This is a genomic window from Bacteroides sp. HMSC067B03 (assembly GCF_001811315.1).
Classification (GTDB): Bacteria; Bacteroidota; Bacteroidia; order Bacteroidales; family Bacteroidaceae; genus Bacteroides; species Bacteroides faecis.
The window spans coordinates 1-53,140 of record NZ_KV804305.1; the positions used below are offsets into that span (position 1 = coordinate 1).

Here is a 53,140-nt window from a genome sequence, read left to right on the forward strand (position 1 = left end):
AAAATGAAAATCCCTCAGGTTTTTACATTGATCCTGAATAATTTCATGCGAGCAATCAATAATGGGCTGAAAGATATTTGTCTGAATCTAGAACTCGACTTCAAAATCACCACGAACTGGGCCCGCCACAGCTGGGCCAGCTTGGCAAGAAATAAAGCCGGAGTACCGAAGGCAGACATTGACTTCTGTCTCGGTCATGTGAATAATGATTATAAGATGGCTGACATCTACATTGATATAGATTATAGCATTTGTGATAAAGCAAATCGCACTGTATTGGATTTATTACAGAAAAAAGAAGAAAAAAAAGACTGAAACGTTTGCAAATACAAAAACTCTATATATATTTGCAGACAGAATGGTGTTGAGCTGGATGAAACAATAGTTTTATCCGGCTTTTATTGCATATATATGCTTCAATAGCTCTTATTACTGAAACTCATCTCTTCTTTACGCTATGCGCCGCAAAACAATGACGCATGGAAATTATAGTTTCAAAAACAGCTTTATTAGATAAGCTGAAATCAATCGGGCGAATTATACAGCCTAAAAACACAATACCAGCTTATGACAACTTTTTGTTTGTCGTTGATGAAGATGGTCTTATTCTAGTAACAGCAGGAGAAGAAGGCGGACGCATCTCTACAAACGTAGATGGTAATGCAGACTTCATCAATTATTCTTTCATGGCTAATGCCAAGACATTACTCGACGGATTAAAAGAGATTCCCGAACAGCCATTGACCATATCCATCCTTGAAAAGGAATTGATTGTCAAGTACGCTAATGGCAGGTTTTCAATACCACTTGAAAAAGGCGATCAATACCCATCCATGAACACGGATGATACTGCCAGCCCATTTCTTGTTTCTGGTAATGACTTATTATACGGAATAAGACAAGTCTTGATCTGTAGTGCCAATGATGAACTCCGTCCGGTACTGAATGGTGTCTATTTTGATATCGGTTTAGATTCAATGTCATTTGTCGCAACAGATGGTACCCGTCTAGCAATGATTGAGAATCCATCCGCTTATACGCGCAAGGAACGGGCCGCCTTTATCCTGCCGAGCAAGTTTGCTAAAATCCTTTCTAATATTGTTCCGGAGGATTGGATGGAAGTAGAGATATCAGTAAATCAGACTAATATTTTATTTGAGTTTGATTCATACCGGTTAATCTGCCGTATGATCGAAGGCCGGTACCCTAACTATCGTGTCGTTATCCCTCAAAAACAGCCCAATCGTGCAGTATTAAAGAAAGCCGATATAGTCTCTGCTCTAAAACGTGTATCTGTCTTCTGTGATGAAAGTTCGTCTTTAGTAGTACTCAAGTTCGATTCCGACTCTCTTAAAATAGCAGCTCATGATTTAGATTTTTCTAAGTCTGCAGAAGAAACGATTCCTCTGCAGTCAGGCTGTAATATTGAAATCGGCTTTAGAAGCAGTTTCATAATTGAAATGGTGAATAATATTCCTTCGGAAGATATTGCCATCACCATGAGCGATCCGTCGAAAGCCTCAATCTTTACCCGCTGCGATGAAGAAGTTCGTAGCCTTACTTATCTATTAATGCCTTTATCAATTAATTATTAATGCTATGGGAAAAGAGAATCAATCATTTAAACAGGTTATTCAATCATACCTAGAAGAACGAGCAAAGAAAGACTCTCTCTTTGTTGCCTCTTTTGCGAAGCCAAACAAGAATATAGATGAATGTTGTAATTACATTATAGGCGAAGCTAGAAAACGCGGTGGTAATGCTGTATGTATGTCTGATGATGAAGTATTCGGGTTAGCGGTCCATTACTACGATGAAGACAATATCAAGGTAAATAAACAATCAAAATCGAAAGTAGTAGTTCCTAAGCAACCTGAAAAGCAAAAGGAACTAACGTTAACAGTTGAGAAGCCTAAACCGGAACAGGTTGCTCCTAACAAACGTAAAGGGAAGAAAAAAGAAATACCATCAGGACAATTTTTATTATTTGAGGATCTATGAAACCAAAAACAGCGTTACAGAGACAGGTTGTAAAGCTGAGTGCTAAGCTTCCTGCTATTACTGAAAATCAGACCGCCTGGGCAATAAAAAATTGCTTTAAGGTGGAAGGATTCCATAGGGCTAAAAAGATTTGGTGTACTGAGTGCGGAGAAGTCTTTGAGGCTAAAGAATCTGATTTGTCATACTCTTTATTGGGTGCGAATTGTCCTTGTTGTGGAAAGCACCTTAAAGTACAAAGAAGTCGTAAAAGGGTATATTCACCTCAATCAATGTACTTCACGCTTATAACCACGATCGGAGGATTCCAAGTTTTAAGGCATTTTGTTATTTCCAAGTCCTGCCGCGTAGGCCAACCCGCCGACATGAAGATCAACGAAGCTGTTCAGAATTGGATATCACCCAAAGGTATTGAGGTAATAATGTCCAAATCATCCAGCTATTGCTATGGAGCTTATGATCATTGGTGTTGGAGTTCAGACATGGAAATACGTTCTGATTATGGTATAAAAGACAAATACCACATTTGGGCAAGTCATATCAAAACCATAAGACTACTCCCAAAACTGAAGTATGCTGGAATCGATGAGAATTTTAATGGTATCACTCCCGATATCCTATTCAGGATGTTATTGCGTTATCCGTTTGTTGAGACATTGATAAAGCAAGGTGATAAAGAATTATTGGAATATATGGAAGATAATATAACCCAAGTTGGAAAGTTCTGGCCAGCAATAAAAATAGCCAGACGTCACGGCTTTAAGATTACGAAACATACCGATCTGAGAATGTATTTTGATTACTTGGAAATGTCCAATACCATCGGAAGAGATATTCGTTCTCCTAAATACGTCTGTCCAAAGAATCTAAAGCAAGCTCACGATGAAGTGATGAAAATAAAACAGAAAATAGATGCTAAGATTGACTTTGAGAAAAAGAGGAAACAAGCAATAAAAGATGAGAAAGAATATCTAAAACAGAAAGGTCGTTTCTTCGGTATAGCATTCGGTGACAATCTTATCCAGATTGGCGTTCTACAAAGCGTTATGGACTTCTTAGAAGAAGGAAAAGAAATGCACCATTGCGTGTTTACTAATAAATACTACAGAAAGTCAGAGTCTTTGATTCTAACAGCTCGTATTGGTAATAAGCGCATCGAAACGGTTGAAGTAAATCTGAAAACATTGAGTATTGTCCAGTCACGGGGTGTTTGTAATAATAATACTGAGTATCATGAACGCATTATTGGACTCGTAAAAAAGAATATGAACTTAATACGTCAGAAACTGACGGCATAGCATACAATGACCTATATAGATTATATAAACCAATTTTGGAAGATGAATCGAAGTGTAGAATTCAGCCCGAACGAAGTCTTTTTGTACTTCTATCTCTTGAATGAGTGCAATATTCGGGGTTGGCAGAATCCGTTTGAACATCCCAACAAGACTATCGTCCTCGCAACCGGTATATCAGAGAAGACCGTCATTGAAGTTAGGAACAGATTGCAGCAAAAAGGTTTAATAACTTTCGAATCGGGTAAAAAGAATGCAAAATCGCCAGTTTATTACTTACTTGACGAAAGTAAAACGGTAAGTAAAGAGGTAAGTAAAACGGTAAGTAAAAGGGTAAGTAAAACGGTTAACATTAAAGATAAGACTAAAGACAATAAGACAATATCTCCCTTACGCGTGGGAGAGCTGTTTCCGGCTGATAGTTTTTTCGACAAGTCTTTGGACGACTGTTATACTGAACTTAAATCGAATCGATCATGGGCGGAAACAGTAACGATGAATACTCGTTCTTCTGGAAACCCTGATTTCACGCTAGAAGCCTTTTACGGGTTTCTGGAGAAGTTCTTTATGAAATTGCAGAATGAAGGAGAAACGGCGAAGTCGCCTAAGGATGCGATGTCTCACTTTGCCCGATGGCTGACATTTGAACTTAAAAACAAGAAAGATGAACGGAGAATTAATAAAAACAGGGATGCAGACAGTACTAAGCCCGTCGCAGATAGTCCAGGTGACAGCAGTAATCCGAAGGGAGTTAACTCCAATACAGAAGGCCTTACAGGCTGGATTGACAGCCTCTCAATTGGTCGCTGAATGGAGTGGAACAATCGCACAATTGAACTGTAATGTCTCATTGTTTGATGTGGCTAATGCAGAGAATATCCCTACTCTAGCTGACGTAAACAGAAGCTTTAGCAATTCGACATCAGTAGAGATTATTACTGAACATTTGAAGTCAGTATTAAGATATGCCGGTGTTGAACTAACCGATGCTCAACTGGCGGAAACAGCCTTATCAATTTTATCTAGTTACTGGTACCTGAACTTAGCCGAGTTATGCATTTTCTTCTCCCAACTAAAGAATGGCAGCCGAGGACAATTTGTATGGGGAACGAAAATCAACAATCAAGCTATCATGGTGGCACTTGCCGATTTTTGCAAAGACAGACGTAGAGAGATTGAGCATAAGGAAAACATAAGGATACGTCAAGACACGGAAAACGGATATTCCCGATCAGAGACATTGTCTAAAGACATCGTTCTAGGTACAAAAGGTATTAAAAACGCTCGAGAAGAAGCAATGCAAAGTTTTGAGGCCTTTCTAAAGTTCTTCCCACATCTACCGAAGAAGTACGATGCTAAAGTTCTATGGAGAGCATGGGGAGGCGACAATGAAGCTCTGCATAAAATCTACGGCGAGAAGATTCCTGCTAAAGATGTGGCCGAAATGGATATAGGAATGTATTTGTGTAATTACAACATTGCCAAGGGTAAAGAGTTGGAAAAATAAATGCGGCCGGCGTACCACCACCGACCGCTTTCATAAGCATAAAGCTTTGTATTGCTATTAGGAACAGCAAATATATAAAATCTTTATGCATATGGCAAGTGAAGCAGTAAATAATTACATAACTAAGCGCTACGAGCGATGGCTTGATTACTCTTTGTATCATTGTGGGCTTGCTGGTATTTCAGACGAAGCGACAGATGTCCTAAATGAGGTCATATGTTCGCTCCTTCAGAAGCAAAGCAAGCTACTTGATAAATTACTCGACACAAAGAAAAATGGCTATACAGAGCTTGATTTCTTTGTTTTGAAGATGATAAAGTTGAACGCATCCTCTCCTACTTCACAGTACCGGAGTAGATACAAACCTTTACCAGTGGATGATAATGTAGATTATTCCAGGCTGGACATCGAGGATATTTCAGATGATTCAGAAGATCGGAATGCTGAAATATTAGAGAAGCTGCATTTAGTAAGAGAGACATTTGAAAGCCTGGACCTTGGTACGGTGGCAGCCCGTGTCTTTGAGTTCCATTTCTTTCAAGACGGAAACTTCTCGGAATGGAAAGGCCCGGAGACATTGAAACAGCTATATGAGATATATAACGGAGTACAAGAACTTATCAGAAAGAAAATTGCCGGGGAGTCTATATTTTAGTTGAAATTCCTTGGTCATGGAAGAAAAAGAAGAAATTACAATTGATCCCCGGAACTATCGTATCCATGGGGACGAGAACAAACGGCTTATCCACAAAAGCCTTATTGAGTGTGGAGCCGGTCGGTCTGTATTAACTGACCGGAACAATGTGTTAATAGCTGGAAACGGCGTCTATGAAGAAGCTCAAAAGCTAGGGCTCAAAGTACGAATTATCGAGTCTGACGGCAAAGAGCTAGTTGTAATAAAGCGTACCGACTTATCTACGGAAGATGAGAAGAGGAAATTGCTGGCTCTAGCGGATAACCATACTTCTGATACTTCTGAATTTGATTTGGATTTGGTGATAGAAAACTTCTCAGCTGATATATTAAACGATTGGGAGTTTTCCGTAGACGATATTGAATTTTCGGCCGATACGTTCAATGCAGATAGTGAAGAGAATAGTAATCTTTATACAAAGAAAATAGTATCTCCTATTTACACACCAACCGGTTGTAAGCCTGCAATTTCAGACCTTTATAATCTAGGGAGATACCAACATCTAATGAAGCAGATAAAGGGATATGATTTGGATGAGCAAGCCAAAGAGTTTCTTCAAATTGCAGCTTCGAGACATATCGTTTTCGATTATGGTAAAATTGCAGAATTTTATTCCCAATCAAACGCTGATATTCAGACTTTAATGGAAGAATCCGCCCTAGTCATTATAGATTTCAACAAAGCTATTGAACTAGGATACGTTTGTTTGAAAAAGGAATTGTCAGACTCTTATTTGGAGGATTATAACGATGATGAGAAATAGTAACTTTGTTGCATTGATACTTACGCATGGTCGTCCTAACAATGTACGAACTGTGAAAACATTAAGAAAATGCGGCTATACAGGAGATGTTATCATAGTATTAGACAATGAAGATAAGACAATAAATAAATATCGTGAGATTTACCAAAACACATATGTATTTGACAAGAAAGAAATAGCATCAAGAATAGATGAAGGTGATAATTTCAATGACCGCCGAGCTATTATCTACGCTAGAAATGCATCATTTGAAATAGCGAAGGAGAAAGGATATAGGTATTTTATTGAGCTGGATGATGACTATACAGAATTCTCATATACCTATAACCAATGCGGTGAAATGGAACAAAGAAGTATTTTCAATCTTGACAAAGTGTTTGATATCCTAATTGACTTTAAGAATAAAACAGGTGCTTTGGCAGTTGCTTTGGCTCAGAGAGGGGATTTTGTCGGAGGTAGACATAATAATATAGTCCGCGGTGAATTACTCAAACGAAAGGCAATGAATTCATTTATCTGTGATACGGATATGCCTTTTAAGTTCTTTGGAAAAATTAATGAAGATGTGAACACTTATACCTTACTGGGTAGCAGAGGAAAATTATTTTTTCAGATACCTCATGTCTCACTGAATCAGGTAACAACCCAACAATCAGAAGGCGGAATGACTGATATATATTTGGATAGTGGGACTTACGTAAAATCTTTTTATACGGTTATGTACGCTCCTTCTTGTACAAAGATACGTCTTATGGGAACTGTATATAGACGTTTACATCATAGCATAAGTTGGAATAACGCCGTTCCTAAAGTAATTCCTGTGAGCTGTAAAAAGTAGTCCTTATTTATATTTTAATTTGAAGTTTATCCAAGTTAAGGCAAGAGTAATCACAATTTGTTAGTTATAGTTAGTTATGACAGAGAAGAAGAATCCGGACGAGAAGAAAAAAAGAGGGCGTAAATCGGAGTACCAAAAAGAGTATGCCGATCAAGCTCTTAAGCTTTGTTTATTGGGTGCAATAGATAAAGAACTCGCCGAGTTCTTCTCTGTTTCTGTACAGACTTTAAACAAATGGAAAAAAGACTATCCCGAATTTCTTGAGTCCCTAAAAAAAGGGAAAAATATTGCGGATGCCAATGTGGCGTACCGTCTCTATAACCGTGCGATTGGCTATAATTGTAAAGCAACGAAGTTTGCTGCGACAGAGGGAAAGATTACCGATTCGAAAGAATACATTGAACACTATCCTCCTGATACAACGGCTGCAATATTTTGGCTAAAGAACCGGCAGCCGGAAAAATGGCGTGACAAGAAAGAAGTTGACGCAAATGTGAATCTTGGTGATGAACTGGAAGGATTGAGTGACGAACAGTTACAGGCTATTATTGATGGTAAAGAAGAAAAGTAAAAGAGAAATATTGATTCGTAAGGCGAAAGCTGCTACCATACTCCGCAAACGAATAGCAAAGAAAGACTTTTGGGCATTCTGTTTGTACTATGATCCGAAGTTTTTCTCTAAACGTCTGTTCCTAAAAAAGGTCGCTAAAGCGTTCATGCGCGTGTACAGTTCGTATTCTGCGGGTATAATCTACCGTCTTGCTGTCAGTATGCCACCACGTGCCGGAAAGTCATATATATCTTCTCTTTTCATCGCTTGGATGTATGGACACTTTCCCGAAGAATCTGTAATGCGTAACTGTTGTTCTGACACGTTATACAACAAGCTCTCTTATGATACCCGCGATATTGTCAAATCAAAACGTTATCGTGAGATATTTACTGAGATTCACCTAAAAGGAGATAAACAGAATGTCAAAGGCTGGAATGTAGAAGGCGCTCGGCAGGTTAGCTACTTCGGTGGCGGTGTCGGCGGTACTGTGATCGGATTCGGTGCATCTATGCTCGCCATGACAGACGACTTGTACAAGAGTCTGGAGGATGCACTATCTGACAATAACAATGAGAAGGTATGGTCATGGAAGCAAGGTACGCACGACTCCCGTATTGAAGGAAGTTGTTGCCTTATTGATATTGGTACTCGCTGGTCCTCTAGTGACGTCCTCGGACGTTTAGAAGAAGCCGGTAAGTACAATGAAATCATCCGAATTGCCGCTCTTGATGAAAACGAAGAAACTTTCTGCGCTGATGTACATACAACAGAGTATTACAGGGAACTTCGTTCTGAAACTGATGAAAGTATCTGGATGGCCGAATATATGCAAGAGCCGTTCGAAGCCAAAGGATTGTTATTCCCAAAATCCTCTCTTATGCGCTTCAATAGTGTTGATATTGCAGGAAAGAAACCTGATGGTGTACTTGGTGCTTGCGATACAGCAGACAAGGGAGATGATGATTTTTGCGCACCATTCGCAAAGGTATTCGGACCGAAGTACTTTATTACGGACGTTCTATTTACCAAAGACCCTGTAGAAGTTACTGAACCACGCCTAGCACAAATGGTTATTGATACAGAGTGCGATCAAATGCGTATAGAGTCAAACAATGGAGGACGTATATTTGCAATTCATGTACGCAGGATGGTAGCAGCTGAAAAGAAGATATGTGCAATACAGGCTCGTCCTACTACTCAGCATAAAGAAACACGTATTATCATGAAAGCTGGCTGGATTAAAAAGTATTGCGCTTTTCTCGATGAATCGGAGTACACCAAAGGATCAGACTACGGTCGTTTCATGAAAGCACTTACCAGCTATAAACGCGAAGGTGATAATGCTCATGACGATGCACCGGATGGTATGACAATTCTCGCTGAGTTTGCCGAATCACTTGGTCTGAAATTAAAAACATCGACTCGTAAAGTGGGTCGTGGATAAATATTGTTTGCCATATATTTTAAGAGAAAAGTATATGCCATCAATTAGTGAGATTTTAGTTCAAGACGACTTTGGAAGGGTTGTTAGTGATCTTTGCGTGGACACCATAGAAAATCGTGAGCCACGGGAATATTTAGAAGAGTATAATGATAAGCGTAACCGTCGCACTACATCCGTTGGTTTCCGTGAACCTAAGACAGTAGCTGTCTATTCTGAAACAGAAGAAGAATTGAATACCCAAACGGGTAAAATGGAGCCTAAACGATTAGAGGATAAAACTGTTCCTGTAGCCAAAATAGTGACCAATATCCCAAAGAAGATTGTCCGCACAGCAGCAGCTTTTTTATTTGGCGGAGATATGACCATCACAGCAGATAATACAGATGATGCAAGCTTGGAGGATTTCAAAAAGATATTTGTCCGCAAACTCAAAATGAAGTCAGTACTTATGAGCTTTGCCCGTAAGGTGTTGTCAGAAACAAAAGCCGCTATCGTATTTTACCCTGTAAACAAAGTTGTAAATGGGAAAAAAGTCCCAGAACTGAAAGCCAAGATACTCTCTTTGCCAAAGGATGATAACGTTACTTATGAGTTCTATCCACATTTTGACGATGATGATGATATGGATGCTTTCATTCATAAGTTCACAACCAAGATTGGCTACTCTACCTACGAGTGTGTCAAAATATACACCTCAGACAATGTTATCACAGCTATAAATAAGGGGGGCCAGTGGGAAATCAAGTCAGATAAGAACCTATTCGGCAAAATCCCTGTAGTATATGCAGAGGTAGATCAACCGGACTGGGAAGATGTCGCTTTACTCATGGACCATTATGAAATGCGGATCTCTAGAATGTCAGACACTAACGACTACTTCGGAGACCCAATGCTAAAATCTTTCGGTTTGTCGAATCTCCCATCAAAAGATACAGTAGGGAAAGAATTAAACTTTTCTATGGAAGTTGACCCTGATACCGGCACTGCGTATCATGGTGATGCTGAATACCTATCATGGCAACAGTCCATAGATTCACAAAAGGAAGAGATTAGTAATGAACGCCACGAAATATTCTCTGGTGCATCATGTCCTGATTTGTCGTTTGACAATCTTATTGGCATAGGTGACCTATCAGGCGTCTCCCGTGAGTTTATGACCATTGATGCAAAAATTAAGGCTACGGAACAAATGGAAATCTTCGGACCGGTAGTACAACGATGTGTGGCTATTGTACAAGCAGGCATGGCGAATATATCACATATTAAAAATTCCAATGCTATAATGAATAATTATTTTGAGGTGTCTTTCGGCTCTATTCTCCCGAAGAATTTAGTAGAAGACTTACAGAATCTATCAACAGCCGGAGGTGGGAAACCAATCAACAGCCAGGAAACACTTACCGCACGTTCTCCTTATACTCAGAATGTAAAAGAGGAAATTGAGAAAATGAAACAGGAAGAACAAGCGGCTTCAGTCAATAACAATCCGTTAGGACAGATATATCAATGAAAGGGCTAACATTCTACGACAAGCAGCATATACAAAAGGTATTGGCTCAGCAAAGCGAAGTAGCCAATATCTTTAATCGATTTATTCTGTCTATTACCCCATTTCTCAAACAATGGGCAGATCGTAGCAGTGATAATGTATGGCTACGTAATCAAGTTGTCGAAAAATGTGTGGACCGGGAGTTGGATAAGTTGCAGTCTCTTCTTCTCACAAATCTTACAGTCTTCAATATAGACGCATGGAAGCGCTCTGAAATGAAGAATGAAGATTTTATAACAGAATACATCAAGGGTATGGCCATTGATTCTGTAAGGAAACAAGGAATGTTTGCTACAAACAAAGACGCACTCTCTCAGCTTAGGAAAGGGCTTGATGCACGTGGCAATAATCTGTCTCCAATGGTATGGAATCTTGCAGATCAGACAAAAACACAACTCGAGTATTATCTGCAGACAGGTCTATCTGTTGGTAGAAGTTCCTCACAGATAGGTCAAGATCTTAGACAAATCCTAAATAAACCGGACAAACGGTTTCGCCGGGTAAAGGATAAAGATGGGAAACTTGTTATGTCCCAACCAATGAAGAACTATCACCCAGGGCAAGGTATATATCGTAGTTCAAAGATGAACGCATTACGTCTTACAGCTACATCGACCAATATGTCTTATCGTACCGCGGACTATGAACGTTGGAGCGAACAGGATTTTATATTAGGCATCGAGATACACCGCTCAGCAAATAATCGCGGACCATGCAAGATATGTGATGCAATGGTAGGTAAATATCCGAAAACGTTCAAGTTTACAGGTTTTCATCCTTTCTGTATCTGTTTTGCTACTCCGATCACGATGGAACCGGACAGCTTTGCTGATTTCCTGCTAAACGATACAGTTGCGCAAGAACAGGTTATAACAGATATTCCCAAAACAGCAAAGGATTTTGTTGACGAAAATAAAAACAGGGTGCAATCTGCTTTTTGGTATAAGGACAACTTTAGCGAAGAAGGAGATTTGCAAAGAGAGAGAACTCCCCAGCCTACTACACCCGAAGTCATTAAAGTATCAAGAACAAAGCGCATCAAGACCGATGCTGAGAAAAATGATATTCAAAAAAGATGGGATGAACGATTTGTGAGAAACTTCAATCAAACCAAGATTGAGCAAAAAATTGGCATCAAGAGAGGTAAAGAAATGACTTTCGAAGAAGCTAATGAACTACGGGGAAATATAAACTTCGGCAAAGGATATGAATATGGTGTAAACTGTCAATCATGCGTTGTTTCCAATGAATTGAGAAGGCGTGGATATGATGTGACAGCATTACCGAACCTAAAGAAAGCCGGGAATATTCCTTATGAACTATCTGGTAAAACAAATTGGGCTTGGATTGACCCAAAGACAATGACAACACCTGTCAAAAAGAAAGCAGGAGGTGTATACGATATAACCAGAACCGGTGCTTTAAAAAGTAAAAACATAAGTGCCCTTACTAAAGATATTATTGAATTGGTAAAAGAACCTGGAAGATATCATATTGATTTTTCTTGGAAAAGTGGTAATTCGGGACACATAATAACTTTGGAGAAAAAGACTGATGGGAAAATTGTTATTTATGACCCTCAAAATGGAGAAATTGTAAACTGGGCTAATTTATCGAAGAGAATTAAACTACAAAATGGCGTTAATGTACTTCGCGTGGATAATCTTCTAGTAAATACTGATATTATCAACGGAGTAGTGAAGAAATTATAGTAGTGTCTCTGTATAGCCTTTTGGCATAGAAGTAATCCCCATAATATCTGCCGATTGTGTATATGGTGCTAAATGTCCAGTATCATCTTTTACAAGGATAAATTGAGGATATCCAATGCAGCATTCCTTGTCTTCTTTCCGGGATGCTGTATATGCCAAATAGCCTTTCCACTCTCCATAATAGGAAACCTGATCGAATCCATTCTGTAGAGCGAGGATCTTAGCTTTCTCCTTATATTCTTTCTTCTTATCCATATTGCAAATATACTCATTGATTTTGGAATAAAATATATCGGAAGGAAAAAATTACTCCCCTTATATTTTAATAGAAAATCGTTATGATAATCATTGATGCTATTAAGAAAGGCTTGAAAGCCGCTAGTGTAAACGAAAAGTACGCCTCTAAGGTTCAGAAACTTTTCAAAATCGAAAAAGAAGAAGATATTGCTACTTATGTAGCCTTATTCAAAGACAATATTCTTCCTGATCTTGAAGATACATCCGCAGTAGAAAAAGCGAAAAAGGATGCTATCGCTGAATATGAGAAAAATAATGGTCTGAAAGACGGTAAGCCAATCAAACCAGCTAAAAAGACCAAGAAAACAACAGAATCAGAAGAGAATGAAGAAAATGAAGAAGAAGATCTCGAAGGGGTTCCCGCCTCTTTGATGAAACTATTCAAGGCTCAACAAAAGCAAATATCAGAGTTAACCAATAGCGTTACCACCTTAACAGGGAATATTACAACATCCAGCAAACAGGCTTCAGCTAAGGTTCTCTTTGATAACGCAAAATTACCAGAAAAGTGGTTCAAGCGTATCGATGTAAATTCTGAGATATCTGTCGAAGATCAGATTAAGGAATTGGCAGAAGAGTATGCTGAAATTCGCCAATCCGCTGTGACAGATGAAATCGAAAATGGTAACTACACCCCACAATCACAGGTAAAAGACCGTAGTGAAAAAGAGTGGCTGGATATCATGAATAAAGAAGAAGGAACTGGTGAATCCAGCGGTGTCGCTAGTCTTGGTATTGAGTAATAACTAAATTTTATTGTATCATGTATTTAAAAAAAGAAAAAGAATTTCAGTACCATCCCGCCATCATTAAGATGTTGGAGGATGTTGTCGGCGGTGGCACTATTGCCCGTGCTGATTTGAGAAAGGCCCTGTTTGATGGACAACCATTAGATGAATTGCCGCCTTACTGTATCGCAGGACGTGATGAAAACGGTGGTTGGCATGTCATCAAGACAGCTAAAGTGACGGAAGCTGTAGAAGCAGCTGGAAAAGTCATCAAGGTAGCTAAAAATCATCTGTTCGCAGTAGGTGATTTTGTGACTGCCGGTGGAAAATTTGATGGAGCATCCGATAAAATTACTATTATCGACAAGAGTAATGCTGCTTATGACTCTATTACGCTGGCGGCTGCCATTGGTGCAATAGCCAAAGATATGGTATTGGTTACTGTAAAAGCAAAAACTGATGCCGGTTCTGCCGAGGCAACAGTAGAAACATCTGAGGTGGCGATTACGATGGCTAAAGTTGATCTGACTGTTGCTAATCAATCTTGTGGATTGATGGTAAGAGGTACTATTGAGGAACGAAATATGCCATTCCCTCTCGATGCTGATTTGAAGAAGCTTATGCCTCTCATTCGTTTTGTATAATCTATTAATTCATAAATCATTATGGAAAGAAGCTTAATCAAGCAAATTAACAAGAAAAACATGGCGGCACGTCTCAACTCCCGTCATGTAAAACCGATGTATTACCCGAATTTCTTTGGTGTGAAGAGAGTTACTTCATTGAAGTGGGAAACATTGGTTGGTGAAAAAGGCGCTCCGGTTATTGCTGACGTTATTTCTTTCGATGCATCCGCACCGGAGAAAACGCGTGAAGTGATCGGTAAAATGTCTGGTGATATTCCTAAGACCGCTATTAAGCGCTCAATGACTGAAAGTGAATATCAAGAATACAAGCAGTTACAACGCGATGCCCAGGGCGATTCTGATCAATTGGAACTATTAAATCTTGGTTTCAAAGATACCGATTTTGTGCATAATGGTGTCCGTGGACGTATGGAATGGGCTAGTATGCAATACATGTCACGTGGCGGAACCAACTTGACATCCTCTAACAACAACGGCATCGTAACTACGGAATTTGTCGGCGTGGGTATACCTGCTGCCAACAAAAAAGTATCTTCCGTAGATTGGGCTACCGCTTCTACTGCTGATGGTCTTCAAGATATTGAAAATGTACTGGCCGATGCAGTCAAGGAAGGTGTGTCTCTTCGCTATATTATTATGCTTACTACTGAGTTCTCTTTGCTGAAAAAGCAGAAAGCAACTATTGATAAGATTAAAGGCTGGATCAATCAAACGTCCAAGGTCGTTATCACAAAAAAAGTGATTAATGAATATCTTGCAGAACAAGAAAACCCATGTCAGATTATCACAATCAATCCGGCGCTCCGTATCGAAGATAAGAACCACAAACGTACTACTATCTGTCCGTGGGTTCGCAAACGTATTTGTTTCTTAGAGGATTTGCGTGTAGGTGATATCCAACACGGACCAATTGCAGCAGAAGATTCTGAGAGTCTGAGAAAGAAAGCCTTGATGGTAAAGAAAGATTTTGTTCTGATTACCAAATGGTCAACCGAAGAACCATTTAAAGAATGGACCAAGGGAGAAGCAAACGCATGGCCGGTAGTTAATGATCCGGAAGCGATATACATTCTGAAAGCAGACGGTAAAGCATGGGCTGCCGATGAAGCTACAGAAGGAACAGACAATATCCCTGCTAAATTCTTGGGTCAGGAAGTTGAGAAAGAAAACTTAGAAGCAGAAGACGAAGAGTAAATAGTTATGGCAACAATCAGAGAAACAATACTAGAATATCCATCTATTGAGGATATGGAAGGCTTCTTGGATAAGGTAGTCTTCATTAAGCGGGGTATCAACCCTGAAGCAGAATGTACTACTGAAAGCATGAAGCAGGTCGGTCTTTGTGTCGCTGATATGTATGCCATGATGGTAAACTCACCGGATTTCAGTGAAAATAAGCTTTCTATCACTCATCCCCGTTCTTTCTATATTCAGACTGCAAAGCAGCTGTATATAGAAAACGGGGAACCGGAGAAAGCTGCTAAACTTGGGAAACGAATCATTATCAAAGGAAGAGCTGGTAACAGATGGTAAAACGGTATCCACATACGGCAATAGTTACTATTGAGGCTAACGGGCGCTTAGTTGATGGTGAATGGGTTTCTGGGAAACTGGTTGAAATATCTGTCCCCGGACGCTACGACCCGGTAAGCGATGGAAGAATCATTCTCAAACATAATTCGGCTGGTGATGAAGCGCAAGTACATGGCTATTTCTACTCCAAAATGCAACCGCCGGCAGACAGTAAGTTTTTGCGTTTGAAAGTAGCATCAAAGGGTATTGATATACCGGTTATCTGTTGGGAACCTTATCAATCACATTCAATTATCAACGTATGAGAAATGGCATGACTCCCCTATTCACTTTTGATGAAATGGAACGCTGGCTTGAACACTTTCAAAGTAAAGCGGAAGATAAGATGCTTGTTTTCCTGCAAGCGGGTGGGGAGAAGTTTATACAGGTGGCCCGCCAAAGTGGTTCATACAAAGACCAAACAGGCAATCTTCGTTCTTCAGTTGGTTATGTAATAGCCAAAGACGGCGAGGTTGTCAAAGAGAACTTCGTAGAAAGTGATAAAGGGACTGATAAGACAACCGGTAAGTATAAAGGGCGTAGGCTTGCAGAAGAAGTATCTCTGTCTCATGCCGGTGGTTATATATTGGTTGGTGTCGCAGGTATGGAGTATGCGACAGCCGTTGAAGCAAAAGGATATGAAGTTATTTCAGGTGCTAATGCGCAATGTGAGAAATATCTAAGGGATACATTGAAATCAGTTTTTAGCAAGATTTGATTATGGATGAATTTGACGCTGTAGATATAGTTTATAATGCTGTGGCCGCTGCGGGCACCGATGTTGTGATTTATAAGGACAAATCGGAAGCAGGTGTTACTAGTGAGCATATTGTTATTAATCACCTGCAACTGAATGAACTTGACTTTATTAATAAAGTGCCTGTCAATATCAATATCTTCGTTCCCTTGAATGATAATGGAATGAACCAACGTCAACGAATGAAAGAGCTAAAGCGTAAGGTACGAAAATCGCTTGATTCAATCAATAGTAGTGACGGTGTATGTAAAGAAGTGACAGTTCTCTGGAGTGTTCCAATGCCGGACCTGAAAGAGAAATTCGCTTGTACAAATATCAGATTAGAAATTTTAATAGATCAATAATTATGTCAGGAGAAGTTAGACCTATTGCTATGGGCGTAGGTGGAATTAAATTTGGAACAGTCGGTGACGGTGTTCCCGGTGCAGATCTCAAAGATTATCCCCTTCCAACCAAAGGAAGTGTTGCATTTAACTTTGCAGATCCCAAAGAAGTTAAGATTGAAGTAGAGGGTAGTGAAGAACCTTTTTATGTTGAACTGGTGAAAGATACGACAGATTATGTCGAGTTCTCCATCCCTACTCCATCAAATGAGGTTCTTAAAGAACTGGCAGGCGGTGAAGTGGATACAACAGGAGGAAAAAATATCTGGAAAAAGCCTCTTAGTACTCCTTCTATCTCTAAAACGTTCCAGTGTGAAACATTACCTAAAGACGGTAAGAAGGTCGTTTATACCATCGTAAATGGCAAGATCGCCTCAAAGATTTCACAGGCTCCCGGATCAGAGCAAGCAGAGTTGTTGCTTGTTCGTGTATATATGCAAGCTGCTGTTACTGCAGACGGTAAGAGACAGACTGCTTTCATGCGCGAAGTAGTTACTATTGCCGGAGGCGGAGAAGCCCCAGCGAATGCTGCGAATGTCGAAGGCGGAGAAGCTGCTCCAAGTGGTGCGAAAAAATAAATAACGGTTCTGTATAGCTCAGTTGGTTAAAGCGCTACATTGATTATGTAGAGACCGGCGGTTCGATTCCGCCTACAGGAACAAACTATTGAAGGATGGAGCTGAAAGTATTGAAGGTTAGTTGCAAATAACCGGAAGTATTGCCCGGAAGTACAACGGGCTAGGCTCCTTGATGAAATTATGAGTATAAAGAATTTATTTCAGCAAGAGTCTGAATCCGTTACGGATCAGGCTGTCAAAATTCCATTCGAATTTACTAACCGGGATTCTATTCCTAAAGGAAAGGACCCCGGCAATTGCATAGTTATAAAGCCTGTCACCGTTCGGACATGGTTTCGGATACGCCCTTTCCTTCTTGAAGTCGAGAAAGAAGATCTTGATAAGATGATTGTGAAGGACGGAGAACTCAATGCAGACTTTCCGGAACTGATGAATAAATACGGAGGATTGCTTTTTGACATCGTCTGCCTCGGGATTCACAATAAGCCTAGTGATCCTCCGGAATGGTTCAAGAACGCTCTCGCAGACAATACGACATGGGAGGATATACGGATCCTGTTTAATGCAATTATATATCGCATAGGGTATCACCCTTTTTGCACCTCTATCACGATGCTTCGGAACGTGAGCCCGCTACGAGAGACGGAGATAATAGCCGCTCAGAAGAATTTGCAAAGTTGGAAGGATGCAACCAAAGCAGATTCCTAGTGATTGTAAAAGAAGCTCTAGGATTAACGTTTAACCAGACGTTGGATAGTAGCTATGGATTGATAGAGACATTACTGCAGGAGTACTCATTTGTAATGAGAGAGCGTAATAAGATTACTGATGAAGACGGTAAAGTTGAAGGTAGAGATTATGAATGGGTAGAACTACCCTCTTTTGATGATCCTAGTAAGACGATCAGGATAAAGAAGTATAACGATATAGCCGGTAAGGTCAAGGGTTAAGGTAATTTGCTGTTGTGTTTATATATTAGGTTAACTGTTTTTTTTATTAAATTGGTTTAGAGTATTGTGGTCCCTTGTATCTGTGAAGATATAGGGGATTTTTTAATATCCCCTTTTTATCTCAGCATCTACGCTATCCATCATCTTTGTTATTTCGACATTATCCCTTTCCAAATTTTGGATAATACGGGATTGGTAAGTGATCATCCCTTCAATTCTTCCTTTTTTGAGTCCGAGGCTTAGGCCTCTTTGAAAAGCTTCCTGTAGTTCTTTCTTCCGGAGAACGCTATTCACTCCGTTTTTTCGTTCATTTTCCTTGGTCATGGTGCTAATGAATGTTTGGTTTATATATTATAAGAAAAGGCTATCTTTTCCCTATTCTTTCCGACCAAGGAACATAATCTTTCATTTACACTAGGGATTATGTAGCAAAGGGAATTGATAGCCTATATTGTGATATAGTAGGCTTGTCAACTCCCCTAGAGTAAATCAAAAAATTGTTCCTTGGTCTTAGAACACTGCAAAGATGCTTATTCTTCTCGAAATAGCCAAATTTTAGCTTCTCTTTATATTTTAAGAATAAATGCTATGGGTATTCAAAATAAAGACGGAGCGTTATATTTTGCGACAGGAATAGACAACTCGGGGTTATATTCCGGGCGCCGAGAAGCAATAGGAATTATCAAGGCGATGGCCGGTGAGATCACTTCTTTTGATGTATTCGGTGGGATTGGTATAAGTGCGGGCATTGCATTTGCCCAGGCCGCCAAAGGTGCATACGACTTTGAAAAGCAGTTCCAACAAAGTATGAAAGAAGTTGCTACCCTTTCAAGCGGAATAAAGGGCAGTCTAACCGATTATATGAATCAAGTCGTAGAACTGACCCGAGAGGTGCCGGTACTTGCGAATGATGCGGCTAAAGCATTGTATCAAATTGTATCTGCCGGCCATGACGGCGCTGATGGTATGAAAATTTTAGAAGTATCCGCTAAAGCTGCCATCGGTGGAGTTACCGATACAGCAACGGCGGCAGACGGTATCACTACCCTATTGAATGCCTATAAGCTTGATGTTTCAGAAGCTGAGAAAATATCAGATCAACTATTTACTACCGTCCGGCTTGGTAAGACCTCATTTGGAGAGTTAGGCAAGAGTATTGCGCAAGTTGCGCCTGTTGCTGCCGCCTATGGTGTGGAAGTAGATCAGGTCTTAGCCGCTGTTGCTACCCTAACCAAACAAGGTACGCCTACAGCGCAAGCAATGACTCAAATACGTGCTTCCATTATTGCAGTATCCAAGGTGCTCGGTGATGGCGCATTTGATAACAGGACCTATCAAGAGGCGCTAGCAGAAGTTGCTAGACAGGCAGGAGGCTCGGAAGCAGAACTTCGTAGATTAGTTCCAGAAATCGAGGCGGTCAATGCAGTTCTTGGATTGACAGGAATTAACGTCAAAGAGGCTGCCGGACATTTGGAAGAAATGCAAAATGCCACAGGCGCAGCAGAAACAGCTTTTAAAGAAATGGCTTCTTCTGCTGATAATCAAATGAAGCTACTGGGGAATAACATAACGGCCGCCCTTCGCCCGTTAGGACAGGAAATCTTAAAAGAAATATCTGCCGCAGCACAATCTATGAACGAAGCCTTTAAAGATGGCAGTGTTCAAGAGGCATTGAAAGATATAGGTGCCTTAATAGTCGTCGTTACGACTGCCCTTGCAGGATACAAAGGAAGTATTTTGGCTGTAAGTACCGCTAAACAAGTACATGCAACAGTTACAGCTATTGTTAACAAGCAGCGGACTATTGAAGCGGCTAACTTGGTATTGACTAAAGGCACGTATGCCGTTGAAGCTGCAATGATTGCCAAAAACACATCTGCACGTGTTTTATTGACAAAAGCTCTCAAGGCCCAAACGATTGCACAATTAAAAAATGCAGCAGCGATGCTAACCAACCCTTATGTGCTGGCTGCCGCTGCATTTGCAACGCTCGGTTACGCAATATACCATGTGGTAACGGTTGAGACAGAAGCTGAAAAAGTACAGAGAAAATATAATGAAGCATGCAAAGCATATACCGAACAAGCTGATAATTTGAAAAAAAGTGCTACAGATTTACTTTCAACGATACGCGATGAGACTTCTGCAAATTATGAGAAAGTTATAGCATATAATAAGCTTCAAAGCATTATGCCAAATATTTTTAAGAATATGGATATTGAAAAACTTAAATTGATGGATATCCTTTCTTTAAATAAGATGATCGCAGAAGAAGTTCAGAGACGTGCACGAATTGGAGCACAAACCAAATTGATTATGGCTCAACGTAATTATGACTCAATTCAGTCTTTAATTGCTGAAGATTCAAAACGTGGAACTTATTCCGGACAATATGACATACAACTTGGCAGGGCTAAAATAGAAGTTGATGCAGCTCAAAAGGTTGTAGATAATATTGCAAAGATTCAAAAACAAGCGAAAGAAGAAGATAAAAAAGAAAATAAAAAGGCGGAGATTCAAAATAAAGCCTTTTGGACCAAGCAAAAAGATGATGCAACGAAAGCACTAGATTCAATAGCTTCGGCTCAAAAGAAATTGATGGATGCTGGAAATTTCAAAGGGATTGATGCTACTGTCATTACTGCTTACAAAGAAAATATCAAAAAACTAAAAGAAGCAGAGAAAGAATTAAAAGTTTATGATTCATTTTCCAAACAGGATGATAAGGCACAAAAATTACGTGAAGAACAAGAAAAATATAAACTCCTGTTAGAGAAACAAAAGTTTGAACAGGAACGAATAAAAGAAGATTCAGCAAATGAACTTGAGCAGATTGAAATCAATAAACTTAAAGAAAGCAGTGAAAAGGTTCTAAGGCAAAGAGCACTCAATCATCGGCTAGAATTACAGGCTATTAAGCGCGAAATCGAGGATAAGAAACGGAAAGTAATAGAAGATGCACAAGCTGCTTTTGAAATCAATCCTCAAAATAAAAAGAAGGTTTTTAATGCAGATGTTTTCATCAATTCAGAATCTACGAAAAAACTGTTTGCTTCATTCGATAATATAGCAAAAGAAGCTACAATCGCTACCAATACAAAGTTTGATCGCGGAGACGATTTATCTGACCTGTTGAATCAGTATCAGGATTATACAGACCAACGTCTTGCGATTGAACGAAAATTCAATGAAGATATTGCCATCTTGCAGGAACAACGAAAACAAGCAGTAAAGAATGGAGATACAGATCAAGTAGAACAGATTGATCGTTCCATCACCCAAGCTACAAAAGATAAGGGTATGGAACTTATGAATATGGACTATAATAAGCTGAAAGAATCTCCGGAATACGTTCGTGCCTTTGAGAATTTGAAAGAAACATCTTCTGAAACTCTTAATTCTCTTCTTTCTCAACTAGAGAATGCAAAAGGGACAGCAGCTAAGGTATTATCTCCGGACCAACTTCGTGAATATACTAGCACTATTCAATCAATCATGGATGAACTGGATTCACGTAATCCGTTTCAATCATTATCTGACAAGAAGAAGGAACTGGCAGAAGCGGAGGAAGAACTAGCTAAAGCGCAAATTGAGTTAGAGAATGCCCGGACCCAGGCGGAAGCAGTGAAAGGCGGTGCTATGATTGAGAACGGTGTCAAGTCTTCTAAGTATAATCCCAAGACCGGAAAGATCGATTCAACTAAAGCTTATCTAACCGAGGCGCAGGCGTTGGATAAGGTGAAGGAGAAAACGGATAACTACAATGAAGCAAAAGACAAAACGACGAAAGCCAGTGCAAAGGTACAAGCTGCTGAAAGGAAAGTGGCAAGCGTTATCGGAGAACTCGGTGACGCTTTAAAAGATCTAGGTTCAGCTATCGGCGGACAAGCCGGTGAAATTATAAGTATCATTGGCAATATCGGCACCTTCGCCATGACAGCGATGAATGGCGTAGAAACGGCATCAACAACGGCATCAACTGCAATCAAAGCGGTTGAAAAAGCATCTGTCATTCTCGCCATCATCGGTGCAGCTATGCAGATAGCAATGAAAATCTTCGACCTGTTCGGCAAAGACGACACAACAGAAAAGTATGAGAAAGCCAAAGAAGCTTATGAATCTTATATCAACATTCTTGATAGAGTGATAGAAAAGCAACTGGAATTGGCTGAAACTCTTACAGGAGATAATGCGAATGCTGCTTATGATAAGGCCCTTGAAATGATAAGGCTACAGAATGAGAATGCACGTGTTTTAGGTAAACAATACTTGAACTCTGGTGCATCCGGCAAATCACATTCAAAGGGATATACTGAAGTGGAAGATATGTCCATGGAGGGGTGGAAGCAAGCGGCAGATACGCTAGGTATGAGCGTCGATGAATTTAAAGACAAAATGGGCGGACGCATGGCCGGTCTGTTTGATTTGACAGATGAACAACTTGCAAAACTTCAAGAAAATGCTGGGATCTTCTGGTCACAACTTGACTCTGACACTCAAAAATTCGCGGATCAGATAGTGGATGGTGTTACCCAGGTTGCAGAGGTTGTCGAGCAGAAGATCACCGATGCTACTCTCATTGATATAGACGGACTTCGTTCAGACTTTCAGGATCTGCTTACAGATATGGATGCCGATAGTGCTGATTTCGCAGATAACTTTGAAGAATACATGAGAAATGCTATTCTAAACTCAATGCTCAAAGAGGACTATATGAGCCGACTAACAGCTTGGAGAGAGAAGTTTTACAAAGCTATGGATGATGGAGTAACCGAAGAAGAATATAATGCTTTAAAAGCTGAAGGCCAACAGATTTCCGATGACATGAAAGCCAAACGGGATGCGTTGGCAGAAATGTATGGATGGAACAAAGACGATGAACGTGAAGCTTCAAAGAAAGGTTTTGCTTCCATGTCACAAGACTCTGCTGATAAACTGGATGGTAGTTTCGCTGTTATGACTTCTCACACATACTCAATAAACGAAGGAGTCAAGCAAATACAATTGAGTACAGATAAGATCATAGAGAAGCTTGTATACTTATCCAGCATGGACAAAAATATAGGTGAAATGATGAAACATAGCGATCTTGTCATTACTTACCTGTCAGACATAAGTAGTCATACGGCACGCCTTGAAGCTATTGAAAAGGCTATAGAATCTATCAGAATGGGGATTGACACATTGAACACTAAAGGCATAACACTGAAGCGATGACAGGACAATTTTACTTAGACGGAATAGATGCATATACCAGTTTAGGGATATGCGTTACAAAGGGAAGCTACAATAATCTTGTAGCCTTCCCTGCTATCAAAGAACCGGAAAAAAACGACTGGCCGGAAGAAGATGGGCAAGAATTTGACCTTTCTAATATTGCCCTAAACACAAGTGATATAAGCATTGAATTTGCATATATGGGCAGTATGGGTATTGGCGGACTAATTGATAAGCTCTCGGACCTGAGCTATCATGAATTTCGTTTTCCACTCATTGACAGAACATATACCCTACGTTTGTCTTCTCAAAACAGTTATGTAATCAATACGGGCCTTGAAATTTCTAAGTTCACTCTTACAAATGACTTTCTCCGTGAAGCCAACTATGAGTATCAAGAACCTATTAACGATAGTGACCTCCCATTTCCAAAGGGCTATGAGCTTGACGGTAAAGATCTGACCGACTATGGTGTAGTAGTATTGAAAGGCAGTACAGCAGAGATACTGAAAACTCCTGCGGTAAAGAAGAACCTGCTGCAAAATTTCAAGTACCAGGACGGAGCCATCTACGACGGGAATGCCGTAAAGTTTCAAACTAAAGATGTAGCTATAAAATGCGCAATGCGAGCTAAGACGATCGAAACATTCTGGCGCAATCGTGATGCTCTACTTCATGACTTGACAAAGCTACATTTAAAGACAGATGATGAAGGATATGAGTATTCCGATGCGGAACGTATATTTTATTGTGACGAGTGGAGTGAAAGCTATCCCTGCTATTATAAGAACTGTCAGACAAACAGTTTTACTCTGAATAACGGTGTATGGTGGGAATTTACCTTGAAGCTCGTATTTACCAGTTTCCGGATTGGAGAAACGGAGTTCTTACTTGCATCCGAAGCTGGTGAGTTTATCATAACAGAGGACGGAGAATTTTATATAGACTTAAATTGAAGAGACTATGAATGAAAAAGAAATAAATGGAATCGTAATTAAAGGAGAGTATCATGAGGCGATACAATGGGACCTGGAAGGATTCAAATGTCACAAATGTTCCCTTTATGAAATTTGTGATTGTATAGCAACTTGTACATTATCAGATATGTCTCTTTGTGAGCATATTACTGATAATAAATTGTCTGTGTTTGTCAATCGCGGAAAAGTAAAAATAGAAAAAGTATAGAAGCCATGCCATTAAAAAAGAAAAGAATATCAGAGTTGAACGAAGCCAGCGACATGAAAGGCTTCTACACCATCGGCTATCGAATTGTCAGCGGTGTTAAGACCAGCCTTAAATTCGGGCTAGAGAAGATGCAGACAGCCTTAGATAATATGCTCAAAGCTACGAGCGATGCCAAAACCGCTACTACCGATATGCGGCAATTAGAAGCTGCCGTTGAAGAGAATGAATCAACTCGTGAAACTGCTGAGTCTCGTCGTAACGCTTCCGAGCAATCAAGGCAGACAGCTGAAACGGGACGCTCAAGAGAAGAACAGGCCCGGGAAGCTGCTGAATCAGTGCGTATCACTAATGAGAATGCTCGCAAAACGGCTGAAACTGGACGTTCCTCTGCTGAAAGTAATCGTGTAACCGCAGAAGGTAAGCGAGTAACAGCCGAAGGTACACGCGAATCTAATGAGCAAACGAGAAAGAATGCTGAGACTGCCAGAGGCACGGCAGAATCCGAACGCGTATCTGCCGAAACAGCTCGTAAGTCTGCCGAGTCTGCTAGAGTTACCGCAGAAGGAAAACGGGTAACAGTCGAAGAAGCACGTGTCTCAGCTGAAACAGCTCGTTCCTCTGCTGAGAATACAAGAATACAGAATGAGGATGCCCGTAAAACGGCTGAGACCGCTCGCGCGACCGCAGAAGGAAAGCGTGTTACGGCTGAAACCAGTCGTGTGGACACAGAAAATAAACGTGTCTCTGATGAACAAACACGCAAAAGCAATGAAGAAACTCGTAAAACAGCCGAAAGCGGGCGTTCCTCTGCTGAATCGGAACGTGTGAAGGAAGAAGATAAGCGCAAAACGGCTGAAACGACTCGTTCTACTGCTGAATTAGACCGTGTAACAGCAGAAGAAAAACGGAAAGAAGCTGAAGTCACAAGGGAAACGAATGAAACTTCTCGTGTGGCAGCCGAGACCGCCAGGGGCACGGCAGAATCCGAACGCGTATCTGCCGAAACCGCTCGTAAGTCTACGGAAGCAGACCGGGCGTCGGAGGAAAACAAAAGAAAGGCTGCTGAAACTTCCCGGACCACTGCTGAAACAGCTCGTTCCTCTGCTGAAAATACAAGAAAGCAGAATGAAGAGGCCCGAAAATCTGCTGAAACTCTTCGCGGATCAAACGAAACAAAACGCGTGAATGCTGAAACAGAGCGTGTAGAAGCAGAGTCTCAACGTAAGTCTGAGTATGCCGGTATTGTGCAAGAAATGGCATCTGCTACGGAAGATGCTACTGCTCAACTAGATACTGTAAAGAAGGCCACTGACGATGCGAATGCTGCAAAGAATGCGTCTGTAACACAAACAGAGCTAGCAAAAAAAGCTACGGATGCGGCTAATACTGCTGCTGGTAGTGTCAATGCAGCAAAAGAAGCTGCTACTACTGCGGCGGCAGGCGCCAATGCTGCTAAAACAGCTTCAGAAGCCCAAACAGCTCTGGCAAAGAAAGCAACGGATGATGCAAACGCAGCTAAAAATGCATCTGTAACACAGACTGGTTTAGCGAAAAAAGCAACGGATGATGCCAATGCAGCAGCATTGGCCGCTAACAATGCAGTATCCGGTGTTGACGCTAAAGTGCAAGCAGCTATCGACAAATTGGTAGCCGGTGCTCCGGACGCTCTTGATACATTGATTGAGTTAGCGAACGCACTTAATAATGATCCGAACTTTGCAGCAACTATGGCAACAGAGTTAGGGAAAAAGCTCAATATAACTGATATCGTTAATAATCTGACGACCGGGGAGACTAGTAAGGTTCTTTCTGCTGAACAGGGTAAGGCATTGAAAGCTGCTCTGGATGCACATAATCACGATACAGTATATGAGAAGATTATTACTAAACTAACTGCCTTCAATAAGAATTTCGGTACGGCTGCCGGAACCGTGTGCGAAGGTAACGATGCCCGCTTAAGTAATGCAAGAGCTCCGTTATCTCATACACATAAGAAAGCAGATATTAGCGACTTCCCAACTTCAATGCCGGCGAGTGACGTGCCCGCATGGGCAAAGGCTGCCAATAAACCGAGTTACACCGCAAACGAAGTCGGGGCCTCTCCTACTAATCATAACCATACTGGAACTTATGAACCCGCATTCACTAAGAACACAGCCTTTAATAAGAACTTTGGTAGTGCTACCGGGACTGTATGCGAAGGTAACGATGCTCGTTTAAGTGATGCTCGTACACCGAAAGCACATACTCACAAGAAATCTGAGATCAGTGATTTTCCTACTTCGATGCCGGCAAGCGATGTGCCAGATTGGGCGAAAGCATCTAGCAAACCTTCATATACAGCGAGCGAAGTTGGCGCTTCTTCTTCAAATCACAATCATGCGGGTACTTATGAGCCTGCATTTACTAAAAAAACGGCTTTTAATAAAGATTTTGGTACGGCTGCCGGATCTGTATGCGAAGGTAATGATGCCCGCTTAAGTAATGCAAGAACTCCGTTAGCTCATACACACAAGAAAGTAGATATTAGCGACTTCCCAACTTCAATGCCGGCAAGCGACGTGCCCGCATGGGCAAAGACTGCCAATAAACCGAGTTACACCGCAAGCGAAGTCGGGGCCTCTCCTTCTAATCATAACCACGATGCAGATTATCAACCCCTCGGTGATTATGCTGACGCATCACATACTCATGATGCTGCTGATATTACACCTGATTCAACACATAGATTTGTTTCTGACTCTGAAAAAAGCACATGGAACAGTAAGGCTGCAGGGAATCACAACCATTCCGGAGTATATCAGCCTGCTGGCAACTATGCTTCTTCATCACATAATCATGCAGCTAGTGATGTGACTCCTGATTCAACACATAGGTTCGTAACTGATTCGGAAAAATCTACTTGGAATAGTAAAGCAGCCGGCAACCACAATCATGACTCTGCTTATCAGCCTAAAGGCAGTTATGCTCCTTCATCACATAGCCATGTTGCTACTGAAGTGACTCCGGATGCTACTCACCGTTTTGTTTCTGATACGGAAAAAAGTACATGGAATGGTAAAGCTGAAAAGGATCATAATCATGACTCAACTTATCAGCCTAAGGGAAGTTATGCTGCCGCGTCACATTCACATTCTGCTTCAGACATAACAGAAGTGACAAATAAGAAGTTTATGACGGATGAGGAAAAGAGTGTACTAAGTTCTCTTGGAACTACGTATGCTTTGAAAGATTTCTCTAATATCGGAGTCAAATCGCTTGGACAAAACGGTTATCGTAAATATGGTGATGGTCTGCTTATTCAATGGGGGTACTCAAGTACTTCCGGGATAGGTAAAACCGTTTATCTTAATACGACCTTTTATGATAGTAATTACACTATTCTATTAACTGGAACTAGAAAAGTACATAGTAATTACATCTATTCTTTTGATGTCTTTAATAAATATGCATCTTATTTTATAATGGATTCCGTTTATCAAAATGTTGATACTGATGCTGGAGGATTTAGTATAGCTTTTTATTGGTTCGCTATTGGTCGTTGGAAGTAACCTTATTTCCAACGACCAATAGCAAACCAATAGAAAGAGGCTGTATTAGAACCTGCATTGGCAGCTTGCTGATATTTATTATTATATCCAAAAGAACCAGTTGAAACAGAAGTATAGTTAGCTATCCACGATGAATCATTACCTGTATTTCCATTATTACAAGTCAAGTGCAGAGAATAATTTGTGTCATAGAATGAAGAGGGGAAATATATTGTTCCAGAGTAAGTGCCACTCGTCTTTTTTCCCCATTGAATAAGCAGGCCGTCAGGAAACTTATAATAACCGTTTTGCCCAAGTGACTTAGTTCCAACATTTGAAAAGTCAGATTTTGCGTACGTAGTACCAAGAGAACTAATTTTATATAAACAAATAACTAAATGAATGTATTATGAAATACTGGAAACAAGGATTTTACGATGAACCAATTAAGGGTTCGGTAGAAATTGAGGACGACTATTACAATGATTTGTTAGAAGGTCAGTCTGAAGGAAAAGAAATTTACGAAGGTGATAATGGTGTTCCCATTTTGGTAGAACATGAGTATTCCATTGATGAAACAAAAGAAATGAAGGTAAATCGTATCTTGCTGTATGACAAGTCAAAGGCGGTTAATTCGTTTACTTTGAGTGGGAAAGAAATGTGGCTTGATAAGGATACTCGAGTTGGTTTGAAGAACTCTATTTTAATAGAACAAGACATGGGAAGGACCGAAACAGTGTTGTGGTTCGATGGTGTGAAGTATACTATTCCTATTCTTAACGCATTAGCAATGTTAAATTCTCTAGAATTATATGCCCTCGACTGCTATAATGTGACACAGATGCATCTTGCAGCTATAAAAAAGATGTATATCGTGTCGCAGATTGAAGAGTATGATTACACAGTAGGTTATCCGGAAAAACTATTATTTGAATAGCATTAAAAACACATACCTGATTATATTTTAGATTATAATTCTAATCAGACAATATGATAATTCTATATAATGGTAGCAAGGAAATAAAGCTCGATGTAAAGGACGAAAGTTACTCTTACGAAGCGATCATGGCAGAGGATACACTTAATTTGTATTTTTCCTATCCTGGATACTTAGAAATACAGGTCGGAACTTGGTGTGACTTCTACGGAAAACGTTATTCTCTCAAAAAAGATAGTAACTTCAAAAAGAAAGGTGAGCGCAACTTTGAATATACGCTTATACTTGAAACGGCAAAAGCGGATGCTATGATGTGGAAAGTTCGTCATATTGCAGATAATAGTATCAAATTCGCATATACAGCTAAAGCACATGAACACCTGCGACTACTCGTTGAGAACCTAAATCGTCGCGATATTGGTTGGAAAATAGGTGACTGCATCGAAGGAACGGATAAAGTCATCAACTATAATCACACATATATTCTTGATGCCCTTAATCAACTTGCAGATACGTATGAAACTGAATGGCAGATAACTGACAAAACAGTTCATCTTCGTAAGGTTGAATATAACAAGAATAATCCTTTGAAACTGTCGTATGGTAAAGGACACGGTTTCAAGGTCGGGGTTGGCCGGGAATCCGGAGATATACCGCCCGAAATTGTCCTCGTAGAAACTTCTGATCGAAATATCAATTACTCGACATACGGAGCTAAATATCTATTACTTCCAAAGGCTAAGACTCTTGTTTATGAAGGCAGGACGTACATAACAGATGCGGATGGAATCAGCGTCATGCGTGCTGATAAAAGCCTAGTTACAGGTAAAGAGGATAGTCTAGACTGCACTGCAATCTATCCTTCTCGCGTTGGTACTGTTAGCTCTGTTATTGAGGTTAATAAGGAGAATAACTTCTATGATTTTGTAGATAGCGATATACCTAACGATCTTGATTTTAAGAAATGTTTGATAGCCGGAGAAACTATGACCGTTATCTTCCAAACAGGTATACTGACAGGCAAAGAGTTTGAAGTCAAGTATATCCATGAGCCCATTCTTAAAGAGGATGGAGAAATAGAGAAAGCAGGTAGACGTTTTGAAATAGTTCCACAGGAAATCGACGGTATCACTATGCCGGAACCTGATGTCTGGCATCCTAAGACTGGCGATACCTACGCAGTATTTGGTATCCAGCTACCGTACTCATATATCTGTAATGATGAAGAGCAGACAGGCGCTAGCTGGGAAGTGTTTAAGGAAGCTGCTAAATACCTCTTTGAGCATGAAGATAAATCATTCGTATTTACCGGGACATTGGACGGTATCTGGGCAAAGAAGCGTTGGTTAGAAATAGGCGGCAAGATTGTGCTGGGTGGTTATGTAAACTTCTCCGATACCCAGTTTCATCCAAAAGGTTCACTTATTCGCATGATAGGAATTAAACGTTATGTGAACAACCCTTATTCTCCGGAAATAGAATTATCAAATGATCCAGTTGGTACTTCCGTAACCAGCGAATTAGATAAGATCGAGACAAATGAAGTAGACGTAGATATCAAGTATAAAGATTCTTTGCGATTTACCAAACGCCGTTTTCGTGATGCAAAAGAAACTATGTCCATGCTTGAAGATGCTTTATTGAACTTCTCCGGTTCAATAAATCCCATCACTATACAGACGATGCAGTTACTCGTAGGTGATGAAAGTTTGCAGTTCCGCTTTGTCAGATCAAAAGCAGTCCCGGTACAAGTATCGCATAACATTACTTACAATATCAGTACTAAAGTTCTACATTCGCCTGCCGGCATTATCCAACATATGACGCTAGGGATAAAAACTGTGTCGTCTGAACACAAAGCTAGCGAATACAAATTTTGGGATATGGCTGAATATAATTCTCCGGCGCTCATTGCCCCAGAGAAGAAATATTATCTGTATGCTGTATGCAGCAAGGAGAATCAGACCGGCACATTCCTTCTCAGTGAAACAGCTATCAAAATAGAACAGATAGCAGGATATTATCACTTACTAACTGGTATCCTAAACAGTGAGTATGAAGGTGAACGCAGCTTCGTTGAGTTGTATGGATTCACTGAAATTCTGCCGGGCCGCGTAACAACTGAACGAATCATCTCACCGGACGGAAAGACATACTTCGACCTGGTTAAAGGAGAAATAGGTGGAAATATCCAAATTAAAGCAGGCTCCTCCGGATTAGAGAATTTGGAAGAATGGCTTGAAGTAAGCGATCTGATCGATTCTATTCAGAAGTCTGCAGCTGATGCAAACGATGCTGTGGGAGGTCTGCATGACTATATCGACGGTGCATTTGCTGACGGCATTATCACTGAGGCGGAAGCTAAAGCTATCGAAAAGTATATCAACACAGTAAACAATGCGAAAGCAGCTGTAGAAGCGACATACAATAAACTGTATGTAAATCCTTATCTCTCAGGAACGGCCAAAACCGGGTTGCTCAATGCAAAGGTTACGCTGATGGGAAGCATTGAGAACCTTATCAAATCTATCAATACCGCCATTGCCGACGGGCAGACAACCGTAGCAGAAAAGAAAGACGTTGATGATAAGTATGTCCTGTTTAATTCTGCGTATGCCGACTTCACCGCTGCCGTAGAAACAGCAAATAAAGCGATACACGATGCCTTGAAAGGTTATTCAGAAGAAGCACTAAGAGAGGCCACTGCTGCTATGGAAGCAGCCAATGCGGCAGCCAAGAGTGCTAGCGAAGCAAACAATGCAGTATCCAATCTAAATAATTATGTAGATGGTGCATTTGCTGACGGTGTAATATCCGAGGCGGAAGCTAGTGCTATCGAAAAGTACATCAACACAGTTAACAATGCAAAAGCAGCTGTAGAAGCGACATACAACAAGCTGTATGTAAATACATACTTAACCGGAGTCGCAAAAACAAACCTGCTTAATGCAAAGGTTACGCTGATGGGCTCCATAGAAAGATTGATAAATGCAATAAATACCGCCATTGCAGACAAGCTTACTACTCCAGACGAAAAACAGGCTGTTGATACACAGTTTGCAAGCTTCAACAATGCTTATGCTGACTTTAATACTGCTGTCGAAGAAGCTAATAAGTCCATACAAGACAAGTTAAAGTCTTTCGCCGATGATGCTATGAAAAAAGCACTGGAAGCGTTACAGGATGCGGCAGATGCGACAAAAGCCGCTGAAAAAGTAAACGGTGATGTTAGTGATTTACATGAATATGTAGACGGTGCGTTTGCCGACGGTATTATATCAGAAGCAGAAGCTAAAGCTATTGAGAAATATATCAATACAGTCAAGAATACGAAAGCCTCTGTCGAAGCAACATACAACAAGCTGTATGTAAATACTTATTTGGTCGGTGTTGCCAAGACTAACCTACTCAATGCTAAAATCTCTCTCTTTGGGGCTATCGACAATCTCCTCGCAGCAATCAACGTTGCTATTGCTGACGGACAGACCACTACTGCAGAGAAAAAAAACGTTGATGATAAATTCGCTCTCTTTAACTCAACTTTAGCCAGTTTCAATACAGCCGTCGAAGCAGCTAATCAATCAATACAGGATGCGCTCAAACAGTTCGCCGACGATAACAAGGCAGAATTAGATATATTGAGCGATAGAATATCCGCACAAGTAACACGTGTAGATAGCATTACACAACGTATTGATACAGCCGGATGGATTACCACTGCAGACGGTAACAGGATATATGCTTCTAAAGAACTGGAAAATGGAAATACGCTTATATCTTATATCAACCAAGCAGCTGGAGCAACAACAATCCATTCATCTAAGATCAATTTGGAAGGTGCTGTTACTATTACTGCGCTTCATAGTGATCTGCAGACGGTGATTAATTCTAAAGTAGACAGAGACGGTTTAGGCGGATTGGCTTTTAAAGATGCCGTTGAAGCTGCGCAGCTCGGTAGTACTATTATCATAGGAGGTTATCTTAATACTGACTTGATTAAAGTACGACGAATTGATGCTGAGGTTGGATTTGTAGGTGGATTTACTATTGAAAAAGGACGTCTTATTTGGACACGTTCCGATTATTTCGGTGGGACGTCACGTAGCTTAAAATTAGGGTCCGGAACATCTAAAGAGGGCGTTGTTAATGTGATCTTCAATCCCGCTACAGACGGGCGCTTTGGAGTAGCAGCAATCGGAGCAAATGCTGGTGGTAGTGCAGCGATATATGGTTCATCAAAGACAAATCCGACTTATCCATCGAACTACGTTTACGCAGGTTTCTTCGATGGTAATGTTACTGTATTAGGTGATGTTTCCGCCAGGGGCTTTTTTCCTCAAGACAATAGTGGAAATTCTGTTTCAGTCGTATCCGATGCATGGCTTTATGGACTTAAAAATAATCAATTAGATGGTATTGCCTCTAAAAACATGAAGATTCACATTATAAAAGGAATGATTGTAGAGTGTTCACAATATTAATTTTGAAAGTATAATTATGAAAGTAAATTTAAACCGGAACTTGCTTGATCACAAAGGTCAGGAAGCAGTTGAATTAGTCGATGGTAAGGAGAGGAAGAAACCTCTTCGTGATATGATCTCAGAAGCCTTGTATGCTGCCGGCATGAATGCTCAGCTAGGAATGGATATGGCTAAAAAATTACGTGCTTATAAAATGATGCAGCAAATTATCAACAACCGAGGTATGCTTGATATTGAAACAGACGATGCTACTCTCCTAAAGGAGATTTGTGCGGAATTTTTCACCGCTGGCGTTTATGGACAGATTTATGACTTAATAGAAAAAGGAGGTAAAGAATGAATATTAAAGCAACTAACAGTACAGCAGTATCAAAGGTTACTACAGATATCAAGATCAAGTACAGGATGTCAACTCGCGGCACTGAGACGGTAAAAGATGTCACAGCTGAAATTTCTAATGATGAAACAGTTGTCGGATTCTTTAATATATCGAAAAACGGAGTGACTGGCTTTTCTCTGCATGAGGATCATGGGTTGACTCCCGAGGAAGTGAAACAGGTATTCCAGACTGCTATTGATGATTGTAGCGAGGTATTGAAATGAAGTATTAATATTTTAGATAAATAATTATGGATTATTTCAAAAACCTACTTATTGGATTGATTACCGGCATAGCTGCCTATCTCAATCCTATCTCTGGGGAGATCAAAAGCCTTATTGCAGTATTTGCCCTCAACTTCATTTGTGGGCTTCTTACTGCCCTACTAATCAATCATGAAAGCTTTTCTTTTAAAAAGGCTTGGAGATGCATCGTAGAAGCAACTATTTTCTTTGTCTTAGTTAGTTGTATCTATTTTATTGGTGAACACAAAGGAAATCCGGAAGGTGCACTTCAATGTGTCTCATTTATTACGTATAGCGTTTTCTATTTCTACGGGGTAAATATTCTGAGGAATATCAAAGAAATTCTCCCTAACTCTAGCAATGGTTACAAGGTGGTAGCTTTCTTGCACTATGTATTAAGTGTCGAGTTTATAAAGAATATCCCTTATCTAACGAACTACTTACAAAAAGGAGGTGCAAAATGATTGAAGTATTGGAGTTTATTTTTCAAGATTCTTGGCATTGGCTAGGAACAGCCATTTTGATAGCTATCATTTTCCGTGTCAATTTGGTAAAGATTGGCCCAATAACAAAGAATAAGGAGGAGAAAAAATGAAGAAAATTGATGCTATTATCATCCATTGCTCAGCAACACGTGCCGAGCAAGATTTACGTGCGAAGGATATTGACCGGATGCACAAACAAAGGGGATTCAGCCAGATCGGTTATAACTTCATCATTGACCTTGACGGAATGGTTGAGGATGGACGGTCGTTAAGCATCGATGGGGCGCATTGTAGCACAAAGGGATTCTCTGGCATATCATACAATAAGCATTCGATAGGTATCTGCTATATCGGTGGACTTGATGCGAACGGAAAACCTGCTGATACACGGACACCCGCTCAAAGAGCTAGTTTACGTGAGCTGGTAGCAAAGCTCTGTAAGGAATATCTTATAATTGAAGTGCTTGGACACCGTGATGCTTCTCCGGATCTGGACGGCAGCGGTGAGGTAGAGCCGAAAGAATATATCAAGGCGTGCCCCTGTTTTGATGTACGCTCCGAATTCCCTAATTTCTTGCGTAATACTGTTATCCGACCATGAAGCGATTAATCTACATTATCATTTTGCTGGCGTCAGCAATATGGTTATCGTCCTGCAAGTCTTCTCGCAATATTGAGACGCATAAGCAAACTGATTACTCCGGTGAATTTCAATATCTACGGAAAGTAATGGAAGAGTTGCGTATAGGTCTTAGTAAGCAAACGAAGATTGTAAATGATCGGTTAAGTGATCTTAAGATTGAGAATACGACTGTTTATCTTTCAGCGCCGGATTCAGCCGGTAAACAGCACGTAGTCAAAGAAAGTATAACTAAAGTTTCTAAGCAAGAACAGGAAAGGACTGAAGTTGATGAAACATTATCCATTACCTTGCAGCAGTTCTCGAATCGACTTGATACTATAAATAATAAGGTGAATGCTTTACTAAATCAAAGAGAGAAGGTTATTGAACTATCTTGGTGGGATTTACATAAAGATAAAATATATGTAATCATTATTTTTATTGCTATAGGGGTGTTTGTGTATATATACCTAAAATAAATATATTTTAGAAATGGCGATTTTTTTGTGTTTCTATGTTTATAAACATAGAAACTTATTTAACGTTGGCAGGTTGTTTTTTTTATTTTTGCAAAAAATATTTATTTGAAAAGATATGGATACAAAATCATTTTTTGAAAAGTCTAAAAAACAGCTTAATATATTAAATAAAAAAGGTTGGTTAGCTAATATTTCATCATACAATAATGAATACATTTGTCCTTTGTGTTTGAACAAGTTCACTGCTGAACAAATGGATGAATTGTCACAAGAAGATGCACCACAAGACAAATTAGGAGGTAAAAGAATAGCCTTAACATGTAAAAAATGTAATAATACATGTGGCTCATCTATGGACTGTTACTTAATAAATAGAATTGAAAACTATGAGAATTCTATTTTTATACCAGGAACAAAAAGGGACGTTAAAGTTAAAGTCGCTGATAAGACTTTTAATGGTCAATTAGAAGTCTGTAGTGATGGGCGTATGATAATGACTAATAGCTTTAAACAAAATAATCCTACTTTATTAAGTGAATATATGAAGCAACTAGCGGAAGATATGGCGCTGTCTATTGAGAATAAAAATAAAAAAGTAGATGATACACGCCTTTCTGTTGCGTTGTTGAAAAATGCATATATCATACTTTTTGCAAAATTCGGTTATACCTTTCTGATAGATGAACTTTATGATACTATAAGAGAGCAGATTGAAAAACCTGATTCAGAAGTTGTTCCTAAGCTATGGAAGATAACTAGAGAACGAATGATTCCCGATGGTGTATATTTGATGTCTGATTGCGATGGTTTTTTAGTTTCTTACACCATTAAAAAAAATATTGAGTATTATGTTTTGGTAGCGATACCTTTCCCTACTATTTCATTTGATGAAATAGTAGCTTATCTTACAACCATTGGACCGAATAAGTCTATGAGGTTAAAAGAAGTTACTAATAGAGATTATTGGCAAGATGAAAGTGCTGTTGAATTATTAAGAAAAGAAATATTTCTAGAAAAAGGAGAATAGGTATTGACCGATGCTAACCAATGATACAATAAAAGCTATAATTGTTAATCATCCCCCCAAAAACTCCAATAGGATGACAGAAGTAATGGCAGAAGAAAATAAATATGGTCATGATTCCGTTCAGGAGTTATGAAATTTTTTATTAACTTAATGAACCTCTAGTATGAATAGAATTATAATTATTGGCAACGGTTTTGACTTAGCTCACAATTTAAAGACTGGATATAAAGATTTTATAAATGATTATTGGGCTACTGTTGAAGAAGGGATTTATGATAAATACTGGCGGTTGTTAGACCAACAATATGGAGGAGGGGGTAAACACCCTCTTAATGACTATGAAGATCAGTTTATAAAAATTAAAAAAGAATATGATAAAGCCGGAGTTAATAAAGGACTATCTTCTTATAAAGAAGATAGTCCTTTATGGAAATTGCATACACTAATTGATGAGCATAATAATGATCCTAGTTCAAATGTGACAGTTCATTTAAAGTTCAAAAATCATTTTTTTGAGCGTATATCTCATCAATGTTCTCTTGTAAATTGGGTAGATATAGAAAATGAATATTATAGTGTATTGAAAGAGTTACTTCAGGAAGAAAATCCCCAAAAGCAAAACGAAAGTATCCGTACTCTTAATAAAGAGTTTGATGATGTAAAAAGATTGCTAGAAAAATATTTAACAGAAATTATAGAAAAGACTGAAATTGCAAAACATCAATCTATACAAGACGCTTTTTCAAGTTTTGTAGAATTTGACGATATTGCTAATTGTAAACAAACTGTATATGTAAATTCTATTTTTGCTGAAATGGTCCAAACTAATACAATTGATGAATTTGAATATGATAGAAAAGTTGATAATAAAACATATAAGTACTGCCTTACAGAAAATGAGGCCCGAATAATATTTATTGAAAAAAAACTCAAAAATGAGTCTTTTAAAAAGTTTCATCTTCTACCATACACATTACTTTTGAATTTCAATTACACCCAAATAGCGAAAACGTTATATAATGATCATAATATTGATGAAATCATCAATATTCATGGAGAACTTAACAGTAAGAATAATCCCATCATATTCGGATATGGTGATGAATTAGATGATGATTATAATAAAATAGAGAAATTGCAGAACAATGATTTTCTAGAGAATATTAAATCAATAAGTTATCATAAAACAAGAAGCTATAGAGAACTACTGAATTTTATTTCATTAGGCCCATATCAGATTTTTATAATGGGGCATTCTTGTGGAAATTCTGATCGGACGTTATTAAATACTTTATTTGAACATGATAATTGCATATCAATTAAAGTCTTTTATCGACAGTATGAAGATGGGGCAGATAACTATATTGATTTAATAAAAAACATATCTCGCAATTTTAATAATAAGCCTAATATGCGTGATATAGTTGTAAACCGAGAAAACTGTTCTCCTTTAGTTCCGACAGAAAAAGAGGTAGCCGAATAAGCTACCTCTCAATTATATATTGTCTTCTCCCAATCATCCAATACTGTTACATCCCACTTGGGAAGATCCGGCTTGATATAGGTAACAGATTTGCCATACACGGAGAAACTTTTTCCGAGAAACTCACTAATAGCTTCATCCTCCCCTTTCTGCAAACAAATGTTCATAAAGATATGCATTTCATCCCAACAGGTCGGCCCGATGAACAAAGATTCAATAAACCTTCCCTTTACAGGAGCACCGACAACCTGATCTTTAATTCTGTCAACCAAAGAAACTGCTTCTTCAAATGTCATACTGATAATTTTAGAACAAAGATAATAAAAAAGACAATTACCTCCTTTCATCAGTGCAATATCTGTTTTTAGCAAGGAGTTTCGGTATGATTTCAAAGAAATTCTGTATCACCTACTACATTCCTATTAAAAAAGATATTTCTTTAGTTCTTCAATTGCTTGTGATGCACTTCGGACTACTACATACTTATTGCGGCATAATTCCGCTTGTTTTTGAAATTCTTTTTGATGATCTGATTGTTTCCCAGTCTTAATCTTGAACTCTAAACAGAGCGAAGCAAACCCCTTTTTCGGTATGAGTACGATTACATCGGAAACTCCGGGCTTTACTCCTTGCCGTTTAAGGTTAGCGGCTTCCTTTACATGACGACTACCACCGTTCGGAACGGCAAATATAAGTCTGTCCGGAATATTGGGGAAATATAAAGGGATAAGTTTGAAAAACTCTGTTTGTATACGAGCTTCTTCATTATTATGTACTTCTTTAGAACGTGGAGGATTACGCTGATCAGCATAGCAATTATAACACATAAAACCGGTATCGGTCTTAATAACTGACACCGTTTCCTTTCCACATAAAATGCACTTTTCTTTAGTCATTAATTCAAAATAAGCTAAATTGTATTGGCCTTCTACCTACTACTGTTATCGTTCTCTCATAAATCGGACATTGCGAAGCGTACGGACATCTCCCTGACATTGCAGAGAGATGAGCTCCATGCCATTCATCCCAACTTATTACATTATTAGCGGAAAGGAAAGTAATCAGCTTCATGCAACAGAAACCATGCTCTTTCTCTTGACCTCCCGCAACTTCGAATAATCCATTACTTTGTGGACGTCTCATTTAATTCTATATTTTTTTATTTTTAGAGCTGATATATCTACTCCCATAATTTTCTCCTTTCTACTTATTATTAGTTATTCTTTGAAATCCAGTTATCAGTATCACAGTGAAAGCAATATCCACTTTTAGGATGTTCTGCACCGTCTTTAGCTCCACAAGTTCCACAATAATACTCCTTATCATATTCCGGGGAAAGACCTTTATTTTGTTCTTTAATGACGGCTTTTCTTTCTTCAAGCATCATCATTTTATCGGGATTACGACTCAAATAAAACTTTCTGACTTTATGTATTTGCTTTTCAAATAGTTCGTCAGATTCAGCTATTTGCTTTGCTGTATATTTGCTCATATTTACTTTTTATACGTTAATACCTTGTTGTCCATAATACTGGACTATTTTCTCTTTTTGCTCTTCGATTTTTAGATCGAGTTTAGCAACACGATTAACAAGCCTTTCTCGCCTAGCTTCAAGCTCTTCCAACTTTGCAGCCTGTTTCTTTATCATTCGCATACTTTAGCTTCTTTCTGATTTAATTTGAGGGATGCCCTAAACATCATTCTTATAAAAGTGAGATTTTTTAAAATATTTTTTTTAAAAGTGCCAATAGCTATTGACAAAAATCCAGATAAACATATGTTTTATAAAAAAGTATGAACAAATTTTATAGCATTCTCCTTAAGAGAATAAAAAAAATTAGTGGCTGGATGAGACAAATGCTAATCGCCAAGATACAACAAGCGATATTTTCAACTATTATATGGACATTAATATATATAAGCATTTCTGTATATAATCAAATTGCAAGCAAGCCCATACCAACAATTAGTTTAATCGAATTATTGATAAAAATAATCGAATAAGTATAACTATTACATACTAGAACACTCCAATTGAAGATATGGAATAACTTTAGTTGGAGAACTTACCCGAGTCAGAAACGACTCGGGATTTTTTGATTTATAATACTCTCCAAAAATAATGTCTCTCCCACTATATACACATTTATTGTTCTTATTTTTTAAGTTGCTATTCTTTAAAATCTTAATTGTTATACGTTAAATATAATATCCACTACAATCAGGATGATTACTTTCTAAAACAGCTTTCATTGCATCCTCAATATTATCAAAATAACCTAATGAAACAGCATCCGAGCCTGTTTCCTCATCGTATGGAGTGGGATAGCCTGCTTCGATTTTCCCTTTATTTTCACCGACTATCACTTCTTGAACCCATCCATAGATTCTTGTTTCCCATTTATCAAACATCATGCTTTTACCCATTATATACTCTACTTTTATCAAGTTATAGTCATTAGGATAATTGACGTTCTGTTCCCAATAAGATTCTGAATTATCAACTGTTATTTTATTCATTTCTGATTTGTTTTGAATACAATTTTATTTTCGCTCACTCATTTTGAATATGATTGAATGCGGTGGTAGGAAATTATCATGCCATTCCTGATAAAAAGCGCAGCTCTTATCATCTCCCTTGGAATAGGCAGCAATAATACGTTGCTGCTCCTTTTTAAGTTCTTCTTCTGTCTCGCAATCAAAAACAATAGGTCTAATGTCTGGAGCAGTATTTTTACCCCATTTAATAGTATATGTTCCTTCAAATGTTTTCATATTTAGTTCCTTTCTTGATTTGTTATTAGTTAATCTTCATATTCATCATCTAAATCAAACCAATCATCATCACAATTACAATCACACTTTAAATAGGCTCCACATTTATCGCAGTAAAGTATTAATGCAAAGAACCATCCTATCGCCCAATACCAAAAACCTATTTCTATTGCAAACCTTTTCCAATTAGCTGCATATTCACCTCGACTAATTCTGATATACGGAAAAAAGTGAATAACATTTGGAATCCACCCTGCTTTAAATTGTATTTTCTTCATATCTTTATTTGTTAATCTTCTTCGTCGTAATCTGTATCAAAAATACGCGCAACCATGTCGACAATATTTTCCTCAATATCTTCCGTAGATCCTGTTACAGCATTGGCTATGTTTTTCTTCTCCTGAATGATCCGATAAACTTTTTCATCTATTGTCCGCCGGCCTAGGAAATAGTAACAGGTAACAGAGTCTTTTTGTCCGATGCGGTGTGCTCGGTCCTCACATTGACAACAGTCAGCGTATGTCCAAGGAAACTCAACAAAGGCAACATTACTAGATGCAGTAAGCGTTAAACCAACTCCGGCCGCCTTTATTGAACAAATGATAATATCCGCTTTAGGATTGTTCTGAAAGGCGTCAACCGCTCTTTGTTTCTCATCCTGTGAATCTCTACCGGTAACCGATACAGCGGTGGGAAAGTAACGTTTCAACTGGTCTACAACTTCATGAAGTGAACAAAAGAGAATAATCTTCTTCCCATTCTCCCTGAAGTCTTTCACAAATTCAATAACATCACGTACTTTGCCACGAGCAGAAATTTGCCGGAGAATATTGATACGTACCATCACTTCGCCACGTAGAGCCTTTTCTATCTTATCATCGTCAGCATCCTTGTATTTCTGTAGATACATAATAAGGTCGCGTTCTGCATCCATATACTCTTTGCGATTTGTAATTTCGCAAGTATTAACCTGACGTATCTTATCCGGAAGGTCTGTAAGAACAAGAGACTTTTCACGACGAAACATACAATACTGCCAAAGATTGAAATTCAGTTCTTTCAAATTAGAAGCCTCTCTTTGTCCGGAGCAGTATCGGTTAACAAATGGTTTATAGCCACCAAAATCCTCCATACGGTTTAGAATCGCCAGCTGTGGAATCAAATCTTTAGGCCGATTTACTACCGGTGTTCCAGTAAGCTCTATCACCCATTCTTTGCCGGTGCATATCCCTTTACAGAATTTAGCCTGCTGGGTAGATGCAGATTTGCAACGGTGACTTTCATCAATGATAACTGACTTGAATAAATTGATTGAGTTTCTAAATTCTACATCTCTCAACGTCCAGCCTTCGGCTTTCTTTATGCGTTGTACGAAGTATTTCTTTAATGATTCATAGTTAACAATAAACACCTGATGCATTCCTGTCTGGAAGAAGAAAGTCCACGTATCACGTACCTTGTCGGTTAGGATCATCGCTTTCTTATCTGTAAATTTCTCCCATTCACGCAGCCAGTTTATTTTGAGTGAAGACGGGCAAATGACAAGACAAGGAAAAGCATCAGCAAGGTTTATTGTTGCTATACTCTGCAATGTCTTACCCAGTCCCGGTTCATCGCAATTCATAAACCGTTTTAGCTCCAATCCTCGTGCAATGCCTTTAAGTTGATAAGGATAAGGCTGAATCTTTAAATTGTGCGGAACGGTTAGATCCGGTAGTTCCGGAATATCATAAGCGATATCTTCCTCCTTTTTTTCTGTACCGTTTACCCAATTTATATTCTCAAACTGCTGTATTTGATAAATCACCCTTTCAAGCTCTACCCTACTCCTTGTCGGGACAATCCAAACTTTTTTAGTGCCATCAAAACGTCTACCGGGAATCTGTCTAACCCGATCTATTATTGAAGTCTTATATTTGAATGATAATTCGAAATTATCTCCTTTTAATTCAATATTCATGATTCAGAGTATTTAGTAGGGGGAGTTATCCCCCTGTAATGATTGATTATGCGGTTGCGTCAAGAGGTACAGGAGTTTCTAATCGCTTCTTACGTCCCCTCCCTTTCGGTTTTTCTTCTTCCATTACGACAGCCTCTTCCGGTTCATCCGTTTCGAAATCAAGCCGCTCTTGTCTAACTCCCCATTTCTCTTCAAACAGATAACTTTCAACTTCCGCATCACAAGCTGCAGCATCAATACTCAATTCTTCATAGTAAGGGTAGTCTGCATCAAGGAGAGGAACGAAGATTTTCAGGTCAACAACTTTGCCGGACTGGAGAAGTTTAGCTCCCATGATGGTAATTCCAGAAACACCATCGACGCTGTCATTTGCATAGCCCGTAATGATATAGTTTTCCAGAGTCTCTGCATAGCCCGGAGAAGTAAAGCTATCTTTGTTGATATTAGATGCCTCTGGCTGCTCACACAATACAACGAGATGTAATTTAAGCCGGCTAAACGCTTCTCTTAAATCACTGTGGATGATCTGATCGCAGCTCTTGTTAATTACATTCGTGTAGTTCGCTTCCGAGAAACGCTCATTGTACACTACATTCAAGCGGTCTTTTTTAATAACCGCCTTCTTGATCTCATTTTTTACTTGTTCCATAATCTTCTTTAGTTGATAAAGTGATAATACTAAATGCTGATACAACTCCCATGACGGCAGCCGTAGTTATTTCTCTAGTCGTTGCATCTTCTCTTTGAGAAAAAGATAATGCCGTAAACAGACCGATAACGGCTAGCCCGATTGTGATTCTTTTTAAGTTTTTCATGATGATTGCTTTTTATTGTTATTATACATTCCGGACATTTTCATTTCTTCTTTTGCTTTACTTATCACAGTTACACACCACGATAGTTGATGCGTTGCCGTCCGATTGCAGCGTTCGCACCAGTCTACCAAATATCGTTCTTCCCTACATAGAGAGTTAACTAGAGCATTTATGGCCGTCGCTGTTGCTTTCGCATTCTTAGCTGTATCGACAAGCGTCTGCATGACCTCGGATTTCATCGCCTCATTGAGCCAGTATTTTGAGTCTGCAAGTAATTTGCCGGAACGGGCAACATATACAGCCAAGTCATTGCCACGTTGTACAGCTTCTGTCGCGTCTTCACTCATGGTTATATTGAGAAATGAATCTATATTGGTTAATTCATCCAATATTTGATATTTAGGTGTGATAAGTAAGTTCATATTGTTTTTATGATAAAATATAATCAGACCATCAATTGCCACCATTTGAAAGCCAGGTCTTCGTACTTTTCTTTTCCCTTGATATACGTAGGGTGGTTACGGTCGGTGATAAAATGCTTGAATATCTTGCAGTTCTTTTTCGAGATTGCATAAATGAAATCCTGTTCGCTTCCTGCAATATCCATATACCAGGCACGGGATCGGTCCCAGTCAAAGAAATCTATCGCTTCATCGAATTGTGCCTGAGACTCTGCAAAGGTCGTTTTCAGATCGCCACCAAAACCGTAAGCAGATAACCACCAATCCCATTTACAGCGAGTATCGAGGTGATAGGCAAAGTTTCCATAATGGAACTCCTGCTGCTTATTAACCATAAACCTTTGTGTGTCTGACTGTGCCAATACAACAGCAAGAAACTGGTCTTTCTCCGCTTCCTTCCGGAGAGCCTTACGCATCTCAAGTCCTAATTCAAATTCTTCTGTCGTGTACACATAATCATCTACCATCAGCTTGTCATACCGAACACGGTCATTCTCTGTGATAAGAGCGTCTACAAGAGTACCGAATTTGAATGCCTTTTCTTTATCCCCGTATTGAGCACGGGGATAAAGATAGTTTTTGAGTTCTGTAAGGTCTGAATTACTGACCTCGGGACGAGAGTAATATGAATCAGGATTTGGCATGGCTATTTGGCTTTTACATCTGCTTCATAGCGGATGAATTGTGATTCAATATGCTTTTGATCTTTGCTGTTTGCTTGTTTCTCACAATAGGTAATCATCTTCTTAAAGATTTTCTCTAGTTCTTCAACTGGCAGACTTTGGCCTTCATTTAGCCACCACATCTGAAATATCTCCAAATATCCTTGTTGGTTAACTACGACTATCTTTTCTTTTACTTTAGCGTTTGTCGGTGGAGGCGCAACAGATGCTGCAGCGCCAGCAAAAAGACTACCGATAGAACTTTGTTGCGCCTTTAGTGCAGCCTCTTGTTTTGCAGCTTCTTCCTCTCTCTTTATCTCTTCCATTCTTTTAGCAGTTGCTTCAATTTCACGCTGTTTGCGTAATTCTTCCGCTTTGGCGGCTGCCTCTGCATTAGCAAGACGAAGCAGCTCCAACTCTGCTAGTTCTTTACGTTTAGACGGAATACGGTCGGTAAGATCTTGCTTAACGTTTAATAACTTAGCCTTATACTGTTGAGCATATTGTTCATATTTACCTTCTAAGATATTTCGGCGAATCTCCTTTTTTGTTTCTTGACTGATATAGTAAGTCGCTGAATCCGCACTAAACTTATCAAAATGAGATTTGGGATAATCGGTCTGAAAGACTGTGATTCCTATAACTTCGCGATCGAAGTTCTCATGTGTCAAATTAGAGAAGATGCCCTGCAATTCAGAAACTTTACTTGAAAGATACTGGTTGAAATAAGAAAGAAGGCTATTCTCTATTGTCTGTTGATAATTTGCTTTCTCTGTCTCAATCCTAGCTCTTTGCTCTGCTTCTTTCTTTCTCTTCTGCTCTTCTTCATATTTGAACTTAGCATACTCATTGCGCTTTGCTACAAGCTTTCCGGGAATTGTAGTAGAATCTTTAGGATCAATCTCTTTTTCCTGTGAAGTGAAGAAAGAACGCACTCTATCAAAAATCTGTGTGATAGGTTTACGACGTTCATCCATGTTTTTGATAGTTACACTAACTTTTTTCAAGTAGTCAGCTGCAGCTTGGTCTATTGCTTCATTCATACCTTCTCCTTCGATTGTATCAAGGAGAGTTTGACCAGCTTCATTGCATTTCTTGACAGAGCTAGTATTCCTTCCGATGATGTCCGGAAAGGATGAAAGGATGTTTTTTACCTCATCTATTTTGATTAATTCTGTTGCCATAATTGTTTTCTTAAATTGGTTAGTAAATACTTAGAAGCCTCCGTTTGCATCATCTTCAGACACTGTTACTTGTACAGGTTCCGGAGCATCTAATTGCTTTTCTTCTCCGAAAGGAGCATTAATGTCATCTACCGTTTGAACAGGTTCATTAATTTTTTCTTCATCTACTAACCCGTAATCAATAACAGGTTCTTCCTGTTGTGTCTCCATAGATGTATAATTGCCTGTTCGTACTTTGGGGTATGCATCGAAAGCGTGTTTAATCATTTTGTTTTCAAGGAATCCTGTATCAATATGTCCACCGTTGGAGGTATACAGAGAGTTTGCCGTTCCTTTGTTTTGCTTGGCTGAAAAAGTAGATAAACGTTTCCAATCTGATTCCATCATCCAAGAGTAATCAACTGACCCGTCATTACGTACAATACGTATAAACACGGCAACCGGCTTGTTTGACTTTCTAGGGAAAGCTCCTTCGTACTCTATAGATTTAGCACCATTTACTCCGATAATAGGGCGGAATTTGTCACCTTCAAATACTACTACTGGATTATCTACATAGCGAACTTGTCCGGCACGCTGGCGCATATATACTTCACCATAAGCTGAAACCGTGAGCCCGGCACGTTTTTCCCACATATCACCATTAGCAGTTTTCACTTTAGCACTACGAGGAATTAAATAGCACTGCGGTCTGCCTGATTGGTCAAGAGAAAGACCATTCACTGCCATATCAAGGAAACAACCAAAGAGGGACAGTTTTGTACATTCCTGTAAAGCTGGCGTTTCAGTCAATAATTTATTGAAATGAAACTTCTCGCGATTATAAATCTGTTCACCCATATCTGTACCCCAAATAGCGTTATACATACCGATGAACTTCTGTTCCACTTTCTCGTTTTCGACAATTTTCGTTGCTGGAAGTGCGTTTAGCTCCTCCACTCTAATTTGAATACTATTACTCATAATTATCTAAATATTAGTTATTTATTAATCTCCTTGGTATACTCCACGGCTATACTCTTCCATTAGGAGTATGTCTTCCGCAGTAGGTTGTTTGGTTATATCCATCTTACAAGGTGCCACCTCTGTAGAAGTTGGTTCAGAGCTACATTTCCTTTTCTGTTCTTCTCTTGCATCAAGCTGCTTACCAATGCTTTCCTGTAGAGCCTTTAGCATCTCTGATGACTTCGGTATGTAGGTCATACGGCTAGTTGCATTAGTTGTTTGATAATGTTGTCCGGTACTTTATTATGCAGGTCCATCATTGCGCTGGCTGTTTCCAGTTCTGAACGCTTCACATAATATTTCCCTCGTTCCTTATTATTTGCCGGATAAAACTTGATCCAGGCTTTTTCGCGCCATTCTGTAATCAGGCGTTTTCCGTATATATCTTCCGCTTGGGATATTGTTACTACTTCGGGGAGTAGGCCCAGCATCGTTAGCGTTTGAACAGTCCCAATTTTAATACATCGGGCTACCATCATTTCGAAGCAATTTTCCATAATCTCTTAATAGGCTGTTTCTTTGTTTAACTTTTGAATGGTGTTGAGCTGATTTACTGAAACACATCTGCATCTCTATGCTATGCTGCCTGATTAATATTGATTTTAGAGTTTACTTGTTATTGAAATAGATTGTTTTTCCTAGCATACTGAAAGAACTCTGCCAAGGAATGGACATCTATACGCCTAAAGGCATTCCGTTTATGTGTACGTACAGTTTCCAATGAAATGCAATACTTATCTGCTATTGCATTTTCTTCCATCCCTTCATAAAATGATCGCATAACGCTTAACTCACGTTCCGACAGTGTACTATTAAATTTTGGTTTACAGATTATTCCTTCATATTTGCATTCACCCTTTAACGGACATTTGACCTCCTCAAAGTGAAAGTTTCCCATCTGATCAATATCCATTGTTGAATCGAACTCACCAAAATTACATTTAAGAAAACGACGTACTATTGAAAATTCAAACCAAGGGATATTATATCGTCGGTCTGTATATTCCAATGATGCTTTCTCCAGTGCTTCTGGCCAAAATATTCCCATTCGAGTTATGATTTCGGAAATAAACTCCCGATTTGACTGTTCCAATTGACGCGTACCACATTCATCGGTAATCATAACTTCACCTTTAGGAGTGAAATAAAATTCCATTCCAGTCATAATCATTCCTCCTTTCTTTCAGGAAATAAGGTTGCGACATCTGATTGTAAGATCTCAGCCACAATCTTTTTTTCAACCATACTGTTAGGTTGGGTATATCCATACATCCAGCAACGAACTGTATGACGATTACGTTGTGTCGCTTCTACAATAGCTGTAATAACATCTTCTTTAGGAGCTGATATGATAACTGGACGACGTTCTGCCTTTGGTAAGGCTGCAAAATACTCTGCTAGGGGTAATTTTTTGAGATTTGGGACAATATTATTGTCTGAACCATTTTTTTTGCTCATATTTGTAATGTTTTAAAGATTACGTTTTAAAATGTTTAATCGAAAGACACGGAGCTCTGAATCAAGTTTCTCAGGCCGGATGCAGGGCTTCCGTTTCTTTACTAAATGAAACTGTTATGAAAAATTTTATCAAGGTGATTGATGCCTATGATATTGAAAAGGTTATCAACATTGATTTTATCCAATCTTTATATAAAGATGAAGATTACACTATTATCCGATTCAGCAAAGATGATTGTATTTACGTCAAAGACTCTTATGAAGAATTAAGTCGTAAGCTTCTTAAATTACCATCTGAAACAAAACCGTCTACACGTAAGACAGGACGAGGTTAAGAATCATCCTTTTTCTTGTACTTCTCCGGAAAGATGGCTTCTTTCTCTTCATCTGATAAGTAAGTAATATACTCTTTGATGAATAGATAGATCCTCTCGGCTGAAGCTGCTACTGCGTTAGATGAAGCGTAATAGGTTTCAGTATAGTGATCGTAAGAATCAAAGGTTTTACTAATAGTTGCTTGTTGTACACACCATTTACGTAGTTTAGTATCCTGGTGATTGTGAATTAGACGAATAATAGGTTTCCGAAATGTAATTCCTAATATTATAAGGAGGAATACAAGGATGATAGAGGTCAATAAAAGTGTTGTCATAACTTTAATGTTTTAATGATTACGCTGCAAATATAAAGCATAATACTTATTTTATCAAATAAAACACTGATTATTTTCAGCCATTTGTTTTATAAATTTATAATATCTTGATTATGACAGGTTTAGAAATAAAAGAAAAATTAAAAAGATGTGGCTTTACCCAAAGTGAAATTGCTGTGAAATTAGGTGTAAGTCCTCAGACTTTTAATGCATATCTCAAGGTTGATGATATAAAAACAGGTTTACTTGAAAACATTGCAACTGCCATAGGACAAGATATATCGTTCTTTTATCCTAATATTTGCAATAAAAACAACTCTGCTTCAGTTAATGGAAACGGCAACTCCGTCGTTTCAGGAGAACATAATAAACTTGAAGTATCTAAATGCCAAGATGAATTAGAAGCAGCAATGCGTGAAATTCAATATCTAAAGAACATTATTAATGAGAAGGACAAACGTCTTGAAGGCAAGGATAAACTTCTCGAGGAAAAGGAACGATTGATTAATGTATTAATGAATAAGTAATATATAGTTCCTTATAATATATGAAAAGGATACTATAGAATGACAAGAACGCCTCAATAAACTAAAACAAAACAACTTATAAAATATTAGTATCATGAAAAAGATTTTATTTTTAACGATGACTGCATTATTAACAAGTTGCACATCAAATCAACAGCAAACAGTAAAACTATCAAACGAAATAGATTCTTTGAAAGCAGAGTTATCTACATATAAAGAAAAATATGGAGAACTGAAGACAATAGATGAAAAAAATAACATATTTGGAATTTGGGAATTATCTCATTATGTTGACGATTTTGGAGAGAAAACACAGGAAGGGTATATACGTACCTTTTGTACAGGTACATTTAGCAACTCAGCAACCACAAATTCAGAATTAGGCGTTCAATTTATTATCGACAAATCAGGTATGAGAATACAACTATATGAATACAATCGAAATCACCCAATTAAAGGTGAAGGATTTTTTAAATTTAAAGCCAAGAGGTTTGATGGCGAAACTTTAGAATTCAAAACCTATAACGCAGAAAACGGGAGCAACTTTGTAGAAGAAGAGTATTTTGAAGCGCTAATGACTTTTTTACAAAAAGAAGGAGAAGCTAAATTTATTGCAGAATCTTCAAGTTCGAGTACGTTAAGCAATTATAAATTCTCACTGACAGATACTTCATATCTAAAAGAAGCACTATCAAAAATATAAGCTGAGTTCAGGAGTCTAGTTAGTTGATTGTGTAACTAAAAAAATAATATATGGGAAAAGAAATATTAAAAAAAGGTGATCGTGTTCAAGTTGAGCGAATATATCCTAATGCGGAACCACATAAAGGAACCTTTGAGGAAATGGATGAAAATGGTGGATACGTGATTAAACGAGATGACCTACAGGAAAAAAGGACATATAATCCTAAGCGAGTGAAGAAAGAAGATAAATAAAAACTCAAAACACAAATATTATGGCAAAACCTAGAGTCTTTTTAAGTTCAACATACTATGACCTAAAGCATGTAAGAGAGCGAATAGAACGTTTTCTAGCCAACTTTGGAATGGAACCTGTTCTATTTGAAAATGATAATGTTACTTTCGAATTCAATAAACCATTAGACCTGTCATGTTATAACGAAGTCAAGACTTGCCAAATGATGGTGCTTATTGTTGGTGGGCGGTATGGAAGTGCTGCATCAGGAGAGCAAGTCTCTCAAGACAAAAAAGAGCTTTATGAACAATATGTTTCAATAACGAGAAAGGAGCATGAGACTGCTACTATGGCCGGAATACCCTCCTTCGTGTTTATTGATAAGAATGTTTATGCAGAATATCAGACATATAAGAAGAATAAGAAGATATTTGAGGATAAAATAGTATTTAATTTTGCCCATGTTGACGACATTAATATTTTCAAATTCATAAGTATCTTAGAACCCACTACTGCAATTAAGACATTTGATCATGTTGAAGAGATTGAGAATTATATGGAGAATCAAATATCAGGTATGCTGTTTTTATATCTTCAACAGTTACAGAGAAAAAGAAAAGATGATGAAATGCTTGATGCCATTTCGTCATTAGAAAATGTGTCTCAACGAATGAATGAAATGCTATCTGCCATAGGCAGAAATATTCTTCAAGATTCAGGTGATTACACAAAAGTTATTTATAATCAGAACATAATAATCTTCAAATTCTTTAAAGATTATTTTTATGATAATATTTCTTTTGTAAAGCAAGAATCTTTAAGAAATGAAGATTGCGAGAATATTGTCAAGAAATTTACTTCTGTTTTATTTGATGATTATTATATTAGTAAATTGACCCACATAGATAAATACTCTGAACCGTATTGGGATTTAATGAATGAGCTACATGATATAATCGCAAAGAAAAATGACAATGAAAGATTGATTAATATGATTAATATGATCGAGATGCAAAATATAATTTCCAAATATTTAGATAATATTTATCCTATTATTAAAGATAACCAATCCATGAATGAAGAGTTTAATAAAATTATTTTAGACGGAAGTTTAGAAGCTATAACTGGATTACCTTTTTAATATGCCACCAATAGTTTATCTTGCAGCTTATGGCATTTCGCAGAAATATGGTGATTTATTTTATAAAAGATTACCTAGTGGAAACTACGTTATATATTGGCAATCTAGCAATGACATAGATATTTTTCTATGTAGATGGCTTCCAAGTTCTCATGAAGATTTAGATAATTCATGTATTATTGATAAAATATTATCTTTCGATGACACGAATGCGGATAAGGTGACTAAGTTTAAGCAAATGCTTAAAAATGAGAGATGAATATAGGTAAAAAATACAAAAAACTTAATAGCAATATAATTGATATGGTGGCGATAATTCTTTTCTTCAATAGACTACTTGCAGTCTCATACAATTCGTTCAATATATATACTATAGCGTAAGCAATGCCTGCAAACAATAGAACAATAATCAGGACGATAAGAGATGCCAAATAAATATTTTCCATGTTTTCTATTAAAATATAGACAATGAATAATGTTTCTACAAAAGATTGGATTGAATGGCTCATTATGGGATTTAGTTTTTTGTTTAGTTTATATGTATATGTCAATCATACAAGAAGGCTAAACAGGCAGCAAAAAACAATCAATGATCAACAATCCCAAATTAATGATTATATCATCAAAGAAAATGAAGAGCAAGAAAGAAATAAAAAGAAAGCTTGCATCATTTGCGAAATTTTAGACCCTATAGAGAAAGGAAAAGCTCGGCGATTGAGGATGAAAAATATGGGATTGTCTGATGCTAGGAATATAAATATAGAAATAATTGATAATGAAGAAGTTTTTTTCTTTGTTGAAGATGATTTCTTTCCTTATGCGAAACTATTGCCTACACAACATGTAGATATTTCATATCGGAACGATTCTTATAAAGAGCAATATAATGTACGGTTTACATGGAGTGATGATTTTTGCGAAGAGAATTCATCTGTTCAAGTTATAGTTTTCCCATAAGTACATATTTGAAAGTAGTAATGTAAGAGATATAAGGTATGGAAGAAAAAGACAAAATAATAACTTTGCTCCGGCAACAACTTCGAAAAGTACTACAGGAAAAAAGTGCTCAAAAGCAAGAAATTGCTTTATTAAATTATGAGTTAGAAAAGGCTAAAATAAAGCCCTCAAAATAGCGTTCTTTGAACTATCTTTGAATAGGTTAGCTCACATCATTATAATTAATTGATTTGTAGCTGAATATCCTTCTAAAACAATCTGCTTTGGGAGCAGGGGGTCGTGGGTTCGAATC

64 protein-coding genes, 1 tRNA gene and 1 pseudogene are annotated in these 53,140 nt (G+C 38.5%); 45 read left to right on the forward strand and 21 right to left on the reverse strand.

Annotated elements, in window-relative coordinates; translation table 11 throughout:
• From HMPREF2794_RS06590 to HMPREF2794_RS06650, 13 genes and pseudogenes are all read left to right on the forward strand, one after another.
• Positions 1-315: pseudogene (locus tag HMPREF2794_RS06590) on the forward strand (hypothetical protein); the annotation flags it as partial.
• 164 nt (positions 316-479) lie between these two features.
• Positions 480-1,595, forward strand: a complete 1,116-nt coding sequence (gene dnaN, locus HMPREF2794_RS06595; protein ID WP_070751192.1) for a DNA polymerase III subunit beta — start codon at positions 480-482, stop codon at positions 1,593-1,595.
• 4 nt (positions 1,596-1,599) lie between these two features.
• On the forward strand, positions 1,600-2,001 hold the full coding sequence (locus HMPREF2794_RS06600) for a PcfK-like family protein (RefSeq protein WP_070751193.1): 402 nt from the start codon (positions 1,600-1,602) through the stop codon (positions 1,999-2,001).
• Positions 1,998-3,296: a PcfJ domain-containing protein gene (locus HMPREF2794_RS06605; protein WP_070751194.1), complete on the forward strand. Its 1,299-nt coding sequence runs from the start codon at positions 1,998-2,000 to the stop codon at positions 3,294-3,296. Before HMPREF2794_RS06600 ends, HMPREF2794_RS06605 begins: the two co-directional genes overlap by 4 nt.
• 42 nt (positions 3,297-3,338) lie before the next feature.
• Positions 3,339-4,103 carry a helix-turn-helix domain-containing protein gene (locus HMPREF2794_RS06610; RefSeq protein WP_240052936.1) on the forward strand — a complete coding sequence of 255 codons (765 nt, stop codon included), beginning with the start codon at positions 3,339-3,341 and terminating at the stop codon, positions 4,101-4,103.
• Positions 3,985-4,800: a hypothetical protein gene (locus HMPREF2794_RS06615; RefSeq protein ID WP_240052938.1), complete on the forward strand. Its 816-nt coding sequence runs from the start codon at positions 3,985-3,987 to the stop codon at positions 4,798-4,800. The genes HMPREF2794_RS06610 and HMPREF2794_RS06615 overlap by 119 nt, the downstream gene beginning before the upstream one ends.
• 91 nt (positions 4,801-4,891) lie before the next feature.
• Positions 4,892-5,455 (forward strand): hypothetical protein, encoded by a 564-nt coding sequence (locus HMPREF2794_RS06620; protein WP_070751231.1) that lies wholly within the window; start codon positions 4,892-4,894, stop codon positions 5,453-5,455.
• Positions 5,456-5,471: 16 nt separating this feature from the next.
• The gene (locus HMPREF2794_RS29425; protein WP_240052935.1) at positions 5,472-6,257 is read left to right on the forward strand and encodes a ParB N-terminal domain-containing protein; all 786 of its coding nucleotides are present in this window, start codon (positions 5,472-5,474) and stop codon (positions 6,255-6,257) included.
• Entirely contained in the window at positions 6,247-7,095 is an 849-nt protein-coding gene (locus HMPREF2794_RS06630; protein ID WP_371490056.1) for a GREB1-related protein, read from the forward strand. The genes HMPREF2794_RS29425 and HMPREF2794_RS06630 overlap by 11 nt, the downstream gene beginning before the upstream one ends.
• Before the next feature lie 76 nt (positions 7,096-7,171).
• Positions 7,172-7,666 (forward strand): terminase, encoded by a 495-nt coding sequence (locus HMPREF2794_RS06635; RefSeq protein WP_070751197.1) that lies wholly within the window; start codon positions 7,172-7,174, stop codon positions 7,664-7,666.
• Positions 7,647-9,092, forward strand: coding sequence for a phage terminase large subunit (gene terL / locus HMPREF2794_RS06640; protein ID WP_070751198.1), 1,446 nt, complete (start codon positions 7,647-7,649; stop codon positions 9,090-9,092). The genes HMPREF2794_RS06635 and terL overlap by 20 nt, the downstream gene beginning before the upstream one ends.
• A gap of 34 nt (positions 9,093-9,126) precedes the next feature.
• On the forward strand, positions 9,127-10,602 hold the full coding sequence (locus HMPREF2794_RS06645) for a phage portal protein (RefSeq protein ID WP_070751199.1): 1,476 nt from the start codon (positions 9,127-9,129) through the stop codon (positions 10,600-10,602).
• A 41-nt stretch (positions 10,603-10,643) separates the two neighbouring features.
• Positions 10,644-12,353, forward strand: coding sequence for a toxin glutamine deamidase domain-containing protein (locus tag HMPREF2794_RS06650; protein ID WP_139147237.1), 1,710 nt, complete (start codon positions 10,644-10,646; stop codon positions 12,351-12,353).
• Here HMPREF2794_RS06650 and HMPREF2794_RS06655 read toward each other — a convergent pair.
• Positions 12,348-12,608, reverse strand: a complete 261-nt coding sequence (locus tag HMPREF2794_RS06655) for a hypothetical protein (RefSeq protein WP_070751201.1) — start codon at positions 12,606-12,608, stop codon at positions 12,348-12,350. The genes HMPREF2794_RS06650 and HMPREF2794_RS06655 overlap by 6 nt on opposite strands.
• An 83-nt stretch (positions 12,609-12,691) precedes the next feature.
• Between HMPREF2794_RS06655 and HMPREF2794_RS06660 the strand changes: the two genes are divergently transcribed.
• The 15 genes from HMPREF2794_RS06660 to HMPREF2794_RS06735 all read left to right on the forward strand — a co-directional run bounded on the left by HMPREF2794_RS06660 (position 12,692) and on the right by HMPREF2794_RS06735 (position 28,218).
• Positions 12,692-13,393 (forward strand): hypothetical protein, encoded by a 702-nt coding sequence (locus HMPREF2794_RS06660; RefSeq protein ID WP_070751202.1) that lies wholly within the window; start codon positions 12,692-12,694, stop codon positions 13,391-13,393.
• Positions 13,394-13,413: 20 nt separating this feature from the next.
• Positions 13,414-14,022, forward strand: coding sequence for a hypothetical protein (locus tag HMPREF2794_RS06665; RefSeq protein ID WP_070751203.1), 609 nt, complete (start codon positions 13,414-13,416; stop codon positions 14,020-14,022).
• 21 nt (positions 14,023-14,043) lie between these two features.
• The gene (locus tag HMPREF2794_RS06670) at positions 14,044-15,219 is read left to right on the forward strand and encodes a major capsid protein (RefSeq protein ID WP_070751204.1); all 1,176 of its coding nucleotides are present in this window, start codon (positions 14,044-14,046) and stop codon (positions 15,217-15,219) included.
• 6 nt (positions 15,220-15,225) lie between these two features.
• Positions 15,226-15,558 (forward strand): hypothetical protein, encoded by a 333-nt coding sequence (locus tag HMPREF2794_RS06675; protein ID WP_070751205.1) that lies wholly within the window; start codon positions 15,226-15,228, stop codon positions 15,556-15,558.
• A complete protein-coding gene (locus HMPREF2794_RS06680; protein ID WP_070751206.1) occupies positions 15,552-15,863 on the forward strand; it encodes a hypothetical protein in 312 nt (103 codons plus the stop codon). Before HMPREF2794_RS06675 ends, HMPREF2794_RS06680 begins: the two co-directional genes overlap by 7 nt.
• Positions 15,860-16,315: an HK97 gp10 family phage protein gene (locus HMPREF2794_RS06685; RefSeq protein WP_070751207.1), complete on the forward strand. Its 456-nt coding sequence runs from the start codon at positions 15,860-15,862 to the stop codon at positions 16,313-16,315. The genes HMPREF2794_RS06680 and HMPREF2794_RS06685 overlap by 4 nt, the downstream gene beginning before the upstream one ends.
• 2 nt (positions 16,316-16,317) lie before the next feature.
• A complete protein-coding gene (locus HMPREF2794_RS06690) occupies positions 16,318-16,698 on the forward strand; it encodes a hypothetical protein (protein WP_070751208.1) in 381 nt (126 codons plus the stop codon).
• Between the two features lie 2 nt (positions 16,699-16,700).
• Positions 16,701-17,315 (forward strand): hypothetical protein, encoded by a 615-nt coding sequence (locus HMPREF2794_RS06695; protein WP_055268859.1) that lies wholly within the window; start codon positions 16,701-16,703, stop codon positions 17,313-17,315.
• A gap of 7 nt (positions 17,316-17,322) precedes the next feature.
• A tRNA-Ile gene (locus HMPREF2794_RS06700) sits at positions 17,323-17,396 on the forward strand.
• Positions 17,397-17,495: 99 nt separating this feature from the next.
• Positions 17,496-18,023, forward strand: a complete 528-nt coding sequence (locus HMPREF2794_RS06705; protein WP_055228795.1) for a hypothetical protein — start codon at positions 17,496-17,498, stop codon at positions 18,021-18,023.
• 95 nt (positions 18,024-18,118) lie between these two features.
• A complete protein-coding gene (locus HMPREF2794_RS06710) occupies positions 18,119-18,265 on the forward strand; it encodes a hypothetical protein (protein ID WP_246839590.1) in 147 nt (48 codons plus the stop codon).
• Between the two features lie 504 nt (positions 18,266-18,769).
• The gene (locus HMPREF2794_RS06720) at positions 18,770-23,482 is read left to right on the forward strand and encodes a phage tail tape measure protein (RefSeq protein ID WP_240052933.1); all 4,713 of its coding nucleotides are present in this window, start codon (positions 18,770-18,772) and stop codon (positions 23,480-23,482) included.
• Positions 23,479-24,438: a hypothetical protein gene (locus HMPREF2794_RS06725; RefSeq protein WP_070751210.1), complete on the forward strand. Its 960-nt coding sequence runs from the start codon at positions 23,479-23,481 to the stop codon at positions 24,436-24,438. Before HMPREF2794_RS06720 ends, HMPREF2794_RS06725 begins: the two co-directional genes overlap by 4 nt.
• 7 nt (positions 24,439-24,445) lie before the next feature.
• On the forward strand, positions 24,446-24,667 hold the full coding sequence (locus tag HMPREF2794_RS06730; protein ID WP_070751211.1) for a hypothetical protein: 222 nt from the start codon (positions 24,446-24,448) through the stop codon (positions 24,665-24,667).
• Positions 24,668-24,672: 5 nt separating this feature from the next.
• Positions 24,673-28,218 carry a gp53-like domain-containing protein gene (locus HMPREF2794_RS06735; RefSeq protein ID WP_083312030.1) on the forward strand — a complete coding sequence of 1,182 codons (3,546 nt, stop codon included), beginning with the start codon at positions 24,673-24,675 and terminating at the stop codon, positions 28,216-28,218.
• Between the two features lie 2 nt (positions 28,219-28,220).
• Here HMPREF2794_RS06735 and HMPREF2794_RS29900 read toward each other — a convergent pair whose 3' ends face one another.
• Positions 28,221-28,601, reverse strand: a complete 381-nt coding sequence (locus tag HMPREF2794_RS29900; protein WP_371490059.1) for a gp53-like domain-containing protein — start codon at positions 28,599-28,601, stop codon at positions 28,221-28,223.
• Positions 28,602-28,606: 5 nt separating this feature from the next.
• On the opposite strand from HMPREF2794_RS29900, the gene HMPREF2794_RS06740 reads away from it, so the two are divergent.
• From HMPREF2794_RS06740 to HMPREF2794_RS06780, 10 genes are all read left to right on the forward strand, one after another.
• Entirely contained in the window at positions 28,607-29,134 is a 528-nt protein-coding gene (locus tag HMPREF2794_RS06740; RefSeq protein WP_070751212.1) for a DUF4376 domain-containing protein, read from the forward strand.
• Positions 29,135-29,187: 53 nt separating this feature from the next.
• Entirely contained in the window at positions 29,188-33,615 is a 4,428-nt protein-coding gene (locus HMPREF2794_RS06745) for a TerB family tellurite resistance protein (protein ID WP_240052931.1), read from the forward strand.
• Between the two features lie 16 nt (positions 33,616-33,631).
• Positions 33,632-33,955 (forward strand): hypothetical protein, encoded by a 324-nt coding sequence (locus HMPREF2794_RS06750; protein ID WP_070751213.1) that lies wholly within the window; start codon positions 33,632-33,634, stop codon positions 33,953-33,955.
• Entirely contained in the window at positions 33,952-34,218 is a 267-nt protein-coding gene (locus tag HMPREF2794_RS06755) for a hypothetical protein (RefSeq protein WP_070751214.1), read from the forward strand. The genes HMPREF2794_RS06750 and HMPREF2794_RS06755 overlap by 4 nt, the downstream gene beginning before the upstream one ends.
• Before the next feature lie 26 nt (positions 34,219-34,244).
• Positions 34,245-34,703 (forward strand): phage holin family protein, encoded by a 459-nt coding sequence (locus HMPREF2794_RS06760; protein WP_083312031.1) that lies wholly within the window; start codon positions 34,245-34,247, stop codon positions 34,701-34,703.
• Complete coding sequence (locus tag HMPREF2794_RS29795; RefSeq protein ID WP_256375832.1) at positions 34,700-34,834, forward strand: hypothetical protein; 135 nt, start codon at positions 34,700-34,702, stop codon at positions 34,832-34,834. Before HMPREF2794_RS06760 ends, HMPREF2794_RS29795 begins: the two co-directional genes overlap by 4 nt.
• Entirely contained in the window at positions 34,831-35,325 is a 495-nt protein-coding gene (locus HMPREF2794_RS06765; RefSeq protein ID WP_070751216.1) for an N-acetylmuramoyl-L-alanine amidase, read from the forward strand. Before HMPREF2794_RS29795 ends, HMPREF2794_RS06765 begins: the two co-directional genes overlap by 4 nt.
• A complete protein-coding gene (locus HMPREF2794_RS06770) occupies positions 35,322-35,825 on the forward strand; it encodes a histidine kinase (protein ID WP_070751217.1) in 504 nt (167 codons plus the stop codon). Before HMPREF2794_RS06765 ends, HMPREF2794_RS06770 begins: the two co-directional genes overlap by 4 nt.
• Positions 35,826-35,940: 115 nt before the next feature.
• Positions 35,941-36,852 (forward strand): hypothetical protein, encoded by a 912-nt coding sequence (locus tag HMPREF2794_RS06775; protein WP_070751218.1) that lies wholly within the window; start codon positions 35,941-35,943, stop codon positions 36,850-36,852.
• Positions 36,853-37,015: 163 nt separating this feature from the next.
• The gene (locus tag HMPREF2794_RS06780) at positions 37,016-38,335 is read left to right on the forward strand and encodes an AbiH family protein (RefSeq protein WP_070751219.1); all 1,320 of its coding nucleotides are present in this window, start codon (positions 37,016-37,018) and stop codon (positions 38,333-38,335) included.
• 8 nt (positions 38,336-38,343) lie between these two features.
• On the opposite strand, the gene HMPREF2794_RS06785 is transcribed toward HMPREF2794_RS06780, so the two are convergent.
• From HMPREF2794_RS06785 to HMPREF2794_RS06870, 18 genes are all read right to left on the reverse strand, one after another.
• Positions 38,344-38,631 (reverse strand): hypothetical protein, encoded by a 288-nt coding sequence (locus HMPREF2794_RS06785; RefSeq protein WP_070751232.1) that lies wholly within the window; start codon positions 38,629-38,631, stop codon positions 38,344-38,346.
• Between the two features lie 126 nt (positions 38,632-38,757).
• A complete protein-coding gene (locus HMPREF2794_RS06790) occupies positions 38,758-39,162 on the reverse strand; it encodes a VRR-NUC domain-containing protein (protein WP_070751233.1) in 405 nt (134 codons plus the stop codon).
• Between the two features lie 386 nt (positions 39,163-39,548).
• On the reverse strand, positions 39,549-39,827 hold the full coding sequence (locus HMPREF2794_RS06795; RefSeq protein ID WP_070751220.1) for a hypothetical protein: 279 nt from the start codon (positions 39,825-39,827) through the stop codon (positions 39,549-39,551).
• Between the two features lie 9 nt (positions 39,828-39,836).
• Positions 39,837-39,983, reverse strand: a complete 147-nt coding sequence (locus HMPREF2794_RS28860; RefSeq protein ID WP_192915344.1) for a hypothetical protein — start codon at positions 39,981-39,983, stop codon at positions 39,837-39,839.
• 551 nt (positions 39,984-40,534) lie between these two features.
• Complete coding sequence (locus HMPREF2794_RS06805; protein ID WP_070751222.1) at positions 40,535-40,855, reverse strand: hypothetical protein; 321 nt, start codon at positions 40,853-40,855, stop codon at positions 40,535-40,537.
• A gap of 24 nt (positions 40,856-40,879) precedes the next feature.
• The gene (locus HMPREF2794_RS06810; RefSeq protein WP_070751223.1) at positions 40,880-41,110 is read right to left on the reverse strand and encodes a hypothetical protein; all 231 of its coding nucleotides are present in this window, start codon (positions 41,108-41,110) and stop codon (positions 40,880-40,882) included.
• A gap of 29 nt (positions 41,111-41,139) precedes the next feature.
• Positions 41,140-41,388, reverse strand: coding sequence for a hypothetical protein (locus HMPREF2794_RS06815; RefSeq protein WP_070751224.1), 249 nt, complete (start codon positions 41,386-41,388; stop codon positions 41,140-41,142).
• An 11-nt stretch (positions 41,389-41,399) separates the two neighbouring features.
• Complete coding sequence (locus tag HMPREF2794_RS06820; RefSeq protein WP_070751225.1) at positions 41,400-43,070, reverse strand: DEAD/DEAH box helicase; 1,671 nt, start codon at positions 43,068-43,070, stop codon at positions 41,400-41,402.
• A gap of 46 nt (positions 43,071-43,116) precedes the next feature.
• Positions 43,117-43,719, reverse strand: a complete 603-nt coding sequence (locus HMPREF2794_RS06825) for a hypothetical protein (protein WP_070751226.1) — start codon at positions 43,717-43,719, stop codon at positions 43,117-43,119.
• Positions 43,700-43,885 carry a hypothetical protein gene (locus tag HMPREF2794_RS06830; RefSeq protein ID WP_055228773.1) on the reverse strand — a complete coding sequence of 62 codons (186 nt, stop codon included), beginning with the start codon at positions 43,883-43,885 and terminating at the stop codon, positions 43,700-43,702. Before HMPREF2794_RS06830 ends, HMPREF2794_RS06825 begins: the two co-directional genes overlap by 20 nt.
• Complete coding sequence (locus HMPREF2794_RS06835) at positions 43,882-44,307, reverse strand: hypothetical protein (protein WP_055268837.1); 426 nt, start codon at positions 44,305-44,307, stop codon at positions 43,882-43,884. The genes HMPREF2794_RS06830 and HMPREF2794_RS06835 overlap by 4 nt, the downstream gene beginning before the upstream one ends.
• A gap of 23 nt (positions 44,308-44,330) precedes the next feature.
• Complete coding sequence (locus HMPREF2794_RS06840; RefSeq protein ID WP_070751227.1) at positions 44,331-44,990, reverse strand: hypothetical protein; 660 nt, start codon at positions 44,988-44,990, stop codon at positions 44,331-44,333.
• A 2-nt stretch (positions 44,991-44,992) separates the two neighbouring features.
• Positions 44,993-46,192 (reverse strand): hypothetical protein, encoded by a 1,200-nt coding sequence (locus HMPREF2794_RS06845; RefSeq protein WP_070751228.1) that lies wholly within the window; start codon positions 46,190-46,192, stop codon positions 44,993-44,995.
• Between the two features lie 30 nt (positions 46,193-46,222).
• Positions 46,223-47,155, reverse strand: coding sequence for a recombinase RecT (locus tag HMPREF2794_RS06850; protein WP_055268834.1), 933 nt, complete (start codon positions 47,153-47,155; stop codon positions 46,223-46,225).
• A gap of 24 nt (positions 47,156-47,179) precedes the next feature.
• The gene (locus HMPREF2794_RS06855; protein ID WP_055268833.1) at positions 47,180-47,395 is read right to left on the reverse strand and encodes a hypothetical protein; all 216 of its coding nucleotides are present in this window, start codon (positions 47,393-47,395) and stop codon (positions 47,180-47,182) included.
• The gene (locus HMPREF2794_RS06860; RefSeq protein ID WP_055228767.1) at positions 47,392-47,694 is read right to left on the reverse strand and encodes a hypothetical protein; all 303 of its coding nucleotides are present in this window, start codon (positions 47,692-47,694) and stop codon (positions 47,392-47,394) included. Before HMPREF2794_RS06860 ends, HMPREF2794_RS06855 begins: the two co-directional genes overlap by 4 nt.
• Before the next feature lie 119 nt (positions 47,695-47,813).
• A complete protein-coding gene (locus tag HMPREF2794_RS06865) occupies positions 47,814-48,362 on the reverse strand; it encodes a helix-turn-helix domain-containing protein (protein ID WP_055228938.1) in 549 nt (182 codons plus the stop codon).
• A 2-nt stretch (positions 48,363-48,364) separates the two neighbouring features.
• Complete coding sequence (locus tag HMPREF2794_RS06870) at positions 48,365-48,655, reverse strand: hypothetical protein (RefSeq protein ID WP_011107488.1); 291 nt, start codon at positions 48,653-48,655, stop codon at positions 48,365-48,367.
• Between the two features lie 116 nt (positions 48,656-48,771).
• Here HMPREF2794_RS06870 and HMPREF2794_RS06875 point away from each other — a divergent pair, with 116 nt between their 5' ends.
• The gene (locus HMPREF2794_RS06875; protein WP_011107487.1) at positions 48,772-48,990 is read left to right on the forward strand and encodes a hypothetical protein; all 219 of its coding nucleotides are present in this window, start codon (positions 48,772-48,774) and stop codon (positions 48,988-48,990) included.
• On the opposite strand, the gene HMPREF2794_RS06880 is transcribed toward HMPREF2794_RS06875, so the two are convergent.
• Positions 48,987-49,307, reverse strand: a complete 321-nt coding sequence (locus HMPREF2794_RS06880; RefSeq protein ID WP_055268832.1) for a hypothetical protein — start codon at positions 49,305-49,307, stop codon at positions 48,987-48,989. The genes HMPREF2794_RS06875 and HMPREF2794_RS06880 overlap by 4 nt on opposite strands.
• 113 nt (positions 49,308-49,420) lie before the next feature.
• Between HMPREF2794_RS06880 and HMPREF2794_RS06885 the strand changes: the two genes are divergently transcribed.
• From HMPREF2794_RS06885 to HMPREF2794_RS28865, 6 genes are all read left to right on the forward strand, one after another.
• Positions 49,421-49,834 (forward strand): helix-turn-helix domain-containing protein, encoded by a 414-nt coding sequence (locus tag HMPREF2794_RS06885; protein WP_055268831.1) that lies wholly within the window; start codon positions 49,421-49,423, stop codon positions 49,832-49,834.
• A 94-nt stretch (positions 49,835-49,928) separates the two neighbouring features.
• Positions 49,929-50,537, forward strand: coding sequence for a hypothetical protein (locus tag HMPREF2794_RS06890; RefSeq protein WP_139147238.1), 609 nt, complete (start codon positions 49,929-49,931; stop codon positions 50,535-50,537).
• Between the two features lie 50 nt (positions 50,538-50,587).
• Positions 50,588-50,770 (forward strand): hypothetical protein, encoded by a 183-nt coding sequence (locus HMPREF2794_RS06895; RefSeq protein WP_061473262.1) that lies wholly within the window; start codon positions 50,588-50,590, stop codon positions 50,768-50,770.
• Positions 50,771-50,790: 20 nt separating this feature from the next.
• Entirely contained in the window at positions 50,791-51,891 is a 1,101-nt protein-coding gene (locus HMPREF2794_RS06900; RefSeq protein ID WP_061473263.1) for a DUF4062 domain-containing protein, read from the forward strand.
• A gap of 468 nt (positions 51,892-52,359) precedes the next feature.
• Complete coding sequence (locus HMPREF2794_RS06910; RefSeq protein WP_070751230.1) at positions 52,360-52,848, forward strand: hypothetical protein; 489 nt, start codon at positions 52,360-52,362, stop codon at positions 52,846-52,848.
• A gap of 38 nt (positions 52,849-52,886) precedes the next feature.
• Entirely contained in the window at positions 52,887-53,024 is a 138-nt protein-coding gene (locus HMPREF2794_RS28865) for a hypothetical protein (protein WP_168166588.1), read from the forward strand.
• The last annotated feature ends 116 nt before the right edge of the window (positions 53,025-53,140 follow it).

What these genes read in the sequence shown, in the direction of transcription:
- dnaN (WP_070751192.1), top strand. Translation starts at nt 480, where the DNA reads ATGGAAATTATAGTTTCAAAAACAGCTTTATTAGATAAGCTGAAATCA.
- HMPREF2794_RS06600 (WP_070751193.1), top strand. Translation starts at nt 1,600, where the DNA reads ATGGGAAAAGAGAATCAATCATTTAAACAGGTTATTCAATCATACCTA.
- HMPREF2794_RS06605 (WP_070751194.1), top strand. Translation starts at nt 1,998, where the DNA reads ATGAAACCAAAAACAGCGTTACAGAGACAGGTTGTAAAGCTGAGTGCT.
- HMPREF2794_RS06610 (WP_240052936.1), top strand. Translation starts at nt 3,339, where the DNA reads ATGAATCGAAGTGTAGAATTCAGCCCGAACGAAGTCTTTTTGTACTTC.
- HMPREF2794_RS06615 (WP_240052938.1), top strand. Translation starts at nt 3,985, where the DNA reads ATGCAGACAGTACTAAGCCCGTCGCAGATAGTCCAGGTGACAGCAGTA.
- HMPREF2794_RS06620 (WP_070751231.1), top strand. Translation starts at nt 4,892, where the DNA reads ATGGCAAGTGAAGCAGTAAATAATTACATAACTAAGCGCTACGAGCGA.
- HMPREF2794_RS29425 (WP_240052935.1), top strand. Translation starts at nt 5,472, where the DNA reads ATGGAAGAAAAAGAAGAAATTACAATTGATCCCCGGAACTATCGTATC.
- HMPREF2794_RS06630 (WP_371490056.1), top strand. Translation starts at nt 6,247, where the DNA reads ATGAGAAATAGTAACTTTGTTGCATTGATACTTACGCATGGTCGTCCT.
- HMPREF2794_RS06635 (WP_070751197.1), top strand. Translation starts at nt 7,172, where the DNA reads ATGACAGAGAAGAAGAATCCGGACGAGAAGAAAAAAAGAGGGCGTAAA.
- terL (WP_070751198.1), top strand. Translation starts at nt 7,647, where the DNA reads ATGGTAAAGAAGAAAAGTAAAAGAGAAATATTGATTCGTAAGGCGAAA.
- HMPREF2794_RS06645 (WP_070751199.1), top strand. Translation starts at nt 9,127, where the DNA reads ATGCCATCAATTAGTGAGATTTTAGTTCAAGACGACTTTGGAAGGGTT.
- HMPREF2794_RS06655 (WP_070751201.1), bottom strand. Translation starts at nt 12,608, where the DNA reads ATGGATAAGAAGAAAGAATATAAGGAGAAAGCTAAGATCCTCGCTCTA.
- HMPREF2794_RS06660 (WP_070751202.1), top strand. Translation starts at nt 12,692, where the DNA reads ATGATAATCATTGATGCTATTAAGAAAGGCTTGAAAGCCGCTAGTGTA.
- HMPREF2794_RS06665 (WP_070751203.1), top strand. Translation starts at nt 13,414, where the DNA reads ATGTATTTAAAAAAAGAAAAAGAATTTCAGTACCATCCCGCCATCATT.
- HMPREF2794_RS06670 (WP_070751204.1), top strand. Translation starts at nt 14,044, where the DNA reads ATGGAAAGAAGCTTAATCAAGCAAATTAACAAGAAAAACATGGCGGCA.
- HMPREF2794_RS06675 (WP_070751205.1), top strand. Translation starts at nt 15,226, where the DNA reads ATGGCAACAATCAGAGAAACAATACTAGAATATCCATCTATTGAGGAT.
- HMPREF2794_RS06680 (WP_070751206.1), top strand. Translation starts at nt 15,552, where the DNA reads ATGGTAAAACGGTATCCACATACGGCAATAGTTACTATTGAGGCTAAC.
- HMPREF2794_RS06685 (WP_070751207.1), top strand. Translation starts at nt 15,860, where the DNA reads ATGAGAAATGGCATGACTCCCCTATTCACTTTTGATGAAATGGAACGC.
- HMPREF2794_RS06690 (WP_070751208.1), top strand. Translation starts at nt 16,318, where the DNA reads ATGGATGAATTTGACGCTGTAGATATAGTTTATAATGCTGTGGCCGCT.
- HMPREF2794_RS06695 (WP_055268859.1), top strand. Translation starts at nt 16,701, where the DNA reads ATGTCAGGAGAAGTTAGACCTATTGCTATGGGCGTAGGTGGAATTAAA.
- HMPREF2794_RS06705 (WP_055228795.1), top strand. Translation starts at nt 17,496, where the DNA reads ATGAGTATAAAGAATTTATTTCAGCAAGAGTCTGAATCCGTTACGGAT.
- HMPREF2794_RS06710 (WP_246839590.1), top strand. Translation starts at nt 18,119, where the DNA reads ATGAGAGAGCGTAATAAGATTACTGATGAAGACGGTAAAGTTGAAGGT.
- HMPREF2794_RS06725 (WP_070751210.1), top strand. Translation starts at nt 23,479, where the DNA reads ATGACAGGACAATTTTACTTAGACGGAATAGATGCATATACCAGTTTA.
- HMPREF2794_RS06730 (WP_070751211.1), top strand. Translation starts at nt 24,446, where the DNA reads ATGAATGAAAAAGAAATAAATGGAATCGTAATTAAAGGAGAGTATCAT.
- HMPREF2794_RS06735 (WP_083312030.1), top strand. Translation starts at nt 24,673, where the DNA reads ATGCCATTAAAAAAGAAAAGAATATCAGAGTTGAACGAAGCCAGCGAC.
- HMPREF2794_RS06740 (WP_070751212.1), top strand. Translation starts at nt 28,607, where the DNA reads ATGAAATACTGGAAACAAGGATTTTACGATGAACCAATTAAGGGTTCG.
- HMPREF2794_RS06745 (WP_240052931.1), top strand. Translation starts at nt 29,188, where the DNA reads ATGATAATTCTATATAATGGTAGCAAGGAAATAAAGCTCGATGTAAAG.
- HMPREF2794_RS06750 (WP_070751213.1), top strand. Translation starts at nt 33,632, where the DNA reads ATGAAAGTAAATTTAAACCGGAACTTGCTTGATCACAAAGGTCAGGAA.
- HMPREF2794_RS06755 (WP_070751214.1), top strand. Translation starts at nt 33,952, where the DNA reads ATGAATATTAAAGCAACTAACAGTACAGCAGTATCAAAGGTTACTACA.
- HMPREF2794_RS06760 (WP_083312031.1), top strand. Translation starts at nt 34,245, where the DNA reads ATGGATTATTTCAAAAACCTACTTATTGGATTGATTACCGGCATAGCT.
- HMPREF2794_RS29795 (WP_256375832.1), top strand. Translation starts at nt 34,700, where the DNA reads ATGATTGAAGTATTGGAGTTTATTTTTCAAGATTCTTGGCATTGGCTA.
- HMPREF2794_RS06765 (WP_070751216.1), top strand. Translation starts at nt 34,831, where the DNA reads ATGAAGAAAATTGATGCTATTATCATCCATTGCTCAGCAACACGTGCC.
- HMPREF2794_RS06770 (WP_070751217.1), top strand. Translation starts at nt 35,322, where the DNA reads ATGAAGCGATTAATCTACATTATCATTTTGCTGGCGTCAGCAATATGG.
- HMPREF2794_RS06775 (WP_070751218.1), top strand. Translation starts at nt 35,941, where the DNA reads ATGGATACAAAATCATTTTTTGAAAAGTCTAAAAAACAGCTTAATATA.
- HMPREF2794_RS06780 (WP_070751219.1), top strand. Translation starts at nt 37,016, where the DNA reads ATGAATAGAATTATAATTATTGGCAACGGTTTTGACTTAGCTCACAAT.
- HMPREF2794_RS06785 (WP_070751232.1), bottom strand. Translation starts at nt 38,631, where the DNA reads ATGACATTTGAAGAAGCAGTTTCTTTGGTTGACAGAATTAAAGATCAG.
- HMPREF2794_RS06790 (WP_070751233.1), bottom strand. Translation starts at nt 39,162, where the DNA reads ATGTGTTATAATTGCTATGCTGATCAGCGTAATCCTCCACGTTCTAAA.
- HMPREF2794_RS06795 (WP_070751220.1), bottom strand. Translation starts at nt 39,827, where the DNA reads ATGAGCAAATATACAGCAAAGCAAATAGCTGAATCTGACGAACTATTT.
- HMPREF2794_RS28860 (WP_192915344.1), bottom strand. Translation starts at nt 39,983, where the DNA reads ATGATAAAGAAACAGGCTGCAAAGTTGGAAGAGCTTGAAGCTAGGCGA.
- HMPREF2794_RS06805 (WP_070751222.1), bottom strand. Translation starts at nt 40,855, where the DNA reads ATGAATAAAATAACAGTTGATAATTCAGAATCTTATTGGGAACAGAAC.
- HMPREF2794_RS06810 (WP_070751223.1), bottom strand. Translation starts at nt 41,110, where the DNA reads ATGAAAACATTTGAAGGAACATATACTATTAAATGGGGTAAAAATACT.
- HMPREF2794_RS06815 (WP_070751224.1), bottom strand. Translation starts at nt 41,388, where the DNA reads ATGAAGAAAATACAATTTAAAGCAGGGTGGATTCCAAATGTTATTCAC.
- HMPREF2794_RS06820 (WP_070751225.1), bottom strand. Translation starts at nt 43,070, where the DNA reads ATGAATATTGAATTAAAAGGAGATAATTTCGAATTATCATTCAAATAT.
- HMPREF2794_RS06825 (WP_070751226.1), bottom strand. Translation starts at nt 43,719, where the DNA reads ATGGAACAAGTAAAAAATGAGATCAAGAAGGCGGTTATTAAAAAAGAC.
- HMPREF2794_RS06830 (WP_055228773.1), bottom strand. Translation starts at nt 43,885, where the DNA reads ATGAAAAACTTAAAAAGAATCACAATCGGGCTAGCCGTTATCGGTCTG.
- HMPREF2794_RS06835 (WP_055268837.1), bottom strand. Translation starts at nt 44,307, where the DNA reads ATGAACTTACTTATCACACCTAAATATCAAATATTGGATGAATTAACC.
- HMPREF2794_RS06840 (WP_070751227.1), bottom strand. Translation starts at nt 44,990, where the DNA reads ATGCCAAATCCTGATTCATATTACTCTCGTCCCGAGGTCAGTAATTCA.
- HMPREF2794_RS06845 (WP_070751228.1), bottom strand. Translation starts at nt 46,192, where the DNA reads ATGGCAACAGAATTAATCAAAATAGATGAGGTAAAAAACATCCTTTCA.
- HMPREF2794_RS06850 (WP_055268834.1), bottom strand. Translation starts at nt 47,155, where the DNA reads ATGAGTAATAGTATTCAAATTAGAGTGGAGGAGCTAAACGCACTTCCA.
- HMPREF2794_RS06855 (WP_055268833.1), bottom strand. Translation starts at nt 47,395, where the DNA reads ATGACCTACATACCGAAGTCATCAGAGATGCTAAAGGCTCTACAGGAA.
- HMPREF2794_RS06860 (WP_055228767.1), bottom strand. Translation starts at nt 47,694, where the DNA reads ATGGAAAATTGCTTCGAAATGATGGTAGCCCGATGTATTAAAATTGGG.
- HMPREF2794_RS06865 (WP_055228938.1), bottom strand. Translation starts at nt 48,362, where the DNA reads ATGACTGGAATGGAATTTTATTTCACTCCTAAAGGTGAAGTTATGATT.
- HMPREF2794_RS06870 (WP_011107488.1), bottom strand. Translation starts at nt 48,655, where the DNA reads ATGAGCAAAAAAAATGGTTCAGACAATAATATTGTCCCAAATCTCAAA.
- HMPREF2794_RS06875 (WP_011107487.1), top strand. Translation starts at nt 48,772, where the DNA reads ATGAAAAATTTTATCAAGGTGATTGATGCCTATGATATTGAAAAGGTT.
- HMPREF2794_RS06880 (WP_055268832.1), bottom strand. Translation starts at nt 49,307, where the DNA reads ATGACAACACTTTTATTGACCTCTATCATCCTTGTATTCCTCCTTATA.
- HMPREF2794_RS06885 (WP_055268831.1), top strand. Translation starts at nt 49,421, where the DNA reads ATGACAGGTTTAGAAATAAAAGAAAAATTAAAAAGATGTGGCTTTACC.
- HMPREF2794_RS06890 (WP_139147238.1), top strand. Translation starts at nt 49,929, where the DNA reads ATGAAAAAGATTTTATTTTTAACGATGACTGCATTATTAACAAGTTGC.
- HMPREF2794_RS06895 (WP_061473262.1), top strand. Translation starts at nt 50,588, where the DNA reads ATGGGAAAAGAAATATTAAAAAAAGGTGATCGTGTTCAAGTTGAGCGA.
- HMPREF2794_RS06900 (WP_061473263.1), top strand. Translation starts at nt 50,791, where the DNA reads ATGGCAAAACCTAGAGTCTTTTTAAGTTCAACATACTATGACCTAAAG.
- HMPREF2794_RS06910 (WP_070751230.1), top strand. Translation starts at nt 52,360, where the DNA reads ATGAATAATGTTTCTACAAAAGATTGGATTGAATGGCTCATTATGGGA.
- HMPREF2794_RS28865 (WP_168166588.1), top strand. Translation starts at nt 52,887, where the DNA reads ATGGAAGAAAAAGACAAAATAATAACTTTGCTCCGGCAACAACTTCGA.